This is a genomic window from Thauera sp. WH-1 (assembly GCF_047806685.1).
Taxonomy (GTDB): Bacteria; Pseudomonadota; Gammaproteobacteria; order Burkholderiales; family Rhodocyclaceae; genus Thauera.
This window is the reverse complement of record NZ_JBLQGP010000014.1, coordinates 1-57671: the sequence shown is the minus strand read 5'-3', so window position 1 is coordinate 57671 and position 57671 is coordinate 1. Positions and strand designations below refer to the sequence as shown.

Sequence of the window (57671 nt, the reverse complement as noted above, 5' to 3'; positions counted from 1 at the left end):
TTGCCCACGCCCGGACAGCGGAGCACGGGGGCTCGGACGCGGGCAGCAGCACGCTGCGCCAGGCGCTGCCGCCCGCCCAGGCTGCCCCTGAAGCCGCTGCGGATGCCGATGCCGGAGGCGCCGGCGATGAGCTGCCCGAGGCCGCCCGCAGCTTGCTCGAGGTGCTCGACTGGCACCTCGCCCGTCACCCGGCGCGCACCCACGTCAGCTTCTACGCCAGCGAGGATCGGCTCGAGACGATGAGCTACGCCGAGCTCGCCGACGGCGCCATGCGGGTGGCCGACAGCCTGCGCGGCCTGGGCGTGCGGACGGGCGACTGCGTCGCGGTGATGCTGCCCTCGGGGCTCGATTTCTTCCGCTGCTTCTTCGGCATCCTGCGCGCCGGCGCGGTGCCGGTACCCATGTACCCGCCGGCGCGCCCCAACCAGCTCGAGGAGCACCTGCGCCGCCAGGCCGGCATCCTGCGCAACTGCGAGGCGCCGGTGCTGATCACCTTCGACCGCGTGCGCCCGCTGGCACGCATGCTGGCCGGACTGTCGCCCGCCCTCGCCCACGTCACCACGCCGGCCGAACTGGCCACCGGCGCCCACCCGCAGCCCGGCGCCGGCAGCCATGGCGGGGCGCATCCGGCGCGCGCAGGCGAGCTCGCGCTGATCCAGTACACCTCCGGCTCCACCGGCGACCCCAAGGGCGTGGCGCTGAGCCATGCCAACCTGCTCGCCAACATCCGCGCCTGGGGCCAGGCCGCCGCACTGAGCGCGCGCGACGTGTGCGTGAGCTGGCTGCCGCTGTACCACGACATGGGCCTGATCGGCACCTGGCTGGGCAGCCTGTACCACGGCCTGCCGCTGATCCTGATGTCGCCGCTCGACTTCCTCGCCCGCCCCGAGCGCTGGCTGTGGGCGATCCATCGCCACCGCGGCACGGTCACCGCCGCCCCCAACTTCGCCTTCGAGCTGTGCGTGAAGCGGCTCGCCGACCAGGACCTCAGCGGCCTCGACCTGTCGAGCTGGCGTCTGGCGGCGAACGGCGCCGAGCCGGTCAATCCGGACACGCTGGCGCGCTTTGCCACCACCTTCGCCCCCTACGGCCTGGACCCGGGCGCCCTGATGCCGGTGTACGGCCTCGCCGAATGCTCGGTGGGCCTGTGTGTGCCGCCGCCCGGCCGCGGTGTGGTGGTGGATCGGGTCTCGCGCACGGCGCTCACGTGCGAAGGCGAGGCGCGGCCATGGTCCGCCGCAGCGGACGGCGCGCGTGGGGAGGGGAACCAGGATGGGGGCCGGGATGGGGATGGCGGCGCGGGTGACGCGGCGCGCATCGTGTCCTGCGGCCCGGCCCTGCCCGGCCACGCGCTGCGCATCGTCGATGGCGAGGGCCGGCCGCTGCCCGAGCGCCAGGTCGGCGCGCTCGAGTTCCGCGGCCCCTCGGCAACCGCCGGCTACTACCGCAACCCGCAGGCCAGCGCCGCGCTGTTCCACGACGGCTGGCTGGCGACGGGCGACCACGCCTACCTCGCCGACGGTGAGCTCTACATCACCGGCCGGGCGAAAGAGATGATCATCCGCGCCGGCCGCAACATCTACCCTTACGACCTCGAGCAGGCGGTCGGCGAGCTGCCGGGCGTGCGCAAGGGCTGCGTCGCGGTGTTCGGCGTGCAGCGCGACCAGGCCAGCGAGGAGCGCCTGGTGGTGGTTGCCGAGACCCGCCTGCGGGACGCGGCCGAACGCCGGCAACTCGAGCAGCGCATCGTCGCCGCGGCGATGGACCAGCTCGAGCTCGCCCCCGACGAGATCGTGCTGGCGCCGCCGCACGCGGTGCTCAAGACCTCGAGCGGCAAGATCCGCCGCGCCTCGGTACGCGCCGCCTATCTCGACGGCAGCCTCGGTGCGCCGGTGCGCGCCGCCTGGCTGCAGATCCTGCGCCTGCAGGCCGCCAGCCTGGGCGGGCGACTGCGCGCGCTGCCCGGTGCGCTCTACGCCGGCTGGGCATGGGCCGGCTTCGCCCTGCTCGCCCCGCTCGCCGTGCTCGCCCTCGTCGGCCTGCCGCGACTCGAGCAACGCTGGGCGGTCGCGCACCGCCTCGCCCGCCTGTACCGCTGGCTGTGCGCCTGCCCGCTGCGGGTCGAGGGCCTGGAACACCTGCCCGCGGGCAACTGCGTGGTGGTGGCCAACCACGCCAGCTACGCCGACGGCGTGGTGCTGGCGGCGGCGCTGCCGCGCCCGGTGCGCTTCGTGGCGAAGGCCGAATTCCGCGCCAACCGGCCGCTGCGCGCACTGTTCGAGCGCCTGGGCACCGTCTTCGTCGAGCGCTTCGATACCTTGCGCGGCATCGAGGATGCGCACGCGCTCGGCACGCACGCCGGGGAGGGCGTGCCGCTGCTGTTCTTCGCCGAGGGCACCTTCGGCCCGCGCGAGGGCCTGCAGGCCTTTCGCCTCGGCGCCTTCCAGACCGCCGCCCGCCAGGGCCTGCCGGTGGTGCCGGTGGCGCTGGCCGGCACCCGCAGCGTGCTGCGCGATCGCAGCTGGTGGCCCCGCCGCGGCCCGCTGGCGGTGACTGTCTGCCCCCCGGTGCACCCCGCAGGCGAGGACTGGCACGACCTGCTCGCCCTGCGCGATACGGTGCGGGCGCAGGTCCTCGCCCACTGCGGCGAGCGCGATGCAGGGCCAGACTGAAGCCGCCGCCGGGATGCTTGCCTATACTCAGGAAGCCCGCTACTCCATCCACGCACGAGGACAGCCCCATGCCCCACTGGTACCAAGACAATGCCGACTCCATCGGCCACACCCCGCTCGTCCGCCTCAACCGCATCGTCGACGGCGCCCCGGCCACCGTGCTGGCCAAGATCGAGGGCCGCAATCCGGCCTACTCGGTCAAGTGCCGCATCGGCGCCTCGATGGTCAAGGACGCCGAAGCCCACGGCCGCCTCGGCCCGGGCAAGGAGATCGTCGAGCCCACCAGCGGCAACACCGGCATCGCGCTCGCCTTCGTGTGCGCCGCGCGCGGCATTCCGCTGACGCTGACGATGCCCGAGACGATGAGCATCGAGCGGCGCAAGCTGCTCGTCGCCTATGGCGCGAAGCTGGTGCTGACCGAAGGCGCCAAGGGCATGAGCGGCGCGATCGCGAAAGCCAACGAGATCGTCGCCGGCGATCCCGGGCGCTACGTGCTGCTGCAGCAGTTCGAGAACCCGGCCAACCCGGCGATCCACGAGACCACCACCGGACCCGAAATCTGGAACGACACCGACGGCGGCATCGACATCCTGGTCTCCGGCGTCGGCACCGGCGGCACCATCACCGGCGTATCGCGCTACATCAAGCGCACGCGCGGCAAGGAGATCCAGTCGGTCGCAGTGGAACCGAGCGCGAGCCCGGTGCTCACCCAGCACCTCGCCGGCCAGCCGCTGGCGCCCGCGCCGCACAAGATCCAGGGTATCGGTGCCGGCTTCGTGCCCAAGGTGCTGGATCTGTCGCTGGTCGACAGCGTCGAGCAGGTGAGCAACGAGGACGCCGTGCTGTATGCGCGCCGGCTCGCGGGCGAGGAAGGGATCCTGTCCGGCATCTCCTGCGGCGCGGCGGCGGCGGTCGCGGTACGGCTGGCGAAGAAGCCCGAGAACGCGGGCAAGACCATCGTCGTGATCCTGCCCGACTCGGGCGAGCGCTACCTGAGCTCGATCCTGTTCGAGGGCATGTTCAACGACAGCGGCATGGCCACCTGAGCACGCTGTGGAGCTGCGCGTGCGCCGTGTCTACGACCCCCCGGCAGCGACCGACGGCTGTCGGGTGCTGGTCGACCGGCTGTGGCCACGCGGGCTCGCGCGCGAAGCCGCGCAGGTCGACCACTGGCTGCGCGCGCTTGCGCCCTCCAACGAACTGCGCAAGTGGTTCGCCCACGACGCCGCACACTGGGCCGAATTCCGCCATCGCTACGGCGAGGAATTGCAGGCCCCGGCCGCCGCCGAGGCGCTCGCCGAGTTGCGCCGCCTGATCGCCAGCCAGCCGGTGCTCACGCTGCTCTACGGCGCCCGGGATTCACGCCACAACAACGCCGAGGCGCTGCGCCAGTGGCTGCAGGGCGAGCCCGCCCGCTGACGCAGCGCGCCGCACCTCAACCGGCTTCCAGCCTGCGCCGCGCCTCGCTGGCGCTTTCGTAGAAGTGCGCCGGAATGCGCCGCTTCTCCAGTTCCTCACCGAGCTTCATGCGCAGGAAGCCGTTGGCGGTATAGCGCGTGACGGTGCGGTAATGCGCCTCCGTCAGGCCCTTCACCATCTCGACGTAGTCGTCCACCCGCTCGGGCACGATCGAGAAGCGGTCGTAGTTGACCACCGCATCGACCTTGCGTCCGAGCGGCGCGAGCGCGGCGCAGACCGCGTCGCGGATGTTGGCGATGTCCTGCGGCGTGCGCACCGACAAGCCCTCGAAATCGATGAAGAACACGTCCTGTTGCACGTCGTAGGAAAGGCGCTGGGCGAGCGGAACGTCGAGCAGGTCGTGGCGCAGCCCCATCGGCGCATCGGCGAAGATGCGCGCATCCATCAGCGCGGGCGGGCGCTTGATCACCGGCATGAAGTCCATGCGATCGAGAATGTCGCGCTGCAGGTCCACGCCGGGCGCAATCTCGATCAGCTCGAGGCCCTCATCGGCCAGGCGGAACACGCAGCGCTCGGTGACGTAGAGCACGTCCTGCTGCCACTTCACCGCCTGCGGCCCGCTGAAGCTGCGGTGCTCGACCGCATCCACGAACTTGCGCGCCTCGCCATCCTGCACGATGCGCAGGCCTTCGTCGGCCACCGCCACCTGTAACGCGCCGGCGGTGAAGGTGCCGACGAAGACCACCTTCTTGGCGTTCTGCGAGATGTTGATGAAGCCGCCCGCCCCGGCCAGCCGCGGCCCGAACCTGGACACGTTGAGGTTGCCCTCGCGGTCCGCCTGGGCGAGGCCGAGAAAGGCGATGTCCAGCCCGCCGCCGTCGTAGAAGTCGAACTGGCTGGGCTGGTCGATGATCGCCTGGGTGTTCACCGCCGCGCCGAAGGACAGCCCGCCGGCCGGGATGCCGCCGATCACGCCGGGCTCGGCGGTCAGCGTCAGCAGGTCGATCATCTGCTCCTCGGCGGCCACGGCAGCCACGCCCTCGGGCATGCCGATGCCCAGGTTCACCACCGCGTCGGGCTTGAGCTCCATCGCCGCGCGGCGGGCGATGACCTTGCGCGCGCTCATGGGCATCGCGCCGATCGCCGACATCGGCACCCGGATCTCGCCGGCGAAGGCCGGGTTGTACTGCTCCGCATAGGTCTGCATGTGGTGCTCGGGGCGCTCGGCCACCACCACGCAGTCGACCAGCACGCCGGGCACCTGCACCTGGCGCGGGTTGAGCGAACCGCGCTCGGCGATGCGCTCGACCTGCACGATGACGATGCCGCCGGAGTTGCGTGCGGCCATCGCGATCGCGCGCGCCTCCAGCGTCAGCGCCTCCTTCTCCATGGTGACGTTGCCGTCGGGGTCGGCGGTGGTGCCACGGATGATGCCGACGTGGATCGGGAAGGCCTTGTAGAACAGGTAGTCCTCGCCGTCGATCGGCAGCAGCCGCACCAGGTCGGCGGTGGTACGCGCATTGAGCTTGCCGCCGCCGAAGCGCGGATCGACGAAGGTGCCCAGGCCGACCCGGGTCAGGGTGCCGGGCTTGCCGGCGGCGATGTCGCGGAACAGATGCGAGATCACCCCCTGCGGCAGGTTCCAGGCCTCGATGCGGTTGTCCACCGCGAGCGCCTGCAGCTTGGGCACCAGACCCCAGTGGCCGCCGATCACGCGCGCCACCAGGCCGTCGTGGCCGAGATGGTTGAGGCCGCGGTCCTTGCCGTCGCCCTGGCCGGCGGCGTACACGAGCGTCAGGTCGCGCGGCGCGCCGCGGCCCTCGGCACCGGCTTCGCCGCCGTCGAGGAAGCGTTCCTCGAGCGCGATCGCGATGCTCTCGGGAAAGCCGATGCCGACGAAGCCGCCGGTGGCAACCGTGTCGCCGCTGCGGATCAGGCGCACCGCCTCGCGCGCCGACACGATCTTGCCGGTGTCGGCCGCGCGCAGCGAAGCGGCCATCGGATGGGTGGTCGTACTCATGCGGATCTCCTCCTCGCGACGGTCAGAAGCTGCCGAACAGCGTGCCGAGGGTGATCACCACCACCAGCGCGACGAGCGGGAACACCACCGTGTTCATGGCGATGAAGCCGTAGGACTCGCGATGGGTCAGGCGGCAGATCGACAGCAGCGAGATCACCGCGCCGTTGTGCGGCAGCGAGTCCATGCAGCCCGAGGCCATGGTGGCGATGCGGTGCAGCAGCTCGGGGCTGATGCCGGCGGCGTTGGCCATGGCGAGATACTCGGCGCCCAGCGTCTTCAGCGCGATCGACATGCCGCCCGAGGCCGAGCCGGTGATGCCGGCGAGCACGTTCACCGCCACCGCCTCGGAGATCAGCGGGTTGCCCGGTGCGATGCCCAGCACCAGGTCGCGGATCACGACGAAACCGGCGAGCGAAGCGATCACGGTGCCGTAGCCGACCTCGGTGGCGGTGTTGAGGATGGGCAGCATGGAGCCGAAGGAACCCTCGTTGACCGTCTTCATCAGGTTGGCCCAGCGCGTCCAGTGCAGCACCACCAGCAACATGATGGAAGCCGACAGCGCGACGATGATCGACCAGATACCGATCAGCGAGCGCGCATCCTGCAGGCCGCCGAACTCCGGCTTGGCGAGGTAGCTGGTGTCGATGCTGGGCAGCACCTGCTTGGCCATCACGAAGTTGAGGCCGATCACCACCAGGATGGGCAGCAGCGCGATCCAGAAGCCCGGGCGCGGCGCATCCGCCGGCTCGCTGTCGGGCTCGCCGCTATGGTGGCCGTAGCCTTCGCCGGCCGCCATCAGCTTCTTCGCCTGGGCGCTCAGCCACCAGGTGCCGAGGCCGAACATGATCAGGCCGCCAATCAGGCCCAGGCCGGGCGCGGCAAAGGCGTCGGTGCCGAAGAAGGGGCTGGGGATCGCGTTCTGGATCGCCGGCGTGCCGGGCAGCGCGGTCATCGTGAAGGTGAACGAACCGAGCGCGATCGCGGCAGGAATCAGCCGCTTGGGGATGCCCGCCTCGCGGAACAGCGCGGCGCCGATCGGATACACGGCGAAGGCCACCACGAACAGCGACACGCCGCCGTAGGTCAGGATGCCGCAGGCGAGCACGATCGCCAGGATCGCACGCTGGCTGCCCACTTTCTCGACGATGGCGTGCGCGATCGCGCGCGCCGAGCCGGAGTCGTCCATCAGCTTGCCGAACAGCGCGCCGAGCAGGAACAGCGGGAAGAACTGGATCACGTAGCCGCCCATGGCCTTCATGAAGACCTGGGTGTAGGTCGGCAGCAGCATCGCCGCCTCGCCCGACATCAGCACGGCGAACAGCGCCAGCAGCGGCGCGAGCAGCAGGACGCTGATGCCGCGGTAGGCGAGATACATCAGCAATACGAGGGACAACAGAATGCCTAGGGTGCCCATGGGGCGTCCTCCTCCTGGATTGGTTTTTGGGTATCGGTATCGGCCGCGGACGTCGCCGCGGTGCGGGCAATCAACAGCAGCATCCGTGCCAGGTCCTGCACGCTGCGGCCGGAACAGGGCCCCGAACAGGCGCAAACAGGCCTGGATCGCATGCGCTGATTGGGTTATCGATCGGCCTTATTACCGCCCGTCATGGCCAGACGACACGCATGCGGACGCATTGAAGGCTCCAGCTTTCAAGACATGTCCAGGATTCAGGACACTCAGAAGCAATCAATCCAGATTTCTGGACACCCCGACGCGGGGCAGCACAGGGCTCAGCGCGTGATGCCGTGCTGCTGCAGCTTGGCGTAGAGGCCGGCGCGCGAGATGCCGAGCCGGCTGGCGGCGAGGCGGCGATTGCCGCCGCAGGCCTGCAGCGCCGCCCGCAGCGCCACGCGTTCGGCATGCGCGAGGGCGTCGGCGAGCGGCACGACGCCCTCTCCGGGGAGCCCGTCCGGCGTGGCCGCCCGAATTGCGTCCTGCCCTGCGTCGGGCCTTGCGCCCAATGACGCGTCCGGCGCAGCCCTTGCGCGTGCAGCCGCGACGGGCATGGCCAGCACCGCCCCGGCCGTGCCGAGCAGGGCCGCCAGCGCCGCGGCATCCAGCGGCCCGCTGTCGGCGCTCAGCTGGGCGCGCTCGAGCAGGTTGCGCAGCTGGCGCACGTTGCCCGGCCAGGGCTGGGCCGCGAGCAGCGCCAGCGCGTCGTCGGCGAGCTCCAGCGGACGCTGGCCGGAGCGTGCGGCGATGTCGTCGAGCAAGGCCTCGACCAGGGCGCGGATGTCCTCGCGCCGCTCGCGCAGGCTGGGCACGCGCAGGGCCAGCACGTTGAGACGGTAGAACAGGTCGGCGCGGAAGCTGCCCTCGGCCACCCGCGCCTCGAGGTCCACATGGGTGGCGGCGATCACCCGCACATCGAGCGGGCGCACCTGGTTCGAGCCGAGCGGCTCGACCTGCTGCTCCTGCAGCACGCGCAGCAGCTTGACCTGCAGCGGCAGGGACAGGTCGCCGATCTCGTCGAGGAACAGGGTGCCGCCGTTGGCGAGCTCGAACTTGCCCAGCCGCGCCTTGCGGTCGGCCCCGGTGAAGGCGCCGGGTGCGGTGCCGAAGAGCTCGGCCTCGACCAGGTTGTCCGGCACTGCCGCCATATTGACCGCGACGAAGGGGCCATCGGCGCGCGCCGACAGGTTGTGAATGCCCTGCGCGAGCAGCTCCTTGCCGGTGCCGGTCTCGCCGCGCAAGAGCACCGTGGCGTCGAGCTGGGCGGCGCGGCGGGCCTGGCGCTTGATCTCGGTCGCCACCGCGCTGGTACCGATGAAGTTGGCGATCGTGTAGCGCGCGCGGCGCGCCTGCAGCAGCGCGCGTTCGGTCTCGGCCAGGCGCGCCTGCAGGCGGCCGTACTTCTCCATCAGCGGCTTCAGATGGCGGGCGCGGTCAAACAGCACGAAGCCGAGCGCGCCCACCACATGGCCATCGTCGTCGCGCAGCGGGATGCGAGTGACGACGAAGTGCTCGTCGCCGAAGGGCATCAGGTCGAGCAGGCTGGGCTCGCCGCTGTCGACCACCTCGCGCAGGCGGCTGGACGGCAGCACGTCCTCGATCTCGCGCCCGAGCGCGCTGTGACCGTCGGCCAGCCCGATCTTGCTCGCGTACTTGTCGCTCATCCACACGATGCGCGCCTGGCGATTGACCGCCACCGTGCCCTCGCACTGGGCGTTGAGGTGGTCGAACAGCAGCGGCATCGCCACCGCGCGGAAATGCTCGGGCGAGATGCCGATCTTGAGGCCGTTTTCGTCGAGGTCGGCGGCGGACAGACCCATGGGCAGTCTTTCAGAAGGGAAACGGTGGCCGATTATGGAACCGCCCTTCCCGCGCAGCAACGATCGCGGCGCGCACGGGGAACCCCTCAGCGCCACATGTCGCGCATCTTCGCCGCGAGGTCGATCGCCGCCTGGCGCGAGGCCGGCGAGCCCCGTAGTTCGGCCGGCGGGGGCGGCCAGCTGATCTGCTCGAACTGCCCGAGCAGGCGGTTGGGGATGAAGCGCGTGCGCCCGGCATACACGTGGCGGTCGCCCATGCCCATCTGCTGGGTGACGTAGAAGCGCTGCGGCACGATGAGGTCGAGGCTGTCCCTCGCGCGCGTCATCGCCACGTAGAGCAGGCGGCGCTCCTCCTCGATCTCGGCGCTGTTGCGGGTGGCGACGTCCGAGGGAATGCAGCCGTCGACCACGTTCAACACGCTCACCGCGTTCCACTCCTGGCCCTTGGCCGAGTGCATCGTCGACAGGATCAGGTAGTCCTCGTCGAGCAGCGGCATGCCGGCCTCGCCGCTGGTGGCGCTGGGCGGGTCGAGGGTGAGCTCGGTGAGGAAGCGCTGGCGGCTCGGGCTGGTGGCGGCGATGCGGGCGAGCTGCTGGACGTCGAGCACGCGCAGTGCGAAGTCGTCGTACAGACGCGGCATCTCGCCCTCGTACCAGCGGCAGGCGAGCTCGAAATCGGCCGGCCATTGCGGGCGTTCGGCCAGGCGGTCGATCAGCGCCGCGAATTCCTGCCAGCCGGCGCGCGCGGCCTCGGGCACCGGCTGCTCGGCGAGCAGCGCGCAGCCCGCGGGTGCGGCGCAGACGTTGTCGAGCACGCGGCCGGCGGTCCTGGGCCCGATGCCGGCGAGCAACTGGATGGCGCGGAAGCCCGAGATGCGGTCGCGCGGGTTCTCGGCCCAGCGCAGCAGCGCGAGCACGTCCTTGACGTGGGCGGCCTCGAGGAACTTGAGCCCGCCGAACTTCACGAAAGGAATGTTGCGCCGGGTGAGCTCCATCTCCAGGCGCGCGCTGTGCGCCGAGGCGCGGAACAGCACCGCCTGCTGCTTCAACTTGAGCCCCTCTTCGCGCCGCGCCAGCACCGTGTCGACGACAAAGGCGGCCTGGACGGCGTCGTCCTTCACCGCCACCAGGCGCGGGCGCTGGGTGGATGCGCGCTCGGACCACAGGTTCTTGGTGAAGCGCTCGGCAGCGAGCGCGATGACCGAATTGGCCGCTTCCAGGATCGGCCGGGTGGAGCGGTAGTTCTGCTCCAGCGTGATTACCTGCGCCGGCGGCTCGAAGGCGGCGGGAAAGTCGAGGATGTTGCGCACCGTGGCACCGCGAAAGGCGTAGATCGACTGCGCGTCGTCGCCGACCACGGTGAGGCCGCGGCCGTCGGGCTTCATCGCCAGCAGGATCGCCGCCTGCAGGGCGTTGGTGTCCTGGTACTCATCGACCAGCACATGGTCGAACAGGCCGCCGATCTCGGCGCCGAGCGCCGGCTCGGCCACCATCTGCGCCCAGTACAGCAGCAGGTCGTCGTAGTCGAGCACCTGCTGCGCCTGCTTGGCCTCGACGTAGCCGCGGAACAGGCGCTTGAGTTCGTCCTCCCACTCCGCGCACCACGGGAAGCTCGCCTGCAACACCTCGGCGAGCGGCGCCTGCGTGTTGACCGCCGCCGAGTAGATCGCCAGGCAGGTGCCCTTCTGCGGAAAGCGCTGCTTCGTCGCCGACAGGCCGAGTTCATGGCGCACCAGGTTCATCAGGTCGCCCGAGTCCTCGCGGTCGTGGATGGTGAAGCCGGCATCGAGCCCGATGCGCCCGGCCCAGTCGCGCAACAGGCGCGCGCCGATGGCGTGGAAGGTGCCCGACCAGTGCAGCTCGGCTTGCGCCAGGCCAGGGCGGCCGGCGGCGACCTGCGCCAGGATGCGCCGCACGCGGCGGCCCATCTCGTCCGCCGCGCGGCGCGAAAAGGTGAGCAGCAGCATGCGCCCGGGGTCGGCGCCGTGGGCGATCAGCTGCGCCACCCGATGCGCCAGGGTGTTGGTCTTGCCCGAGCCGGCGCCGGCAATCACCAGCAGCGGCGCCGCCGGCGCCGGGCCATCGCCGGCCGTCGCCTCGGTGATCCCGTGCTCGACCGCCGCCCGCTGCGCCGGGTTGAGGCGAGCGAGCGGATCGAACGCGGGGTGGTCGGGTGCGGCGGCAGCAGTGGCGGCAGCCGGAAGGGACGAAGGCGGCATGGCTGTAATTATATTCAGCCAGCACCGCTGGCGATAGGGCGCGCATGAGGCCTTGGCGGCCCGCGCCTGCCGCTCGGCGCGGCGGGCCGGGCTGCCGGCGCCGCGCTCAGGCTGCCGCCCGCAGTGGCGCGGCGCGCTGCAGCAGGAGCCGGGTCAGCGGACTGTGCGGCCGGGTGCCGACGCGCTCGTTGCACAGGGCCAGCGCGAGCGCCTGCTGGCCGTCGCGCAGCGCCGCCTCGATCAGCGTCAGGTCGAGCACGCTGCGCTGCGCATGGCTGCCGCCGAAGCGGTGGGCGATCTCGCGCACGTCGCGGATCAGGCGCACGGTGTCATCGTAGCGCCGCTCGCCAAAGGCGCGGATCGCCTGCGTCAGCGGCTGGCCGACCTCGCGCGTGAAGGCGGCGTTGTCACCCTCGCCCGCCATCGCCGCGCGCTGCGTCTCCAGCACGGTGTCGACCAGTTCGAGGCGGCCCGCGGCAACGAAGGCCATCGTCGCGTGCACATCGTTGAAGACATAGTTGCCCGCGGCGGCCAGCGGCTGCCAGTCCTCGGCCAGGCTGTGCCAGCGCGTGCCGACGTCGATGCCGCGCAGGTGCAGGCGCCACAGCATCGCCGAGGCGTCGATCATGTCCAGGATCACGGTCGAGCGCTCGCCGCGGATCGGCCCGTCGTACAGCGCCAGCACCTCGTCGATCTCGCCCAGTTCGAGGTGGTAGAGCGCGAGATGCCACCAGTTATGCACGCGGAAGAAGCTGTCGGTGGACCACGCCGCGGGGTCGGCGCGCATCCAGGCGATGCCCTCGCGCTCGCGGCCCTGCATCTCCATGACGTGGGCGACCGCGTGCTGGGCCCAGCCGTCGCGCGGCTCGATGCCGACGGCGGTGCGGCCCTGCGCCTCGGCGCGGGCATAGTCGCCGCACTCCTCGAGGCCGAAGGCATGCATCCCGAGCAGCACGTGATAGCCGGGCGTGGCCTTCGACCAGGCGGGCAGCGCGCGCGCGATGCGGTCGCGCAACAGGCGCGCGTTGCCGACATAGAAGTCGATCAGATGCCCGGCCTGCAGGGCGAGCAGGTCCAGTGGATCGGCCACGCTCACATCCTCGAGGATGCGGCCCGCGCGCCGCCAGTGGCCGTCCAGCACGGCCGCCACGGCCGCGATATGGCCGCGCTCGCGCGCGTTCGACGGCAGCGCCGCCGCGCTGGCAAGGCTGGCGCGGGCGACCGGGATGGCCTCGGGCTCGGTCCCGAGCAGGTGCAGCCAGGCCTTCAGCACGTGCGCCATGACGAAGTCCGGCCGTTCGCTCAGTGCCGCATCGACGCTGGCCACCGGATCCTCGATATAGCAGTGGAACTGGCGCAGCGCCCGCGCGTAGTGGGCCGCGCTGCGGGCGTCGGCGCCGGTGAGGGCAAGGCCGCGTTCATCCTGGATGTTCATGTGTCGTCTCCTTGGGGTCGGGGTGCGTCTGCGCGGCCCGCCGGCAACGAGGGCTGGCGGTGCGTGCGCGCAGTGCTAAGGTAAGTTCATGCCGAGGCGCGCACCATGACCGCGACGCCGGAAGTCTTGACCGTGACGCCGGCGGACACGAAAGCGCCACGAGGAGGACAAAGGGGGTAAGGACCTTGGATGCGCTGTCCGATGTGTTTGCAGCCGTCCGGCTGTCGGGCGGCGTGTTCCTCGATGCCGAGTTCACCGCACCGTGGTGCGTGTCCTCGCAGGTCGGGCCCGAGGAGTTTCCGCAGGGCGTGATGCCGGCCCATCTGATCGCCTATCACTACGTGGTGGCCGGGCGCATGCATGTGCAGGTGGGCGATGCGGCGCCGCTGAGCGTGGAGGCCGGTGAGATCGTGCTGCTGCCGCGCAACGATGCCCACCTGCTGTCGAGCGCGCCCGGCTTGCGACCGAGCACGATCGACGACCACCTCGAGCCGCCGGCCGGCGGCAGCCCGGCGATGCTGCGCATGGGCGGCGGCGGCGAGGCGACACGCATCGTGTGCGGGCTGCTCGGCTGCGACGCGCCGCATAACCCGCTCGTCGCCACCTTGCCCGCCATCCTCAAGCTGGCGATGCGGGACGGCACCGGCGGGGCCTGGATCGAGACCTCCTTCCGCCATGCGGCGGCGGAGTTCGCCGCCGGCGGCGTCGGCTCGGCGGCCGTGCTCGGCAAGCTCGCCGAGCTGCTGTTCGTCGAAGCGGTGCGGCGCTACCTCGACAACCTGCCCGCCGACCAGGCCGGATGGCTCGCCGGCCTGCAGGATCGGGTGGTCGGTCGCGCGCTCGCGCTGCTGCACGCGCGCGTCGCCCACTCCTGGACCACCGAGGCCCTGGCGCAGGAGGTCGGCCTGTCACGCTCGGCCTTCGCCGAACGCTTCAGCGCCCTGGTGGGCACGCCACCGATGCACTACCTGGCGAACTGGCGCCTGCAACTGGCAGCCCTGCGCCTGCGCGACAGCCCGGCGTCGACCGCGCAGATCGCCTACGAGGTCGGCTATGAGTCCGAGGCCGCCTTCTGTCGCGCCTTCAAGCGCCATTTCGACACCACCCCGGCGGCGTGGCGCAAACGGCAGGACGCTGGATAGGCCGGCCGATGGCCAGCGGCGCGCGGCGCGCACGCCTCATACATCTCCAGCTGGCAGCGGGGCAGAGCGGCCACTATGCTGAAAGGGTCCGCCGGGGCACCGCCCGCACGGCCCCCTGCCCACCCACCCACGTCGCCTCGAGGAGATCACCATGGCCAAACGCGCGCTCTGCATCGGCATCAACGACTACCCCGGCACCGACAGCGACCTGTCCGGCTGCGTCAACGACGCCCGCGACTGGAGCGCCATGCTGCAGGGGCGCGGTTTCGTGGTCCAGACCCTGTTCGACGCCCAGGCCACCCGCGCCGCCATGCATGACGCCATCGAGTCCCTGGTCGGCGGGGCCAAGAACGGTGACACGATCGTGTTCACCTATTCCGGCCACGGCACCTGGGTCGAGGACGAGGACGGCGACGAGCCCGACGGCCGCGACGAAGGGCTGTGCCCGTACGACATCGGGACGGCCGGCCCGCTGCTGGACGACGACCTGCGCGCGCTGTTCGACCGCCGCGCCACCGGCGCACGCCTGATCCTGATCGCCGACAGCTGCCACTCGGGCTCGGTGCATCGCGGCGACGACAGCGCGCTCGACGCCGGCGGCCCGCGGCCGCGCTTCATGCCGCCCGAGGTGTGGATGAAGGCCGCCGACCTGCCCCATGCCCCGCGCGCCTCCTCGCTCACGCTGATCGGCGGCATGCGCCGCGCCGGCGGCGACCTGCTGCTGGCCGGCTGCCGCGACGAGGAGTTCAGCTGGGACACCAGCTTCGGCGGCCGCCCCAACGGCGCGTTCAGCTACTACGCGCTGAAGACGCTACGCGAGCAGCAGCCGAGGAACTACGAACAATGGCACGCGGCCATCCGCAGATACCTGCCGTCGACCCGGCTGCCACAGGAACCGCAGATTGCCGGCACGCGCACGGCGCGCAAGATGCCGATCTTCGACTGAACGAGGCGCCGGGGCCACCGCTCAACCGCCCGCCTTGCCCGGCGCCGCCAGCCCCAGGCCCGGGTGCTCGAAGCAGCCGTGATCGAGGAAGTGCAGCGCCTGGCGCAAACAGGCGGCCGACCACAGCATCTGCATGTGGGTGACGGACAGCACGATGTGGTCGCGTGCGCCCGCCCAGCGCGTCTCGCTGACGCTCACCATGCCGTCATTGGGCTTTTCCATGCCGGGCACCAGGCGACCGAGCCCGAGTGGGCGGTCGCCCGCGATCACGCCGACCGGATAGCCCGGTTCCGCCGTCGGCACGGGTCGCGCCAGCCACTGCGGCAGCGCACGACCGAGCGCGTGGCGCAGCAGTGGCAAACCCAGGATCACGCGGGCGGAGCCGGAACCGCAGATCGGTGAACCGAGCAGCACCGCGCGCTGCACGGCGGCGGGGCGATGGCGGGCGAGCATGTTCAACACCACCAGGCCGCCCAGACTGTGCCCGACCAGATGCAGCGGGCGCGGCGCGAGCGCCTCGAGGCGGGCCGCCAGCCCGTCGGCGGCCTCATCCAGCGCGCCGCGCAGCGAGCGGTAGGAGTAGGTGTGGCTGATGCGCCCCATGCGCCGCAGCCGATGACGGTGCAGCGCGAACACCCGACCGTGCATCCACAGCCCATGCACGAAGACGATGTCGGGCACGTTGTCGCTCATGGCCGCCGGGGGGGCGACGCCGCGCAGCTCATCGCCTGCAGCGCCGCGCGCCTCAGCTGCCTCTCACCTGGCGCGCGGTGAGCGTAGGGTTGTCGCCGCTATAGGCCGCCTTGATCGCGTCCCAGGCCTCCTCGGCGGTTTCGGCGTAGTGAAACAGGTTCTTGTCCGCCGGGCTGATCACGCCGTGCTCGACCAGCACGTCGAAGTCGATCAGGCGCTGCCAGAAGTCGCGCCCGATGAGCACGATCGGACGACGGCGGATCTTGCGCGTCTGGGTGAGCGTCAGCACCTCGAACAGCTCGTCGAGCGTGCCCAGCCCGCCGGGGAAGCTCACCAGCGCCACCGCCCGCATCAGGAAGTGCATCTTGCGGATCGCGAAGTAGTGGAACTGGAAGCACAGCTCGGGCGTGATGTAGGGGTTGGGCGCCTCCTCGAAGGGCAGGAAGATGCTCATGCCCATGCTGCGCCCACCGGCCTCGAAGGCGCCGCGGTTGCCCGCCTCCATGATCCCCGGGCCGCCGCCGGTGGCGACGATCACCGGCTCGCCCAGCGCCTCGGATTCGCGCGTCACCAGCGCGCTGAAGCGGCGCGCCTCCTCATACCAGCGCGCGTTCTTCACCATCTGCCGCGCGCGCCCGATCGCCGCCTCGTCGCCGCTCGCCACCGCGTCGCGCAGCATCGCATCGGCCACTTCCGGCGCCTTGAAGCGCGCACTGCCGAACACCACCACGGTGGACTCCACCCCCTGTTCCTGCTGCACCAGCTCGGCCTTCAACAACTCGAGCTGCAGCCGCACCGGGCGCAGCTCGTCGCGCAGCAGGAACTCGGTGTCGGTGAACGCCATGCGGAAGGAGCTGCCCGGCCGGTCGTAGGGCGAATGCGGCTGGGCAATGCGGGCCTCGTCCTCGGCAGAGGGGAAGTTGCGGGCACGGATGGGGGGCTTGTCGCTCATGGGGAAGTCCTTTTGTGCGGGTGCAACATGATGGCAGCGATTCGAGACGGTGGCGAGACCACCGCGCCAGCTTCAAGTCGGCCGGCACAGGCGATCACGGCGAAGCCGGCCGGCCCTCGCGCAGGCGCTCGGCAACGAAGCGCCAGATCAGGCGCGCGGCGTCCGGCCCGCGTGGGTCGCTGAAGAGCTGGCCGCCATCGCCGCCACTCCACGCATGCCCCAGACCCTCGACCTCGCACAGGCGCGCGCGCAGCCGGCGCCCGCAGCGGTAATCGCTGACCGTCATCGCCAAGCGCTGCCCGCGCTGCACGCGGCGCGGCGCGGCGGCACGCGCACCGACCGCCTGCGCCCAGTCCTCGACTGCGTCCCGGCCATTGCGCGCGGCCACCACGTGATCGTCCCGACCATGGATCACAAGCAGGGGCGGAAGGTTGTCCGGCAAGGGCGCGCCCGCCTCATGGCGCCGACCGCTCATCGCCGCCAGCGCGCCGGCAGCCGACTGGGCGCGCCCCGGCGGCACGCCGGCGTGCATGGCCACCGCACGAAAGCGCGTGGGATAGCGGACGGCGAGCAGGGCCGCCATGCTCGCGCCCGCCGAAAAGCCCGCCACCGCCACCGCCTCGGCATCGACCGGGTACAGCAGGCAGACCTGCTCGATCGCCTGCATCAGCGTGGCCGCCTCGGCGTCGGCGTGACGGCTGCGCGTGTCGTACCAGTTCCAGCAGCCCTGCGGATTGGCGCTGCGCTCCTGCTCGGGGTAGAGCACCAGGAAGCGCTCACGCACGGCGACCGGGTTCATCCGCGTGCTCTGGCCGAACTGGCTCGCCGTCTGGCCGCAGCCGTGCAGCATCACCAGCAGCGGCAGGCGCTCGGCCTTGCCCACACCCTGCGGACGAAACAGGTGAAAGCGCCGCAAGCCCGCCGGGCCGACGGCCTGACCGGCGATCCAGTCGCCCTTGCCCGCGGACGGCGCGCGGTGATGGGCAACGGCCTTGGCCGAACGCCGCATCATGTCGCCGGCCGCACGTTGTCCGGCGCGCAGCATCGAGCGCGTCACCTTTTGCAGGGCGCGCGTGAGCGCGGCGCTGCTGCGGCGGCGGCTCATGGAATGCGGTGTCTCATGGCGTTGTTCCTCAATGCCGGTCAGGGCCGTCACGTCGGGCGGAGGCGCGCCGCACGGGGCGGACAGACGCAAGGTCGCACTCGCCGCGGCTCAGTCCCTGACGCCCAGTATGACCTGAGATGCCTTGATGGCAACCGTCACCGGCCAGGGCGAGCTCGCGCTACACCGTGACGCGGCCAGGCTGCAGCGCGACGACCCAGCCCATGAATACCTTGGGTGCGCTGCCCCTTACGACTCCCAAGCTTGATGGCGAACAGCCACTATTTTTATATACTCGACCGCCTATCAAGTTGAAGACATGGCGGGTGGCGGTGCTGCTGGCGACTGACACCACGCTGCGCCTGAGTGCACGCAACCAGCTCTGGGGCGAGGTGTGCACCATCCACGAGGGGGCGGTGAATGACGAGGTGAGCCTGCTGCTGCCGTCCGGCAGGAACGTGACCGCCGTCATCACCCATGGCAGCCGCGCCTGCGCCATCTTCGACTCGTCCAGCGTGATCCTGGCGACCTATGACTGACCCCCATCGTGCTTGACCACCAGGCGTCCTGAAATGAAACCCCGCCTCCGTACCCTCGCTCTGCTCGCCCTCGCCCTGCTGCCCGGCCTGAGCGCGGCGGCAGAAATCAAGGTCGCCGTCGCAGCCAACTTCCACGGCACGCTGCACAGGCTTGCGCCGCAGTACGCTGCGGCCAGTGGCCACACGCTGACGCTGAGCTCGAATTCATCCGGCGCCTTCTACACCCAGATCGTCAATGGCGCCCCCTTCGACGTCTTCCTGTCGGCCGACAGCGCTCGCCCCGAGCAACTCGAGCGGGAGGGGCATACCGTCGAAGGCAGCCGCTTCATCTATGCGATTGGTGTCCCGGTGCTGTGGAGCGCCACCGCAGGCGTGGTCGATGGCGAGGGCAAGGTACTGCGCGAGGGCAAGTTCCGCCATCTGGCGATTGCCGAACCGCGCACCGCACCCTACGGGCTGGCCGCGCAGCAGGTGCTGACCAGGCTCGGCGCATGGGACGCGCTCGAGCGTGATGGCAGACTGGTCAAGGGCAACTCGATCGGGCAGACCCACAGCCAGGTGGCCACCGGCGCGGCCGAACTGGGTTTCGTCGCGCTCGCCCAGATCAAGACCCCGGCAGGCATTGCAGGCTCGCACTGGATCCCGCCGGCCGACATGTACACCCCGATCGCGCAGGCCGCGGTGGTGCTCAAGCGCGCCGACGACCTCGAGGCCGCCAGGCACTTCGCACACTGGCTGCGCAACGATCCCGTGGCCCGCAAGGCCATCGAGGACGCCGGCTACGGGCTGGAGTAAACACGCCGCATGCAGCTATCCGCCCAGGACCTGACGGCGCTGTGGATCACCTTCAAGCTGGCGGCGGTCAGCACTGCCATCCTGATCGTGCTCTGCACGCCGCTGGCCTGGTGGCTCGCGCACACCCGCTGGCGGGGCAAGACCCTGGTCGAGGCCGTGGTGGCCCTGCCCCTGGTGCTGCCCCCGACGGTGCTCGGCTTCTACCTGCTGCTGCTGCTCGGGCCGCGCGGCGCGGTCGGCCGTTTCTTCGAGGACCTCGGCGTCGGCCACCTGGCCTTCACCTTCACCGGGCTGGTGATCGGCTCGATGATCTACTCCCTGCCCTTCGTCGTGCAGCCCCTCCAGAACGCCTTCGCAGCCACCGGCCAGCGCATGATGGAGACGGCGGCGACCTTGCGCGCCTCGCCCCTCGACCGCTTCCTGACGGTGTCGCTGCCGCTCGCCCGGCGCGGCTTCCTCACCGCCGCGGTGTTGTCCTTCGCCCATACGCTGGGCGAGTTCGGCGTGATCATCATGGTCGGCGGCAACATCCCGGGACGCACGCAGGTCGCCTCGATCGCCATCTTCAACCACGTCGAGGCGCTCGACTTCGCCTCGGCGCATGCGCTGTCTGCCATCCTCGTCGTGCTGGCCTTCACGATGCTGCTGGCGGTGTATGCGATCAACCGCCGCTTCAAGCTGGTCGGAGTGGCGCAGTGAGCATCGAATGCCGCTTCCGGCTCGACCGCGGCGAGTTCGTGCTCGACGTCGACCTGTCCCTGCCCGCACGCGGCGTCACCGCCCTGTTCGGCCCTTCCGGCTCGGGCAAGAGCACCCTGCTGCGCTGCGTGGCCGGGCTCGAGCACGCGGCAGGCGGTCGCCTGGTGGTCGCCGGCAGCGTGTGGCAGGACGGCAAGCGCTTCATGCCCACCCACAAGCGCCCGCTGGGCTACGTGTTCCAGGAGGCGAGCCTGTTTCCGCACCTGAACGCGGCCGCCAACATGCGCTACGGCATGCGCCGCACCCCGGCCCGCGAGCGCCATGTGGGCTGGGACGAGGTGGTCGAACTGCTCGGCATCAGCCATCTCCTCGGGCGCATGCCCGACGCCCTGTCCGGCGGCGAACGCCAGCGGGTGGCGCTCGCCCGCGCGCTGCTCACCAGTCCGCGGCTGCTGCTGATGGACGAACCGCTCTCCGCCCTCGATCACGCCCGCAAGCAGGAGATCCTGCCCTATCTCGAACGCCTGCACGACGAGCTCGACATCCCGGTGCTCTACGTCAGCCACGCCCCCGACGAGGTCGCGCGACTGGCCGACCATGTGGTGCTGATGGACGAAGGCCGCGTGCTCGCTAGTGGCGGGCTGCAGGCGACGCTGGCGCGTCTCGACCTGCCGCTGCTGGCCTTCAGCGAAGACGCCGGCGTGGTGATCGAGGCGCAGGTGGGCGCACACGACCCCCATTACCACCTCACCCGCCTGGACTTCCCCGGCGGCGAGGTCTTCGTCGCGCGGCGCGCGGAAGCGCCCGGCAGCCGCCTGCGCTTCCGCGTCCATGCGCGCGACGTCAGCCTCGCCCTCGACAAGGTCGAGGGCACCAGCATCACCAACCTGCTGCCGGCCACGGTCAGCGCCATCGCCGGTACGAACCACCCGGCCCACGTGCTGGTGCGCCTGGAGGCCGGCGGCACGCCACTGATCGCCCGCATCACCCGGCGCTCGCTGGAACAGCTGCGGATCGAGCCCGGCATGCGCCTGTGGGCGCAGATCAAGGCGGTGGCGCTGCTGGGCTGAACGCAGCCGCCCGCCTCCCGCCACTTCGAAGCCCGCCCGCCGCGCCCCCTTCAGCGTCCCCTCAGCGCCCTTCGAGCCGCGCTCGCAGGCCGGAACTGCGCAGCGTCGGCCGCGCGCAGGCGTCGATGAACACCGCGCCCGGTCCGGCCAGCGTGACCCGGCGTGCGGCGCGGGTGACGCCGGTGTACAGCAGTTCGCGACTGAGCACGCGGGCCGACTGCGCCGGCAGCACCATCAGTACCTCGTCGAACTCCGAGCCCTGGCTCTTGTGCACCGTGAGCGCGAAGGCGAGCGCGTGCTCGGGCAGGCGCAGCGGCGCGACACGGCGATAGCCGCCATCGGCCTGGGGGAAATGCACCGCGAGCTCGCCGCGGTCGTCCGCCAGGCAGAGGCCGACATCGCCGTTGTAGAGCCCGAGCAGGTAGTCATTGCGCAGCACGATCAGCGGGCGACCGGCATACCAGGGCGAGGCGGCGCCGGCCTCGGGCGGCAGGCCGAGCGCCGCGCGCAGGCGACGCTCGAGGTGGGCGTTGAGGGCCGCCAGGCCGCGCCCGCCCCCATGCACGGCGACCAGCACGCGGAAGCGGTCGAAGGCGGCGAACACGGCGTCGAGCGCGCTGCCCGGCATGGGCCCGACGCCCCGCCCGCGCGCCTCGAGCCGCCCCCCCGGCCCCGCTGGAACGGCAGCCGACGCCAGGCCCCGCACGGCAGCGAAGTAGGCGGCGTAGCCGGCCTCGATCGCGGCCACGGTCTCGGCGGCGGGGCGCGCCTCGTCATCGTCGATCCAGGCCGCATCGGCGTCCGCCGCGGCACGCAGCCAGTCGAGCGCGGCCTCGCCACGGCCGGCGCGGATATCGGCCGCAAGCCGGCCGATGCCGGAATCGGCGCGAAAGCGGTGGCTCTCGCTGAGCCACACCACGCAGTCCTGCAGCGGCGCAGCGGGGACGCCCGCGCCCTCCACGGGCCTGCCAGCCGATGCAGCCTGCACCGTCCCTGCAGCCGCGACAGCCCGATCGGCGCGCGTGCCTGCTCCCGCTACCGCCCCCCCATCGGCCGCCACCTCATCGGCCACCACCACCCCGAGCGCGGCGCAGCGCGCGCGCAGGCCGGCGCCGAACACCTGCTGCGCCGACAGGTCGGCGAACACCGCGCCCGCCTCCACCGCGGCGAGCTGGTCCTTGTCGCCGAGCAGCACCAGGCGCGCCCCCGCGGGCAGGGCGTCGACCAGGCGGGCGGCGAGCGCGAGGTCGAGCATCGAGGCCTCGTCCACCACCAGCACGTCGAGTGCGAGCGGATTGCCGGCGTGGTGGCGGAAGCGGCCAGGCTCGGGGGTGACGCCGAGCAGGCGGTGCACGGTGTAGGCCTCGCCCGGCAGCAGGGCGCGCAGGTGGGCCGGCAGCGCGGCCGCGCGCCGGCGCAAGGCCTCGAGCATGCGCGCCGCCGCCTTGCCGGTAGGCGCGGCGAGCGCGATGCGCAACGCCGGCTCGGCGTCGAGCAGGCAGGCCAGCAGGGCGGCGACGGTGGTGGTCTTGCCGGTGCCGGGGCCGCCGCTGACCACGGTGAGCCGGCTGCCGAGGGCAAGGGCCACGGCCAGCTTCTGCCGGTCGGGGCGGCCGTCGGCGCGCGGCGGGAACAGGCCGTCGAGCAAGGCCCGGTCCACCGCCACCGCGGCCGCCGGCGCGGCGGCGCGCGCGCGCAGCGCGGCGGCGAGCGCGCACTCCTGGTCGAAGTGGCGGCGCAGGTAGAGGCGGCCGTCGGCGTCGAGCACCAGCGGATGCGCCGAAGCACCGGTGCGCGTCGCCTGCGCCGCGGCCACCACCCCGCTGTCGAGCAGTGCCGCGCGCAGGCTGGGCACGTCGTCCGCCGCGGCCGGCGGGGCGTTGAGCGCTACCAGCGGCACGCAGACATGGCCGGCGGCCGTGGCGCGGGCGAGCGCCAGCGCGGCGCATTGCAGCGGCGCCCGGCTCGCCGCGGGCGCGCCGAGGCTGGCCGCCCAGTCGAGCAGGTGGCGGGCGAAGCCTTCGGCGAGGTCGATCTCGGCCGGCGGCAGGCTGTCGAAGCGGAGGGCGGTGGATGCTGTCGTCGTCATGCCTCGATCGCCTCGAATGGGGCGGGCGCCGCGGCGACGAGCCGATCGAGGGCGAGGACGTCGGCCTGTGCCGCACGGTGGTGGAACACGCCGCAGGGCTGGCCGTCGAGCTGCCAGTGCGGGCGCACGCCGCGCACGAACAGATAGAGCACGCCGCCGAAGTGCCTCGCGTAGTCGTAGCCCGGCAGGCTGCGCTGCAGATGGCGGTGCAGCGCCAGGGTGTAGAGCAGGTGCTGCAGGTGGTAGCCGTGGGCCTGCATCGCGGCTTCCAGGCGAGCGGGTGCGTAGTCCTGCGGCGTGTCGCCGAGGTGGTTGGACTTCCAGTCCAGCACCCAGTAGCGGCCCTCGTGCTCGAAGACGAGGTCGATGTAGCCCTTGAGGTAGCCGGCGAGGTCCTTGAAGTCCAGCCGTGGCGCGCGGTAGCCGCGCGCGGCCAGCCAGGCGTTGAGCTGCGCCGCGCCAAGCCCGGGCGCGGGCAGGTGGAAGCCGAGTTCGACGCGGCGGCGGGCGGCGGTGACGCCATCCAGGCGCAGGCTCGCGCCACCCGCCGGCGCCAGCAGCGGCGTGGCGAGCACGTCGTCGAGCATGCGCCGCAGGCGCTGCGGCTGGCGCGCAGCCTCGAGTGCGCGCTCGCGCTCACCCAGGGTCGCGGGCGGGCGTTGCGGGTGGGCCTGCAGCGCGGCGACGATGGCCGCCTCCCAGCCCGCCGGGTCGCAGAAGTCGATGGCCTCGAACAGCGCATGCAGGCAGTCGCCTGCCACCGGGCCGCGCGGGAAGCGCAGGATGTCATCGGCGGGGATGGGCTGGACGGTGCGCGCCGCGTGCGGAACGGCGTCCGGCGCGCCGGGCGGGCTCGGGTCGGCGGCCGACAGGGTGCCGGGGAAGGTCTCAGCAACGGCGTCGTCCGATGCGGCAAGGTCCGGATCCGCTTCTGCCTCGACGGCTTCCGCCCCGTCCGTCGCAGGCACGGCCAGCGCCCGGGCATCATGGTCGCGCGCCGCCAGCTCGTGCGCTGCGCCCGAGATCAGCGCGCTGAAGCTGCCGATGCGCCAGCCCGCGCCCACCTGCGGCGGACGCTGGGCGCGCGGGCGCTGGGCGGCGGCGGACTGCGCCGCGAGTGCCTCGGCCTCGCCGCTCGGCAGATCGTCCAGGCGCATCACCGGCCGGCCTTCGTGTTGCGCCGCGGCCACCAGCGCGCGCCACTGCGCGTCGATATCGGCCGGGCTCCGCTTGTGGGCGTCCCACTGCGCCGGGCTCATGCCGGCGCCCGCCGCCATCCAGTTGAGCAGGCTGCGCCCGCCCTCGCTGTGGCTCATCGACTTCCCTCTCACGCTGGCATAGCTGCCCACCACCAGGTAGCAGCGCTGCACGGCACGGGTGAGCGCGACGTAGATCAGGCGCAGGTCCTCGGCCTGGCGCTCGCGGCGCAGGCGGGTGGCGATCTCCTTGGCATCGGCGGGGTCGGCACGGTAGTCGAGCACCAGTTCGCCGTCGTCGTCATGCCAGGCGCGCATCGGCCCGTCGCTGCCATTGCGGCTGTAGCCGTCGAACAGGAAGGGACAGAAGACGATGCCGTACTCCAGGCCCTTGGCGCGATGCACCGTGACGATCTGCACCAGGTTGCGGTCCGACTCCAGGCGCAGCTGGGCGGCCTCGCCGCCGCGGACGTCGGCACGGCGGCTGGCGAGGCTGCGCAGCAGCACCTCGGGCGAGGCCTGGTCGGCGGATTGTTGCAGCAGCTCGGCCAGGTGCATCAGGTTGGTGAGGCGGCGCTCGCCGTCGGCGCGCGCGAGCAGGCGGGCGGCGACGCCCGCATCGCTCATCCACTGCCGCAGCATCACGCCAAAACCCCGCGCCAGCCACAGCTCGCGCCAGCGCGCGAAGGCCTCCAGGCTCGCGAGCAGGGCCGCCTCGTCGGCCGCCAGGCGGGCGAGCGCGGCGGCGTCATGGCCCATTGCCGAGGTGGCGAGCGCGGCCAGCACGCGGCGTTCGCGGCCGGGCTCGGCGATCGCCAGCAGCACGCGCTCGAGCTCCTCGGCGTCCTCGGTGTGAAAGACGCTGGCCTGCGACAGCTCGACGCTGCCCACACCCGCCGCCGCCAGCGCCTGCCGCATGCGCGCGCCCTGGCGATGGCTGCGCACCAGCACCGCGATGTCGGCAGGCGCGAGCGGCCGCTCGCCGATGCGGATGCGCCCGGCGGCGCCGGCCGCGATCAGGCGCGCAATCTCGGCCGCGCTCGCGCGTGCGGCACGGTCCAGCGCCTCGGCACGCGCCAGGCGCACGCCGCCCGCATCCACCGCCACCCCGTCGTCCTCGGCGTCCCGGCCGTCGCCCTCCGCTGCGCCTGCCGCCAGCGTCTCGTCGCGCGGGATGCGCCACAGCCGCAGCGGCGGTCCGGGGTCACCCGGCGCTGCGCCGCCCTCCCCGGCCTCGGTAGCGTCGACCAGCGGCGTGCGCGGCCGGCTGCCGGCGCCGACCTGCACGTAATCCAGGCCGGCCATCATGAACACTGCCGGGTTGGCGCCGAACAGCCGGTTGCAGGCCTCGATCAGCGCCGGCGCCGAGCGCTGGTTGTGGGCCAGGGTGTAGCGCGCATCGGCCCGCTCGCGCGCCATCAGATAGGTGAACAGGTCGGCGCTGCGGAAGCTGTAGATCGCCTGCTTGGGGTCGCCGACCAGGAACAGCGTGCCGTGGCGGCCCTCGGCGCGGTAGATGCGGTCGAAGATGCCGAACTGCAGCGGGTCGGTGTCCTGAAACTCGTCGATCAGCGCCACCGGATAGCGCGCGTGCAGCGCCGCCGCGAGCCAGGGCTGGGCGCCGCCGTGCAGCGCCTGGTGGGCGTTCCACAGGATGTCGTCGAAGGCGATCTGGCGCTCGTCGCGCTTGCGCCGGCGCAGTTCCGCCGCGCCCGACTCGATGCAGCGCCGCAACAGGCCCGCGCGCAAGCGGTCGAGCAGGGCATCGACCTCGGCGCGGGCGATGAGCAGCTCGGCGGCGGCATCGAAGAAGGCATGGGTGGGTGGCGCCAGGCCGCGCTTGAGGGCGTCCTTCTTGCTGCGCGCGAGCAAGGTGTCGGCGGCAAGCAGGCCGAGCTTGTGGTCCTTGGGCAGCGGCGCGGAGACGTCGTGCGCGCCCAGCCACTGCGCCCACTCGGCGCCCGCGCGCGCCACCGCATCGGCCTTGTAGCTGTTGGCGTTGAGATGCTCGAGGCTGGCCAGCACACGCTCGACCGCGGCCTCGCGCTCGCCGGCCAGCGCACGCGCCACGGCCCAGGCCGCCTCCAGGCGCGCCTGCGCAGCGTCGACCGCGGCGGCACCGCCGCCATCGTCGGCCGCGTGCGCCGCCTCGTCCCACAGCACGCGGGCGAGCGGGCGCGCCATGTGGCGGCCGAAGATGTCCGCCCAGGCATCGGGGCTGTCCCGGCGCGCCAGCAGGTGGGCGGCGAGCGCGGCCGGCAGCGCGCCGCCGGCGATCTCACGGCGCCAGAAGTCGCGCACCACCTCCAGGCGCAGCGCGTCGTCGTCCTCGACCAACTCGAGCGCATAGGGCAGGCCGGCGGCGAAAGGCGTGTCGGCGAGCGCGCGCTGGCAGAAACCGTGAATGGTGAAGATCGCCGCCTCGTCGAAGACTTGCAGCGCATGGCGCAGGCGCGTGCGCATCTGCCCCGCGTCGAGGCCGCGCGCCTGCACCGTCTCGATCAGGCGCGGCACGAAGGGGTCGCCCCCGGGGGCGCCACCGTCGAGCACGCGCAGGGTCTCGACGAGACGGTCGCGGATGCGGCCCGACAGCTCGGCGGTGGCGGCCTTGGTGAAGGTGACCACCAGCAGCGACTCCACCTCCAGGCCGCGTTCGAGCAGCAGGCGCAGGTAGAGGCCGCAGATGTTCCAGGTCTTGCCGGTGCCGGCCGAGGCCTCGACCAGGCGGACGCCATCGAGCGGGCAGTAGAAGACGTCGAGTTCGGCGGCGGCGGACATGGCGGCGATGGTAACGGAGGGCGGCACTGCATGCAGCAGTCAGGGCTGGCGTGAGCAGCACGCGGGCGCCGCGTGAAACGAATAAGCAATGCGTTTTTTCTTGGTTCAGGTCGCCAGGCCGGACAGATAGATTTCGTCCATTACCGACACCCCAGGAAGGAGCAAGACCATGAAGTTCAGCCCGATCCGACGCAGCCTGCTCGCCCTCGCACTCGCCACCGGCCTTTCCAGTGGCCTCGTTGGCGGCGCCCAGGCGCAGACCACCTTGCTCAACGTGTCCTACGATCCGACACGTGAGCTCTACCAGGAATTCAACCCCGAGTTCGCCAGGCACTGGCAGGCCCAGACCGGCGAGACGGTGACGGTGCGCCAGTCGCACGGCGGCTCGGGCAAGCAGGCGCGCTCGGTGATCGACGGCCTCGACGCCGACGTGGTCACGCTGGCGCTGGCCTATGACATCGACGCCATCGTCGAACACGCGGGCAAGCTCGCGCCCGACTGGCAGAAGCGCCTGCCGCACAATGCCTCGCCCTACACCTCGACCATCGTCTTCCTGGTGCGCAAGGGCAATCCGAAGAACATCCAGGACTGGGACGACCTGATCAAGCCGGGCGTCGAGGTCATCACGCCGAACCCCAAGACCTCGGGCGGCGCGCGCTGGAACTACCTGGCGGCCTGGGGCTACGCGCTGCAGAAGTACGGCCGCGAGGACAAGGCGCGTGAATACGTGACCGAGTTGCTCAAGCACGTGCCGGTGCTCGACCCCGCCGCCCGCGGCGCCACCAACAGCTTCGTCCAGCGCGGCCTGGGCGACGTGCTGCTGGCCTGGGAGAACGAGGCCTTCCTGTCGATCAACGAGCTGGGGCCGGACAAGTTCGAGATCGTCGTGCCCTCGGTGTCGATCCTGGCCGAGCCGCCGGTCGCCGTGGTCGACGCGATCGTCGACAAGCGCGGCACGCGCAAGGTCGCCGAGGCCTATCTCGAATACCTGTACTCACCAGTCGGCCAGAAGCTCGCCGCCAAGCACTACTACCGTCCGGTCAAGCCCGAGCTGGCCGACGCCGAGCACGTCGCCCGCTTCCCCAAGGTGAACTTCATCACCATCGAGGACCTGGGCGGCTGGCAGGCGGCGCAGAAGAAGCACTTCGCGGACGGCGGCACCTTCGACCAGATCTACGCCAGGTAAGGCGAGGCGCTCCCACCGGGGGCGGGAGCGCCTGCGCGCACCTCAGCCCCGATGCACCGACAGGCCGGCAAAGGACTGGGCCACGGGCATGAGCTCGATGGTGTTGATGTTGACGTGGGCCGGCCGGGTCGCGATCCAGTAGACCGAGTCGGCAATGTCCTCGGCGGTGAGCGGCTGCACGTCCGCATACACCTTCGCCGCCTTGTCGTCATCGCCGTGGAAGCGCACGTTGGAGAACTCGGTACCGCCGCACAGCCCGGGCTCGATGTCGGTGACGCGGATGGCGGTGCCGAGCAGATCGGCGCGCAGGTTGAGGCTGAACTGGCGCACGAAGGCCTTGGTCGCGCCATACACGTTGCCACCGGCATAGGGCCAGCGCCCGGCGACGGAGCCCATGTTGAAGACATGGCCGCGGTTGCGCTCGACCATGCCCGGCAGCAGCGCCCGCGTGACCTGCACGAGTCCGGTGCAGTTGGTGTCGATCATGGTCTGCCAGTCCTCGAGCGCGGCCTTATGGGCAGGCTGCAGGCCGAGTGCGAGCCCGGCGTTGTTCACCAGCACATCCACTTCGGCAAAGTCCGCGGGCAGCAGGGTGGGCACCGCGGCAACCGCATCGCGGTCGCGGACATCGAGTTCCAGCGCCAGCAGCGCGTCACCGAGCTCGGCGGCAAGCGCATCCAGGCGGTCCTTGCGGCGCGCGGTGGCAACGACGCGGTGGCCGCCCTTGACGAAACTGCGGGCGATGGCGGCGCCGAAGCCGGCGGAAGCACCAGTGACGAAGATGATCATGAGGGAAGTCCTGAAGGGAATGACATGGGTTGCGCCACGGCCGGATCACGGCACGGGCGCACGAGGGCCGGATGGTAGCCAAGCCTGATCCAATGCAAAAGACGCCGGGCAGACGCCGCCTGCGTGGCGACACGTCCGCATTCCTCACTGCAATGGGTATCATGCCGGCATTGACGCCCGCCTCCCCCGGGGTGTGAACACTGACCTGAAGGGTATGAACATGAGCGACATCCAGACCCTGCGCCGGGTACTCCGCGAATCCAGGACCATCGCCGTGGTGGGACTGTCGGCCGACTGGTTCCGGCCGTCCTACTTCGCCGCCAAGTACATGCAGGAGCATGGCTACCGGATCATTCCGGTCAATCCGAAGTACGCCGAGATCCTCGGCGAGAAGTGCTATCCCGACCTGGCCTCGATCCCCGAGCCGGTGGACATGGTCGATGTGTTCCGCAAGTCTGCAGACGCCCTGCCGATTGCCGAGCAGGCGATCGCCATCGGGGCGAAGTCGCTGTGGCTGCAGATCGGCGTCATCAACGAAGAAGCAAAGCGAAAGGCCGAGGCGGCGGGCCTCACCGTGGTGATGGACCGCTGCGTGAAGATCGAATATGCCCGCCTGTTCGGCGGCCTCGGCTGGTTCGGCGTCAATACCAAAGTCATTTCCGCCCGCCGCCCCCGCTGGCTTCCCTGATCCAGGACCCCGACCATGGCAGACCATCAGTTCGGCTTTGATACCCTGTGCCTGCACGCCGGCCAGATCCCCGATGCGACCACCGGCAGCCGCGCCGTCCCTATCTACCAGACCACCTCCTACGTCTTCGACAGCCCTGAGGAGGCGGCCAGCCTGTTCAACCTGCAGACCTTCGGTAACGTCTATTCGCGCATCTCCAACCCCACCGTGGCGGTATTCGAGGAGCGCATGGCCGCACTCGAAGCCGGCCGCGCCGCGCTGGGCACCGGCAGCGGCATGGCGGCGCAGATGATCGCGCTGCTCAATATCTGCGAGGCGGGCGACCAGATCGTCGCCGCGCGCACGCTGTACGGCGGCACCCACACCCAGCTCGACGTCAATTTTCGCAAGCTGGGCATCGACACCGTGTTCGTCGACCCCGACACGCCCGAGAGCTTCGCCCGCGCCATCACCCCGAAGACCAAGGCGATCTACGCCGAGACCCTGGGCAATCCCTCGCTCAACGTGCTCGACCTGGAGGCGGTGGCGCAGATCGCCAACGCCGCCGGCCTGCCGCTGTTCATCGACAACACCTTCGCCAGCCCCTATCTGTGCCGCCCCTTCGAGTGGGGCGCGGCCATCAGCGTGCATTCGGCGACCAAGTTCATCGGCGGCCACGGCACGACGATGGGCGGGGTGATCGTCGAGTCGGGCAAGTTTCCCTGGGACAACGGCCGCTTCCCGACCATGACCGAGCCCTCGCCGGGCTACCACGGCGTGCGCTTCTTCGAGACCTTCGGCGATTTCGGCTTCACCATGAAGTGCCGCATGGAGGGCATGCGCACCTTCGGCCCGGTGCTGTCGCCGTTCAACGCCTTCCAGCTCCTGCAAGGCCTGGAGACCCTGCCGCTGCGCATGGACCGCCACTGCAGCAGCGCGCTCGCCGTGGCCCGCCACCTCGAATCGCACCCCAAGGTGGCCTGGGTCAATTACCCCGGGCTGGAGAGCAGCCCCTACCACGCCCTGGCGCAGAAGTACCTGCCCCGCGGCGCCGGCGCGGTGCTCAGCTTCGGCATCAAGGGGGGTGCGGCCGCCGGGCAGAAGTTCATCGACTCGGTGGAGTTCCTGTCCCATCTGGCCAACATCGGCGACGCCAAGACCCTGGTCATCCACCCTGCCTCCACCACGCACCGCCAGCTCTCCGAGGCGCAGCAGGTGGCCGCCGGCGTGCCGCCCGACCTGATCCGCCTGTCCGTTGGCCTGGAGACGCTGGACGACATCCTGTGGGACATCGACCAGGCGCTGGCGAAGACCTGAGGAAGCCTGCGACCCCGGGCCTATTCAGCTTCGGCGCCGGCGCCTGAACGCATCGGCCAGCAGTAGCCCCACGCCCAGGATCACGCCCGCCGCCAGCCCCGCCCAACTGCTCACCGGCACCGGATTGCGCACCACGATGTAAAGCAGCGCCGCGGGCAGGGCAATCGCGAAGGCGATGTTGCCGCCGTCGCGGGTGCGCACCAGCATCGCGCACACGGCATAGAGAAAGCGCAGCAGCACGACCAGCAGCAGCGCCAGCAGGAAGTTTCCGATGAAGTCCGACATGCCACCCTCGTCTTGATTGCGCCGCCATTGTAGGGACCCGTTAGCAGAAAATCGCATAAGCAACGCTGTTTTTATTGTTTTTCGGCCATACCCCGGACGCCTAAACTCGATCGCATCCCCGAGTACAGGCCTCCATCATGCGCACCGCCGCCCCCTCCCTGCCTTTCCAGCCCGCAAGATCTGCCGACCCGCCCTTCCGCGTGCTGCCGGGCTTCAAGCTGACCCTCGGCTACACCCTGGCCTACCTGTCCCTGCTCGTGCTGATCCCGCTCGCCGCGGTATTCCTGAAGACGGCCGAGCTGAGCTTCGCCGCGTTCTGGCACGTCGTCACCGCGCCGCGGGTGGTGGCGTCCTACAAGCTGTCCTTCGGCATGTCGCTCGCGGCAGCGGCGATCAACGCGGTGTTCGGCCTGATGCTGGCATGGGCGCTGGTGCGCTATTCCTTCCCCGGCAAGAAGCTGATCGACGCCCTGGTTGACCTGCCCTTCGCGCTGCCCACCGCGGTGGCCGGCATCGCGCTGACCGCGCTGTACGCGAAGAACGGCTGGTTCGGCCAGTTCCTCGAGCCGCTCGGCATCCAGGTCGCGTTCAAGCCGCTGGGCGTACTGGTGGCGCTGGTGTTCATCGGCCTGCCCTTCGTGGTGCGCACGGTGCAGCCGATCCTCGAGGACCTGGACACCGAACTGGAAGAAGCCGCCGCCAGCCTTGGCGCGCAGCGCTGGCAGACCTTCCGCCACGTGATCATGCCGATCCTGTCTCCCGCGCTGCTGACCGGCTTCGCGCTCGCCTTCGCGCGTGCTGTCGGCGAGTACGGTTCGGTCATCTTCATCGCCGGCAACATCCCGATGGTGTCCGAGATCACCCCGCTGATGATCATCACCAAGCTCGAGCAGTACGACTACACCGGCGCCACGGCGATCGCCACCGTGATGCTGGTCCTGTCCTTCATCCTGCTGCTCGCCATCAACGGCCTGCAGGCATGGACCGCCAAACGCACCGGGAGGGACCGCTGACATGGCTGGCGCAAGCACACTTCGCATCGGCGCGGGCGTCCACGCCGGCCAGACCCGCTTCGAGGCGCGCGCGGCAACGCGCGAAACGCCCTTGGTGAAATGGCTGATCCTGGGCACGGCGCTGAGCTTCTTCGCGATCTTCCTGCTGATGCCGCTGATCGCGGTCTTCGTCGAGGCCTTGCGCAAGGGCTGGGAGACCTATGTCAGCGCGCTGGTCGACCCGGACGCGCTGTCGGCCCTGCGCCTGACGCTGCTGGCCGCGGCGATCGCCATGCCGCTGAACCTGGTGTTCGGCGTGTGCGCGGCGTGGGCGATCGCCAAGTTCGAGTTCCGCGGCAAGCACTTCCTGATCACCCTGATCGACCTGCCCTTCTCGGTGTCGCCGGTGATCGCCGGCCTGATCTACGTGCTCGTGTTCGGCGCTCAGGGCTGGTTCGGCCCGTGGCTGTCCGACCATGACATCAAGGTCATCTTCGCCGTGCCGGGGATCGTGCTCGCCACCGTGTTCGTGACCTTCCCCTTCATCGCCCGCGAGCTCATCCCGCTGATGCAGGCGCAGGGCAAGGAGGAAGAGGAAGCGGCGATCGTGCTCGGCGCCAACGGCCTGCAGGCCTTCTGGCATGTGACCCTGCCCAGCATCAAGTGGGGCCTGCTGTACGGTGTGATCCTGACCAACGCCCGCGCCATGGGCGAGTTCGGCGCGGTGTCGGTGGTGTCCGGTCATATCCGCGGCCTCACCAACACGCTGCCGCTGCATGTCGAGATCCTCTACAACGAATACCAGTTCGCGGCCGCCTTTGCGGTGGCCTCGCTGCTGGCCCTGCTGGCCCTGGTGACCCTCGCCCTCAAGACCTGGGTCGAGCATCGCGCCGCCGCAGCCCACCGCCTTTCACAGGACGACGCATCATGAGCATCCAGGTACGCAACATCGACAAGCGCTTCGGCAGCTTCGTCGCCCTCGACGACATCTCGCTCGACTTCCCCACCGGCCAGCTCGTCGCCCTGCTCGGCCCCTCGGGCTGCGGCAAGACCACGCTGCTGCGCATCATCGCCGGACTCGAATCGGCCGACGCCGGCCAGGTGCTGCTCGACGGCGACGATGCCTCCGGCACCCATGTGCGCGACCGCCAGGTCGGCTTCGTGTTCCAGCATTACGCGCTGTTCCGCCACATGACGGTGTTCGACAACGTGGCCTTCGGCATGCGCATGAAGCCGCGCGGCCAGCGCCCGTCCGAGAAGCAGATCAAGGACAAGGTGCACGATCTGCTGAACCTGGTGCAGCTCGACTGGCTGGCCGACCGCTTCCCGTCGCAGCTCTCCGGCGGCCAGCGCCAGCGCATCGCGCTCGCCCGTGCGCTGGCGGTGGAGCCGCGCGTGCTGCTGCTCGACGAACCCTTCGGCGCGCTCGACGCCAAGGTGCGCAAGGAGCTGCGGCGCTGGCTGCGCAAGCTGCACGACGAGCTGCACATCACCTCGATCTTCGTCACCCACGACCAGGAAGAAGCGCTGGAGGTGGCCGACCGCGTGGTGCTGATGAACCAGGGCCGGGTCGAACAGGTCGGCACACCGGAGGCCGTGTACCGGAACCCGGCGACGCCCTTCGTGTATGGCTTCCTCGGGTCGGTGAACTTCTTCCATGGCCGGGTCGAAGGCGAGGGCCTGCGCGTCGGCGACGAGCATCTGCAGCATGGCGTCGGCACGCTCGACCAGGGCGCCGAGGTGGTGGCCTTCGCCCGCCCGCACGAACTCGAGATCGTGGTTGGCAGCGGCGCAGGCCAGGGCATCGGCGCCCGCATCAGCCGCGTCCTCGCCTTCGGCGTGACCGCCCGCATCGAGCTCGACGGCGTGAACGGCGCCACCGGCCAGCACTTCGAGGTCGAGCTCACGCGCGAGCGGGTTGCCGCGCTCGGCCTGCAGGAAGGCCAGCACGTGCGCCTGCTACCATCGCGCCTCAGCGTCTTCGAACAACAGCACACCGCCGCCGCGGGAGCCGCACGATGAACTTCCAGCAGTTGCGCATCATCCGCGAGACGGTGAGGCGCGGGTTCAACCTGACCGAGGTGGCAAACGCCTTGTTCACCTCGCAGTCGGGCGTCTCCAAGCACATCAAGGACCTGGAGGACGAGCTTGGCGTCGAGCTGTTCACGCGCAAGGGCAAGCGCCTGCTCGGCCTCACCGAGCCCGGCAAGGAGCTGGTGGTGATGGTCGAGCGCATGCTGCTCGACGCCGCCAACATCAAGCGCCTGGCCGAGCAGTACAGCAACGCCGACCAGGGCCAGCTCACCGTCGCCACCACCCACACCCAGGCGCGCTACGCGCTGCCCAAGGTGGTGGCGGCGTTCAAGCAGGCCTTCCCGAAGGTGCACCTGAAACTGCACCAGGGCAGCCCGGCCGAGATCGTGCAGATGCTGCTCGACGGCGAGGCCGACATCGGCGTCGCCACCGAGGCGCTGGCCGACGTGCCCGAGCTGGCCTCCTTCCCCTACTACGGCTGGCAGCATGCGGTGGTGGTGCCCGCCGGCCACCCTCTTGAGGCGGTGCAGCCGCTGACGCTCGAGGCCATCGCCCAGCATCCGGTCATCACCTATCACGAGGGCTTCACCGGCCGCACCCGCATCGACAAGACCTTCGCCGCCGCCGGGCTGAAGCCGGCGGTGGTGATGTCGGCGCTCGACGCCGATGTCATCAAGACCTATGTCGAGCTCGGCCTTGGCGTCGGCATCCTGGCCTCGATGGCCTTCAGCCCGGAGCGCGACCCGGGGCTGCGCATGCTCGACAGCGACGCCCTGTTCGCCGGCAACGTCACCCGCATCGCGGTACGGCGCGGTCACTACCTGCGCGGCTTTGCCTACCGCTTCATCGAGCTGTGTGCGCCGGAACTGAGCGAGGCGGTGGTGTCGCATGCGGTGGGAGAAGTGAGCAAGTAGCGCTCGGCGGAGAGCTCAGCTCCCGGAGTGCGGTCAAGATACCGGACGCTGACCGCGATACTGGATTCCGTGCCGCCGAGGAGGCCGATGGTTCTCATGGCGCTGAGCCCTTTCCCACAAGCTTGTCGACGGCGAGTTCCAGTTCTCCGGCAATTGCCAGAAGATCGGCCACCAGGCGGGGATCGACGTCGAAATACCCCTCATACTCGGCGAGGTTGCGCTTGTTGTGACAAAGATCGAGTACGCGCCACTTCGCGGCGGGAAAGCCCAATGTATGCGGCAGGGCCTGAAACACGAGGTAGCGGTTGTCGGATCGATAACCATGCCAGCGCAGCGCCGCCAATGCATACGCATGCGCGGCGTTGTAGGTGAGGTCGAACACGCTCTCGACGCTCAAGCTCGGGGTGCGTGCATCTGCGAGACGACGACGCGCCGACCGCAGCAGCCCCTCGATCTCGCTGCGACTGGGCGGTTCGGCCTTGAGGCCTCCCTTGCTGATGCGGGCGAGGTTATCGAGTGGGGAGGTCACCGCCGTCTCCAATCAGAAATATCTTTGCTTGCTCGAGCACGCGCAGCACGAAACTATTACCTTCCTGAAGTTTTGAGGCGAGATCGGCCGAGGTATAGAGCGTCGGGTTCACCCTGCGCCCTAGCTGGGCTTCGACCGCCACCAGCACCTCGTAAAGATCGGTATAGCCAAGCTCATCCGAAACCAGAAAAAGGTCGACGTCGCTCGACGCCGTGTCGCTTCCCTTGGCGACCGAACCGTATATGAACGCGACCCGGATCTGCTCGGCGAAACCTTCGAGCGCGCCCTTGAGCACGTCAGCGAGGCCGAAGGTCTTGACCACAATGCTGCGCAACTCCTGGAAGATGGGCGCCTCCGGGTTGGCCTGATAATGCTTCTGGTTGCCGATCTGGGTCACCGTGACCAGTCCGCTCGACACGAGTTTTTCGAGCTCGCGCTGTAGTGCACCACGCCCGCTTGCGGTGAGTCGCAGCAACTCGTTCCCATAGAACGAGCGCGCCGGCTGACCGAACAACAGGCTGAGCAAGCGCTGTTGCAGGCCGGAAAAGAGGGCATTGCCGAGGGCTGTGGCGCTGTCTGTGATCCCCATGACGGGGATTATAGTCCCCAAAAAGGGGATGATAGCGACAAGATTTGCGTACGAAGCGGGAGGACAGACGACGCCAGAGGCCGCCCGCCGCCGGGAACCATGTAGCTCGTCACCCATCGCAGAAAACATCCGTTTCACGATGCTCAACCGGGGCCGGGAGCTCGCCCACTTCGCCCCCCACTGCCGCACCTCAACGCTCCCGCGCTGGCCCATGACCACCCTCCGCCTCATCCTCGGCGACCAGCTCAACGCCGCCCACTCCTGGTTTCGCAGCCCGCGTGCAGACGTGCTGCACGTGATGATGGAGGTGCGCAGCGAGACCGACACCGTGCGCCACCACGCGCAGAAGGTGCTGGCGATCTTCGCCGCGATGCGCGCCTTCGCCGCCGCATTGCAGGCCGCCGGGCACCGCGTGCGCTACCTGAAGATCGGCGATGCCGACAACCGCCAGGCCTTCGCTGCCAACCTCGCCTTGGTAGTAGGCGAATGCGGCGCAACCCGCTTCGAGCGCATGGAGGCCGACGAATGGCGGATGGAACGGCTGCTGGACGAGGCCGCGCAAGCGCTTGCCCTGCCGCATGAGGTGGTTGGCAGCGAGCACTTCCTAGCCGAGCGTGCCGAACTCGCCCGGCGCTTCGCCGCCAAGGTGCCGCGCATGGAGTTCTTCTACCGCGACATGCGCCGCTGCCACCGCATCCTGCTCGACGCCGAGGACGGCCCGGTGGGCGGGGTGTGGAATTTCGACGCGCAGAACCGCGAGAAATGGCTGGGCGATCCGCCCGCGCCGGAATGGCCCTGGGCAGGCCATGACCTGACGGCGCTGTGGGGCGAGATCCTTGCTGCCGGCGTGCAGACGATCGGCGCACCGCACGCCGGGCGCGTGCGCTGGCCGCTGACCCGGCGCGAGGCGCGCGCCGGCCTGGCGCACTTCGTCGAGCATGCCCTGCCCGGGTTCGGCCCCTACCAGGACGCGATGAGCACGCGCTCGACGACGCTGTTCCACTCCGGGCTGTCGTTCGCCCTCAACGTCAAGCTGCTGCATCCGCGCGAAGTCATGGACGCTGCGGTGGCTGCTTGGCAGGCGGGCAAGGTGGAGCTGGCGAGCTGCGAGGGCTTTGTGCGCCAGATCCTGGGCTGGCGCGAGTTCGTGCGCGGCGTGTACTGGGCGCGCATGCCGGGCTACGCGCAGGGCAACGCGCTCGACGCCCACCGTCCACTGCCGGCTTGGTACTGGAGCGGCGAAACGAAGATGGCCTGCCTGCGCCACGCGGTTTCGCAATCGCTCGACACCGCCTACGCCCACCACATCCAGCGCCTGATGATCACCGGCAACTTCGCCCTGCTCGCCGGCTGCGACCCGGACGAAGTCGACGCCTGGTACCTCGGCATCTACGCCGACGCCTTCGAGTGGGTGGAGATGCCCAACACCCGCGGCATGAGCCAGTTCGCCGACGGCGGCGTGATCGCCAGCAAGCCCTACGCCGGCGCGGCGAGCTACATCGGCAAGCAGTCGGACTACTGCAAGGCCTGCACCTACGACGCCAAGCGCCGCCACGGCGCCAGCGGCCGACCCGCCTGCCCCTTCAACAGCCTGTACTGGGACTTCCTGCTGCGCCACGAGGCGCGCTTCGCGCGCAACCCGCGCATGGCGATGCCCTACAAGGCATGGACCAAGATGGACGAAGCCGAGCGCGCCGCTACGCTGGCGCAAGCGGCCCATTGGCTGGCGCGGCTCGATCATCTCTGAATCCCCCCGCGCACGAGATCGAGCGCCCGCAGCAGCTCCCCGGTTGCCCGCGTCATGGCGAATGCAAGGACCGCGCACCCGCATTTGCGGACAGCTGCCGTCATGATGCGAATCGCATCATTGCCAGCCCCAAAGTTGACGTCCGTGCAACAACGACCTACCCCGACCACAAGAGCCGGCCGTCGTCGGCGTTACCACGACGTCGGTGCGGGCGCTCGGTCGACACCCGCAGCGGAAAGTCCGGCGCTAATCGAGCAGGAAGTCCCGGATCAGTTCGAGTCGGGTCCGGCGCGTATCGCTGTCGCGGTCCATGAACGGATGAGCATAGTCGGCGCGCACCTCGGTGCGTGCGCCCTGCGTCGCCGCGCGCTCGAGCATTTCGGCCGAATCGCCCACCGGCACCACGGTGTCCCGTTCGCCGGCGATCAGCAGCATGCGCGAGGCATCGTCGGGCAGGTTGACCACCGGATCGTACTGCTTCGGGCAGCCGAGACCAGAGACGCGGCTGGGTGCGGAATCGATCACGGCACGGTCGTATCCGGCGCCGGCGCCGATCACGTTGAGCATGACCACGCCGCCGAACGAGATGCCGTACAGCAGGCGCCTGCCGCCGGTCGGCGCGACGAGTGCGTCGGCCATTTCGCGGTAGTCACCGACGATCGCCTGCAGCCGCCGCCGGCCCTCCGAGGCGCCATAGCCGCGGTAGTCGAAGATGTAGACGTCGAGCCCCGCCGCGGCGAAACCGGCCAGGCTCGTGAGCAACTGGTCCGCGAGCATGGCGTTGCCCTGCGCGACCAGCAAGGTGCCGGCGGTAGCGCCGTCGGGCGCGGTGCTGCTGAGCTTGTAGCCGCGCAGCACGCGTCCGTCGCGGGTGCGGTAGGTGGTCGCCTCGGCGTTGGCAACGGCCGCTGCCCGACCGGGATCGGGCTTGCCGGCGAAGCGGCTCCAGATCATGAAGACGAAGGCTTCCTTGGGCCAGCCGCAAACGCTGACCTCGGGATCCGGCGAGCTCCCTGCCGATGCGCACCCGCCAAGCATCGCCGTCAGGCAGGCGGAAAGCCTACGCCAGATGGGTCTCATCGAACGCGCTCCAGTCCGTGTCGCCCGTGCGCGGCGAAGCAGCGCAGCGCCTTCCGTCGCAGGGCACCGCCACGATAAGTCACGGCGTTCGTCAGCGTCCAGATCCATAGCATGGGCAGCACCGCTCGCGAAGGCGACAAGCGCTCCCACATGGCAAACGCCGTTGAAATCCAGACGCGGCAGGACAGGTCCAGCGCAAGCACGGTAGTGCAGGCAGAAACCTCGGGGTCGGGTCTGGACTCGTTGCCGATCGAATTCTGCGTGGCGGGACGCTCCAGCTTGCAAGCCTCCCCTGAGTTGCCGCGGTAGGCGGACTGCAGCCGGCCCGTTGCTGCTACGCAGCCTTCTCCAAAGCGGTCCTTCGCCGAACCTCTCGTTTTGCAAGCCCTGACGCTCCGAAGCTGCCGTTGGTGGCCTATCACTGCCGGCCACGACCTGCCGTTTAGCTCGCAGGCAGAGCGGCTGTTCGGGTGGCCGCTCTGCCCAGAAACCGGCCATCCGATCGACGCGATCAACTCAGAATCCACGCACGGAAGCACTTGGGTGAACCGTAGTCAAATCAGTACCTGATTAGCAATGATGCTCAGCCGCCCGAATCACCCGCTGAGGCTGCGGCACACAGGTGGCGGCAGCCACGAGCAGTCGCGTGTGAAGCGTGCGCAGATCGAATCGGCGGTTGAATCGATAGGTGAACGCGGCCAAGTATCGCGTAGCATATTTGCGGAAGTCGAACGCATGGTAACTGCCGCTCAAACTGGTCTTGAGGTTACCGAGTACGGTGTTGATCCACTGGAACTCGGGCAAGTCCTTCGGCTTGCGCTTGCCGACAACGGTCGGCTGATGCGCACAACCTGCACTGCTCACCGCGCCGAAACAGGCCAGTCCATCGGGGAACACAGTGCTGCCCGGGGCCAGATGTGTTTTGGCCCACTGGCCGATTGCGACCAGGTTGAAACCCGAGACAGGAGTGAGTTTGACGCGCAGGGGGTGGCCCTCGTCACTGAGGGAGGCGGCGGCGACGAACGGGACCTTGTTCTCCGAGCCCCGACCGACTTTGCCACCGGTGCGCTCGCCGCCCAAATAGGCATCATCGACCTGAACCTGGCCATCCAGAACGTAACGCGTCTTACGGTCGGCCATCGCCTGCATCAACTTGTGGTGGATGAGCCAAGCGGTCGGATAGCTCACCCCGAGGTGGCGCTTGAGTGCGAGCGCCGACAGTCCGGTCTTGGCCTGGCTGATCAGGTAGATCGCGAGGAACCAAGTCGTCAGTGGCAGTCTGGTGCCCTGCATCACGGTGCCGGCGATCAGCGACGTTTGATGTCGACACGCCTGGCACTCGAACAGCGCGTGGGTTCGCCCGCGTACCCGGCTGTAAGTAACGCCCCCACAGCGCGGACACCGAAACCCCGCCGGCCAGCGTGCCTGCTCCAAAGCCGCCTCGCAGGATGGCTCGGTTCCGTAGCGCTTGAGAAACTAGGGCATGGACAGTCCGGGTTGAAACTGGATTCGGTTCATCGGCATGGCACACCTCTCAGCGGAAAAGCTGTATCTTTGTACAGTATAGACCTGTTGGGGTGCCTGGCTGAACATCGTTGCTAATCAAGAATCCGTAAGGGTGGCGGCATCGAGTTCAGACCGCGCGCGGCCCGCGCAGTACGCACAGCGTCGGCGGGCCTCGAGGGTCGATGTCGGCACACAGGAGCGAGTCGTGCTGGTTCAGACCTTCTCCTTCACGCCCAGCCCGTAATGCGCGCCGCGCTCACGGGTCGTGCGCGCAATCACAATTGAGTGCAATGCCCCTCTCCCGATCCGCGCGAAAGCACCCGCAACGCTTCCATCGACGCCGTGCCCAGCGGGTGCTGCGGGCGAACGATAGCGCGCTCTAACGCGACCGGCCACCTGCAAGGCATGGGTCGGGCCCTCGGTGACCTACTGGTGAGCCTCACTTGGGGCGGTAGGCGCCCGGGGTGCTGCCGGTCCATTTCCGGAACGCGCGATGAAAGGCGTTGGGGTCCTCGAAGCCCATTTCCTGGCCAATGACGGCGATCGGGGTATTGGTCTTCGTCAGCAACTGAATCGTCGCGTCCCGGCGGAGTTCATCCTTGATCGCCTGGAAGGTGGTGCCCTCCGCGGCCAGCCGGCGGGTCAGCGTGCGCAGGGACAGGTGCAGCGCGCTGGCGGTCTGACCGGCGCTAATCGGGAGGCCGAGGCGTGGGCGCAAGTGCTCGCGGACCTTCTGCCGGGTCGGGTGCTGCTCGAAGGCGACGAACAGCCAGTCGCCGGGGGCCCGGGCCAGGAACCGGGCGAGCGAGCGCCGGTCCTGGCGGATCGGCGTGGCCAACTGGGCGGCCTCGAAGTAGAGGGCTGAAACCGCCTGCTCGAAAAACACCGGGCCGGGGTAGAGAAAACCGTATTCCGACGCGTGGCTCGGGCGCCGATAACTGCAATCGACACGCGCCAGGGTCATGCGGTGCCCGGTGAGCCAGGACGCCACGCCGTGGATCAGCTTGAGCAAGATCTCCTGTCCGAAGGTATTCGCCGCGGCCTGCGGCGTCCGCGGAATCAGGGCCATCCGGATGAGGCTGCCTTCGCGAGCAAGTTCGATGCGGAAGTCATCCAGCAGCAGGTGGAAGAAGCGGCTGAGTCGGAACAGGGCGGTCTGCAGCGTCGCCGAGTCGAGCAGGCTGAGGCAGAGAAACTTCAACGAGCCCGAGCGCACGGGCCGCGAAAACATCCCCGGCAGTTCGTCATCCAGTTGGCTGGCCAGTTGCCGGTAGAGGGTGGCGAACTGCTCGGTGGTCACCCTGGCCGTTTCCGCGCCAAGGAGGACCGGAGCGATACCCGCCCGCGCCAGCGCGTCCGCCTGCCCCGCCGGATCGAGCGGCGTGCCGTTCAACAGGTTCAGCACGAAGGACATCGGGATCGTGCCGGCAGTGATGTCGGTCGGGGCCATGGTGCGGTGCTTCGCATCGCGAGAATGGCCGATTATGCAAGTGTTTCGGCGCAAGTCGCAATCGGCATCGGATGCGCTCGTTCTTAGAATTGCTCCCGCAATCCGCGCATAAGTGGATTGGATTGCCAGATCGTCCGGCCGCGCCAGCAGTTCTCTGTCGATGCGGGAAACCGGACTCAGGCGCAGAGCGCATGGCGGAAGGTGTTGGTTGGCCCAAGCCGGCGCGCAAGAAAAGAGAAGACTTTCCGGAGACCTCGCTCATGCCCACCGAATCCATCCAAGCCGCAGCTTCGGCTTACGCCTACCCGCTGCTGATCAAGCAACTCCTGCATACACCGCTGGCGACTGCCGCCGATCAGGAGATCGTCTACCGCGACAGCCACCGCCAGACCTACCGCGACCTGGCCGCCCGGATCCGTCGCCTGGCCAATTCGCTGCGCGATGCCGGGGTCGGCCCGGGCGATACCGTCGCGGTGATGGACTGGGACAGCCACCGCTATCTCGAATGCTTCTTCGCCGTGCCGATGATGGGTGCGGTGCTGCAGACGGTGAATGTGCGCCTGTCGCCCGAGCAGATCCTGTACACGCTGAATCACGCCGGTGCCGACATCGTCCTGGTCAACGCCGATTTCATCCCGGTGCTGGCGGGCATCAAGGGCCAACTGGAGACGGTGAAGCGCTTCGTGCTGATCTCCGATACCGGCAGCGACATGGCGATGTGGCAGATTCCCTTTGTCGGCGAGTACGAGGCCTTGCTGGCGAAGGCGTCGAGCGAGTACGACTTCCCCGACTTCGACGAGAACACGCGGGCGACGACCTTCTACACGACCGGTACGACCGGGCTGCCGAAGGGCGTCTATTTCAGCCACCGCCAACTGGTGCTGCACACGCTGGCGGTCGCCACCCATCTGGGTACCGCAGAGGACCACGGCCGCCTGCACCGCGGCGACGTGTACATGCCGATCACCCCGATGTTCCACGTCCACGCGTGGGGCGTGCCCTACATCGCGACGCTGCTCGGCCTCAAGCAGGTCTATCCCGGCCGCTATGCGCCCGAGACCCTGGCCCGCTACATCCAGGACGAGAAGGTCACCTTCTCGCACTGCGTGCCGACCATCCTGCAGATGCTGCTGACCAACGCCGAGGCGAAGGCGGTCGATCTCAAGGGCTGGAAGGTCATCATCGGCGGTTCGGCGCTGCCCAAAGGGCTCGCCGCCGCGGCGCTGGAGCGCGGTATCGACGTCTTCGCCGGTTACGGCATGTCGGAAACCTGCCCGATCCTGACCATCGCCCGAGTGCCCGGCGACCTCCCGGCCGAGGATCTGGACGGCCAGGCCGACCAGCGCATCCGCACCGGCTATCCGGTGCCGCTGGTCGATCTCCACACCGTCGACGGCGACCTCCTCGACGCCCCCCGTGACGGCAAGAGCACCGGCGAGATCGTCGTCCGCGCGCCGTGGCTGACCATGGGCTACCTGCACAACCCGTCCGCATCGGACGAGCTGTGGGCCGGCGGCTACCTCCATACCGGCGACATCGGGACCATCGACCCGGCCGGCTGCCTGCAGGTGACCGACCGTCTGAAGGACGTGATCAAGACCGGCGGCGAGTGGGTGTCCTCGCTCGAGCTCGAAAACATCATCTCCCAGCACCCGGCGGTCAGCGAGGTCGCGGTCATCGGGGTGAAGGACGACAAGTGGGGCGAGCGTCCGCTGGCGATGGTCGTCCTCAAGCCGGGGCAGACGGCCACGGCCGACGAGATCAAGGCCACCGTCGCGAAATCGGCCGAGGCGGGCCACATCTCGCGCTACGCGGTGCCCGACGAGATCCGATTCGTCGAGGAGCTGGCGCGCACCAGCGTCGGCAAGATCAACAAGAAAGCCATTCGCGAACATCTGGCCTGACGGCCATCGCAAACCAGGAGTCAATCGCGTGAACAGACTGCATATCAAGAAAGCCGCCGTACTCGGCGCCGGGGTCATGGGTGCGCAGATCGCGGCGCATCTCGCCAATGCCGGCGTGCCGGTCGTCCTCTTCGACCTGCCCGCGAAGGAAGGCGACAAGAACGGCATCGTCAGGAAGGCCATCGACGGGCTGAAGAAGCTCGAACCGGCGCCGCTGGCGAACAAGGCGGCGCTGAAGCTGATCTCGGCCGCCAACTACGATGAGCATCTGGCCGAGTTGGCCGGCTGCGAGCTGATCATCGAGGCGATCGCCGAGCGCATGGACTGGAAGAACGACCTGTACGGCAAGATCGTGCCGCACATTTCGGCCAATGCCATCATCGCCTCCAACACCTCCGGACTGTCGATCGACGCGCTGTCGCAGGCGCTGCCGGCCGATGTTCGTCCGCGCTTCTGCGGCATCCACTTCTTCAACCCGCCGCGCTACATGCGCCTGGTCGAGATCATCGCCACCCGCACGACCGATGCGGGCACGCTCGATGCGCTCGAGACCTGGCTGACCTCGCGCCTCGGCAAGGGTGTGATCCGCGCCCTCGACACGCCCAACTTCGTCGCCAACCGTATCGGCGTGCTCTCGATCCTGGCGGTGATGCATCACACCCAGCGCTTCGAGCTTGGTTTCGATGTGGTCGACGCCCTGACCGGGCCGAAGATCGGCCGCCCGAAGAGCGCCACCTACCGCACCGCGGACGTCGTCGGCCTGGATACGCTGGCCCACGTCGTGCGCAACATGCACGGCACGCTGCCCGACGATCCATGGCATGCGCATTTCAAGGTGCCGGCCTGGCTGGAACAGCTTATCGCGCAGGGGGCTCTGGGTCAGAAGACCAAGGGCGGCATCTACCGCAAGGTCGGCAAGGAAGTCCACGTGCTGGACCTTGGCCTGCAGGATTTCCGCCCCTCGAGCGGCGAACTCAGCGCCGAGGTGGCGGGCATCCTCAAGGACAGGAACCCGGCCAGCCGCTTCGCCGCACTGCGTGCCTCGAAGGACCCGCAGGCGAAGTTCCTGTGGGCGATCTTCCGCGACGTTTTCCACTATGCCGCCGTGCAGCTCGAATCCATCGCCGACAATGCCCGCGATCTGGATCTCGCGATGCGCTGGGGTTTTGGTTGGACGCAGGGGCCGTTCGAGATCTGGCAATCCGCCGGCTGGGCGGACATCGCCCGGGCGATCGCCGCCGACATCGCCGCCGGCGAGACGATGAGCGATACGCCGCTGCCCGCCTGGGTGCTGGAAGATCGTGAGGGTGTGCACACGCCGCAGGGCTCGTGGTCGCCGCGCCGTAAGGCCTATGTGCCGCGTTCCGCGCTGCCGGTGTACCAGCGCCAGCTCTTCCAGGAAGCCGTCCTCGGCGACGGTTCGTTGGCGCCCGAGCAGTCCGGCGAGACCCTGTTCGAGAACGACGGTGTCCGTCTGTGGCGTTTGCCGGCGGTCGACGCCGGCATCGGCATCCTCTCCTTCAAGTCCAAGATGCACGCCATCGGCAGCGAAGTGGTCGATGGGGTGGTGGCAGCGGTGCGCCAGGCCGAGCAGAGCCTGTCCGGCCTGGTCATCTGGCACCAGCCGCCGTTCGCCGTCGGCGCCAACCTGGCCCAGGTGGCCGAGGGGTGCGCGGCCGGCGATTTTGCGCAGCTCGACCGCTATGTCGCCGCCTTCCAGCAGGCCGGTCAGGCGCTGAAGTATGCGGCGGTGCCGGTGGTGGCGGCGGTGCAGGGCATGGCGCTGGGCGGCGGCTGCGAGTTCGCCATGCAGGCAACGCGCCGCGTGGTGGCGCTGGAGAGCTACATGGGCCTGGTCGAAGCGGGCGTCGGCCTGATCCCGGCCGGCGGCGGCTGCAAGGAGTTCGCGCTGCAGGCGGCGGAATGGGCGGGGCGGACCGCGACCCCGGCCGAGCTGATGGCCTTCCTGCAACCGGTGTTCATGAACATCGCCACGGCCAAGGTCTCGAAGAGCGCCGCGGAGGCGGTGGGCTACGGCTTCGCCCGCGCGACCGATACCGTGCTGTTCCATCCCGACGAGCTGCTCTACGTGGCGATCCGCGAAGCCCGTGCGCTGGCCGAATCCGGCTATGCGCCCCCCGCCACGGCGCGTGCCGTGCCGGTGGCCGGGCGCGGCGGCATCGCGACCCTGGAGATGACGCTGGTCAACATGCGTGACGGCGGCATGATCTCCGCGTACGACTACCAGGTCGCCCGTGCCGCGGCGGTTGCGCTGTGCGGTGGTGAAGTCGATAGCGGCAGTCTGGTCGATGAGGCCTGGCTGCTCACGGTCGAGCGCCGCCTGTTCGTCGAGCTGCTGAAGAACCCCCAAACCCAGGCCCGGATCCAGCACATGCTCGAGACCGGCAAGCCGCTCCGCAACTGATCCGGCCCAGGAGAACACCATAATGAGCAAACAGATTCAGGAAGCCTACATCGTCGCCGCAACCCGCCTGCCGGTGGGCAAGCGCAACGGCATGTTCAGGAATGCGCGGCCGGACGACATGCTGGCCCACGCCATCCGCGCCGTGGTCGCGCAGGCGCCCGGCGTCGACCCGACCCGCATCGGCGACGTCATCGTCGGCTGCGCCATCCCCGAAGCCGAGCAGGGCATGAACGTGGCCCGCATCGGTGCGCTGCTCGCCGGTCTGCCGAATACCGTCCCGGGCATCACCATCAACCGCTTCTGCTCCTCCGGACTGCAGGCCGTCGCCGACGCCGCCAATCAGATCCGTCTCGGCCTGGCCGACGTGATGATCGCCGCCGGTACGGAGTCGATGACCGCGATGTCCAACATCATGGGCAACAAGGTGGCGGCCAACCCCGCCTGGTTCTCCGATGAAAACATCGGCATTGCCTACGGCATGGGCCTGACCGCCGAGAAGGTGGCGCAGCAGTGGGGCATCGGCCGCGAGGCGCAGGATGCCTTTGCCGAGGCGTCCCACCGCAAGGCCTGCGCCGCGATCGCTGCCGGGCATTTCAAGGCCGAGACCTCGCCCTTCACCGTGCGTGACTACAAGCCCGATCTGGCCAGCGGCGAAATCCGCCAGCGCGACCGCACGCCGACCGACGACGAGGGCGCACGCCCGGACATCTCCGTCGAGAAGCTCGCCAGGCTGCGCCCGGTCTTCCACGCCAGGGGCTCGGTCACCGCGGGCAACGCCTCGCAGATGTCCGATGGCGCCGGCGCCGTGATGCTGGTCTCGGAGAAGGTCCTGAAGGAACACAACCTGACCCCGCTCGCCCGCTTTGCCGGCTTTGCCGTCGGCGGGGTGGCGCCGGAGATTATGGGCGTCGGTCCGATCGTCGCGATCCCCAAGGTGCTGCAGCAAGCCGGCATCCGCAAGGAAGACCTGGACTGGATCGAGCTGAACGAAGCCTTTGCAGCGCAGGCGCTCGCCGTAGTCAAGGAGCTCGACCTCGACCCGTCGAAGATCAACCCGCTGGGCGGCGCGATCGCGCTCGGCCACCCGCTCGGTGCCACCGGCGCCATCCGCACGGCGACGCTGCTGCACGGCATGCGCCGTACCGGCGGCAAGTACGGGATGGTCAGCATGTGCATCGGCACGGGCATGGGTGCCGCCGGCATCTTCGAAAGCATCTGAACGAACAGATCGAAAGAGAGAACACCATGAGTGATTACATCGCCCCCGTGAAGGACATGCGCTTCGTGATGGACGAGATCGTCGGTCTCGACGCCATCGCCGCGCTTCCCGGCTACGAAGAAGCCACGCCCGACATGGCGGACGCCATCCTCGAGGAGGCGGCCAAGTTCGCCAGCGGCGTGCTGGCCCCGCTCAACTGGATCGGCGACACGCAGGGCTGCAAGCTCGGGCCTGACGGCGTCGTCACCGCCGACGGATGGAAGGAAGCCTACAAGGCCTTCTGCGACGCCGGCTGGAACGGCCTGGCCTCGCCGACGGCGTACGGCGGGCAGGGCCTGCCGGAAGCCATCGGCATCGCGGTCAAGGAGATGGCCTCGTCCGCCAACCTGTCCTTCTCGCTCGGTCCGCTGCTGACCGGTGGCGCCGTGGCTGCGCTGCTGACCTGCGCCAGCGACGAACTCAAGGCCATCTACCTGGAGAAGATGATCTCCGGAGAATGGACCGGCACGATGAACCTGACGGAGCCGAATGCGGGTTCCGATCTGGCCCTGATCCGCAGCCGCGCCGAGCCGCAGGCTGACGGCAGCTACCGCGTCTTCGGCCAGAAGATCTTCATCACCTATGGCGACCACGACATGACGGACAACATCGTCCATCTCGTTCTCGCCCGCCTGCCGGACGCCCCGGCGGGCGTGAAGGGCATCTCGCTCTTCCTGGTGCCGAAGTTCCTGGCCAATGCCGACGGTTCGCTCGGCGAGCGCAACGATGCCTACTGCGTGTCGATCGAGCACAAGCTCGGCATCCACGCCAGCCCGACCTGCGTCATGGCCTTCGGTGACAAGGGCGGCGCCGTCGGCTATCTGCTGGGCGAGGCGAACCGCGGCCTCGAGTACATGTTCATCATGATGAACGAAGCCCGCATGGGCGTCGGCCTGCAGGGGGTCGCCCTCGGCGAGCGCGCCTACCAGCAGGCGCTCGGCTACGCCCGTGAACGCAAGCAGGGGCGGGACGCCGTGACCGGCGAAGCGCTGGTCACGATCGACAAGCATCCGGACGTGCGCCGCATGCTGATGCTGATGAAGTCGCGCGTCGAAGCCTGCCGCGCCGTCACCTACTTCACCGCCGGGCTGCTCGACCGTGCGCACGCCGGCACCGACCCGGAGCAGAAGAAGCGCGACCTGTTCCTGGCCGAACTGCTGATTCCCGTGGTCAAGGGCGGTGGCACGGAGATGGCGGTCGAGGTCACTTCGCTCGGCATCCAGGTGCACGGCGGCATGGGCTTCATCGAGGAGACCGGCGCCGCGCAGCACTGGCGCGATTCGCGCATCACGACGATCTACGAAGGCACCACCGGCATCCAGGCCAACGACCTGATCTTCCGCAAGCTGATGCGCGACCAGGGCGCCACCGTCAAAGTCGTCTTCTCCGAGGTGCAGGGCACGGCCGACGCGCTGCTGGCCTCCGGCCGGCCCGAACTGCGTGCCATCGGCGCGCAACTGCTGGGCGCGAAGCAGGCCTGGTTCGACGCCACGGAGTGGGTACTGGGCAATGTCAGGTCGGACGTTTCGGCCGTGCTGACCGCGGCCCTTCCCTACCTCAACCTTGCCGTCCTCGTCTGCGGCGGCTGGATGATGGGCAAGGCGGCCTTGGCTGCGGCCAACCACCTGGACAGCGAAGCCGGCGACCAGCGGTTCTATCGCAGCAAGATCGCCACTGCCGGCTTCTACGCGGACCAACTGCTGGCGCAGGCCGGGGCCTGGAGCAAGGTGGCGATGGCGGGCGACGCAGCAATCCGCGGCTTTGGCGACGTGCTGTTCGAATGAGACAGAGCCCGCCCGCGAGGTAACGGGCCGGTTTCAACCAGCGGAGCTCCCTTTCTCCCTCTGTTGGCGATTTACCCATCCGGCGCGTGTGCCGGATGGGGTCTTTTTCTGCGCGGCGGATCCCGGAAACCCCAACCCCAACCCCAACCCCAACCCCAACCCCATCCCCATCCCCATGCCCCTGAACGGGGGCGCGCGGGCTGTCGAATCGACGCTCGCAGTACAAGAAAACCGCAGAACAACACCGCCAATTCAGGCGATATCGACCAAAGGAGCAAGACGTGAAGGACACTTTCATCGACAAGGCCCCCGATCGAACCAGGTGCCATGCCTATCCCCCTGCTGATCGAGTCCCTGCTGCGCGAGCGACAAGTGCCGTTGCGCAAGGGGCGGCGCGGGCGAGCACGACGACCGCAAGCGGCGTTTGCGGCCAGTGGCGCGCATCGTCGATTCGCATCCTGGGGACGGCCGTGCTTGCACATACGTGCCTCATGGGTACGGTACAGGGGGCCGAGCTGACCGCCGGAGGGCCCGGCGTCGCGAAGCCGAAGGAATTCCAGTTCGGCGAGGTGACGGTACAAACCAAGGGGACGATGACCTACGGCACCATCCTCCGTGCGGATCACCGTGATCCCGAGCTGGTTCCGAACGGCAACGGCGTTGCAGTGGGCGTCAACGGGACGGCAAGGGGCGGCACCAACAATGACGACGGTCAAGTGAACTACGGGCGTGGCGACCAGACCTCGACCGTGCTCAAGGCCGTGCTCGATGCCGACCTGAAGTACAGGAACCTGGGGATGTTCGTGCGCCTCAAGGCCTGGCACGACTTCGCCCTGGAAGATGACAGCGTCCCGCACGGCAATGTGGCCAACGGCTACGCGCCCGACAAACCCCTCAGCGACACGGGCTTCAGTCGTCTCGGACGATTCTCGGGGGCCGACTTGAGGGCCAACGTCTACGGCAGCTTCGACCTGGACGGCAAATCCCTGTTCACCCGGATCGGCTATCAGACCATCGACTGGGGCTCCCCGGGTACGATTCTGGGCGGTCTGGAGCAGATCAACCCCATCGACAATCCCGCGCGCCTGCGCGCCGGCGCGGTTCCCGAGGAGACCCGGATTCCGATTCCGGCGGCCTTCGCCAGGCTGAGCCTGAACAAGAACACCAATGTCGAGGCGTTCTACCAGTTCGGCTTCCGACCCAATGAACTGCCGGGCTGCGGCACCTTCGGTGCCTTTGTCGACTACGCGACTGCGGGCTGCAACCAGGTGTTCGTCGCGCCTGTGACGGTCAGCGATGCACAAGCCGAGGATCTTGGGCTGGTCGTCAAGCGCGGGGCGGACGGGGATCCTTCGGACGGCGGCCAATATGGCGTCGGCGTGACCTATCTTGCCGAGAACCTGGGGCAGTTCGGCGCCTATTTCGCCAACTATCACAGCCGCCGGCTCGCGGTCAGCGTGATCAAGTCGTCAGGGGTCCCCCCGTTCATTCCGGGCGACCCCAACGGCGAGAATGTCCAGTACTTCGTTGAATATCCGGAAGACGTGAAGGTCTGGGGGCTGAACTTCAAGACGCGTCTGCCTGACCAGACCAGGGTCTTCGCCGAATATGCCTACCGTCCCAACCAGACCATCCAACTGGCGACCGGGGATTTGCTCTCGGCATTCGTGTCGAACACCGCCCCGAGCCTGCTCCGGGCCGATGCGGCGGCGACGCCGGCGGGCGGCGTCTATCACGGCTACGACCGCCTCAAGATGAGCCAGTTCAGCGCCGGTGCGTCCAAGCCGTTCGGCAAGGTGCTGGGCGGCGACTTCACCCTGGCGGGCGAAGTCGGCGTCAAGTACATCCACGACCTGCCGGACGTGAGCGAGCGGCGCTACGTTCGCTCCGATCTCTACGGGCAGGGTCCGGTCAACGGCGTGTGCTTGCCTGGCGCGTCGGCTGCGCAGTGCAGCAACGACGGCTACGCCTCGGCGCTGTCCTGGGGCTACCGCCTGAGGGCGTCTTCCATATATGGCAACGTCTTCGATGGTGTGGATCTCAAGCCGTCCATCACCTTTGGCCATGACGTGAAGGGCTGGTCCTACGACTCGCTGTTCATCGAGGGCCGGCGTCTGGCGATCGTTGCGTTGCAGGCGGACGTGAACAAACGGTTCTTCGTCGAGGCATCCTGGACGCCGATCTGGGGCGGTCGGTACAACTTCGCGAAGGATCGGGATTTCTTCGCCCTCGCCGTTGGCGCGACCTTCTGAAGACCGGGACATCCGGCAGCTCGCTCAACCCCTTCCGATTGCAAGCCGCACAGCTTGGGAAGGGGGCGGCTGCCGGGTCCGATGCAGCCGGTGCCGGCAGGTTTGCAAACGACGAACGCGGGGCACGGGATCGAGCAACTCGACTCCGTGGGCATCGCATGCATGGCGAAACAACACGCCATAGAGGCGCCAGTCGGCGCCAATAACAAGGAGGATGACTCATGAAGATTCTGGTCCCAGTCAAACGCGTTGTGGATTACAACGTCAAGGTTCGCGTCAAGGCCGATGGCAGCGGCGTCGATCTGGCGAACGTCAAGATGTCGATGAACCCCTTCGACGAGATCGCGGTGGAAGAGGCCGTGCGGCTGAAGGAAGCCGACGTGATCACCGAAGTCGTGGCCGTGAGTTGCGGCGTGGGCGCCTGCCAGGAGACGCTGCGTGCGGCGCTGGCGATCGGTGCCGACCGCGCCATCCTGGTCGAGACCGACGTCGAGCTGCAGCCGCTGGCCGTGGCCAAGCTGCTCAAGGCCGTGTGCGACAAGGAACAGCCGAACCTGGTGATCTGCGGCAAGCAGGCGATCGACGACGACGCCAACCAGACCGGCCAGATGCTGGCCGCGCTGGCCGGCTGGCCGCAGGCGACCTTCGCCTCGAAGGTGGCGCTGGCCGATGGCAAGGCGCAGGTCACGCGCGAGATCGACGGCGGCCTCGAGACCCTGTCGGTGGGCCTGCCGGCGGTGATCACCACCGACCTGCGCCTGAACGAGCCGCGCTACGCCACGCTGCCCAACATCATGAAGGCCAAGAAGAAGCCGCTCGACACCGTCAAGCCGGCCGATCTGGGCGTCGATGTGGCCCCGCGCCTGGCGACCCTGAAAGTGTCCGAGCCGCCCAAGCGCAGCGCCGGCGAGCGCGTGGCCGACGTGGCCCAACTGGTCGACAAACTCAAGAACGTTGCGAAGGTGATCTGAACATGGCCATTCTCGTTATTGCTGAACACGACAATCAATCGCTGAAGGCCTCGACGCTGAACACCGTGGCCGCCGCTGCCAGGCTCGGTGGCGATGTGCACATGCTGGTGGCCGGTGCCGGCTGCGCCGGTGTGGCCGAAGCCGCCGCCAAGGTGGCCGGTGTGGCCAAGGTGCTGGTGTGCGACGCTGCTCATTACGAAGCCCAGACCGCCGAGAACGTGGCCGAGCTGGTGAAGGGCCTGGCCGCCGGCTATAGCCACGTGCTCGCCCCGGCGACCCCGGCTGGCAAGAACATGCTGCCGCGCGTCGCCGCGCTGCTCGACGTGGCGCAGATCAGCGACATCGTCGCGGTCGAGGCCGCGGACACCTTCGTGCGCCCGATCTACGCCGGCAACGCGCTCGCCACCGTGAAGAGCGCCGATGCGGTCAAGGTCATCACCGTGCGCACCACGGCCTTCGACGTCGCGGCCGCCGACGGTAACGCCGCCGCCATCGAGGCGGTCGCCGCCGCTGCCGACCTGGGCGTGACCGCGCTCGTGAGCCGCGAGATCGTCAAGAGCGCGCGTCCCGAACTCGGTGCCGCCAAGATCATCGTCTCCGGCGGCCGCGGCCTGGGCAGCGGCGACGCCTACCACCAGTTGCTCGAGCCGCTCGCCGACAAGCTCGGTGCCGCGCTCGGCGCCAGCCGCGCCGCGGTCGATGCGGGCTACGTGCCCAACGACTACCAGGTCGGCCAGACCGGCAAGATCGTCGCCCCGCAGCTCTACATCGCGGTCGGCATCTCGGGCGCGATCCAGCATCTTGCGGGCATGAAGGATTCCAAGGTGATCGTGGCGATCAACAAGGATCCGGAAGCGCCGATCTTCCAGGTGGCCGACTATGGTCTCGTGGGCGATCTGTTCCAGGTGGTGCCGGAGCTGACATCCATCCTTGCCTGATCGGACGCCGCGTTCTCGCTTCCAGCGGGTTCGACAGATCTCGTCTTCCTGCCCGCTGAGCGCTCGAACCGTTCCGGCTCGGGAACGCACTGCTTCCCGAGCCGTTTTGTTGACCTCGTATTGCGGGTCATGATCGCCCAGGTCAGGACCCTGCCAAAGGAGTATCGAACCATGCGCGAATCGATGGAATTCGATGTGCTGATCGTCGGCGGCGGCCCTGCGGGGCTGTCGGCGGCGATCAAGCTCAAGCAACTGGCCGCCGAGAAGGGCCAGGAACTCTCGGTCTGCCTGATCGAGAAGGCCGCCGAGATCGGCGCCCACATCCTGTCGGGGGCCGTCATGGACCCGCAGGCGCTGACCGAACTCTTCCCCGACTGGAAGGAACGCGGCGCACCGCTCAACACCGCGGTCACCGAGGACCGCGTGCTGTTCCTCTCCGAGACCGGCGCCCGCCAGGCCCCCAACGGCCTGCTGCCCGACTGCTTCGTTAACCACGGCAACTACATCGTGCGCCTGGGCAACGTCGTGAAGTGGCTCGGCGAGCAGGCCGAGGCGCTGGGCGTGGAGGTCTATCCGGGCTTTGCCGGTGCCGAAATCCTGTTCGACGAGGCGGGCGCGGTGAAGGGCGTCGCCACCGGCGACATGGGGCTCAATCGTGACGGCACACCCGGCCCGCACCACCAGCCGGGCATGGAGCTGCACGCCAAATACACGCTGTTCGCCGAGGGCTGTCGTGGCCACCTCGGCAAGCAGCTCGAGGCGAAGTTCAATCTGCGCGACGGCGCCGACCCCCAGACCTACGGCATCGGCATCAAGGAGCTGTGGGAGGTGAAGCCCCAGCAGCATCAGCCGGGCTTGGTGGTGCACACCGCCGGCTGGCCGATGGACAAGGCCACCTATGGCGGCGGCTTCGTCTATCACCTCGAGGACAACCTGGTGGCGGTGGGCTTCGTGGTCGGGCTCAACTACGCCAACCCGCATCTGTCGCCCTTCGAGGAGATGCAGCGCTACAAGACCCACCCCGAGATCCGCAAGTACCTGGAAGGCGGCAAGCGCCTGCAGTACGGCGCCCGCGCGATCGCCGCCGGCGGCCTGCAGAGCCTGCCCAGGCTGGTGTTCCCGGGCGGCGGCCTTATCGGTGACGACGCCGGCTTCCTCAACGCCGCGCGCATCAAGGGCAGCCACGCCGCGATCAAGTCCGGCATGCTCGCCGCCGAAGCCGCGTTCGAGGCCTTGGCCGCAGAGCGCCAGCGCGACACGCTCGAGGCCTATCCGGCCGCCTTCCAGGCCTCCTGGCTGCACGCCGAGCTGCACAAGACGCGCAACTTCAAGCCCTACATGAAGAAGGGTTTGTGGGTCGGCTCGCTGCTGTTCGGCATCGACCAGGTGCTGTTCAAGGGCAAGGTGCCGTGGACGCTGCACAACACCTCGGACCACGACCAGCTCAAGCCGGCGGCCGCGTGCGGGAAGATCAATTATCCGAAGCCGGACGGCGTGCTCACCTTCGATCGCCTCTCGTCGGTGTTCCTGTCCAACACCAACCACGAGGAAGAGCAGCCCTGCCATCTGCAGCTCAAAGACGCCTCGGTGCCGATCGCGATCAACCTGGCGAAATACGACGCCCCCGAGCAGCGGTACTGCCCGGCCGGGGTGTACGAGATCGTTCAGGCCGAAGCCGGCCCACGCCTGCAGATCAACGCGCAGAACTGCGTGCACTGCAAGACCTGCGACATCAAGGACCCGACCCAGAACATCAACTGGGTGGTCCCGCAGGGCGGCGAAGGGCCGATCTACCAAGGGATGTGAGCGCCGGCTCCCTCACTGCGCCTGCACCCGCCCACAGGATGATGAACGGATGAATCAAAGCACCACCAGCACCCCGCACCGCATCGTCATCGTCGGTGGTGGTGCGGGCGGATTCGAGCTCGCCACCCGCCTGGGCGACACGCTCGGCCGTCGTGGCAAGGCCGAGATCACCCTCATCGAGCGCAAGCACAGCCACGTCTGGAAGCCCAAGCTGCATGAGATCGCCGCCGGCAGCATGGACTTTGGCGACCACGAGGTCGGCTACCTCGCGCATGCCCACCGGCATGGCTTTCGCTTTCGCATCGGCGAGATGACCGGCATCGACCGCATCACGCGCGAAGTCCACGTCGCCCCCTTCACCGACCGCAAGGGCGGCGAACTGACGCCGGCGCGCTCCTTCCCCTACGACACGCTGGTCATCGCCGTGGGCAGCCAGAGCAACGACTTCGGCACCCCCGGAGTGCGGGAGCACGCGCTCAAGCTCGAGACCGCGGCCGACGCGCGCCGTTTTCATACACGCATGGTGCATGCCTGCGTGCGCGCACAGGCGCAGCAGACGCAACTGCGCCCGGAACAGCTCAAGGTGGCGATCATCGGCGCCGGCGCCACCGGGGTCGAGCTGTCGGCCGAGCTGCACCACACGATGCGCCAGGTCGTGGCCTACGGCCTCGATCGCGTCGACGCCAAGCGCGACATCAAGGTGGTGCTGATCGAGGCTGGCCCGCGCGTACTGCCCGCCCTGCCCGAGCGCCTGTCACGCTCGACCGAGCGCCTGCTGCGCAAGCTCGGCGTCGAAGTGCATACCGGCGCCAAGGTCGCCGAAGTGCTGGCCGACGGCGTGCGCCTGGCCGACGGCTCGGTACTGCCGGCAGAGCTGACCGTGTGGGCGGCCGGCGTCAAGGCCGCGGAATTCCTCACCCGCCTCGACGGCCTGGAGACCAATCGCCTCAACCAGTTGCTGGTGCGCCAGACCTTGCAGACGACCCTCGATGCAGACATCTTCGCCATCGGCGACTGCGCCGCCTGCCCCTGGCCGGAGAAGAACGGCTTCGTCCCGCCACGCGCCCAGGTGGCCCACCAGCAAGCCTCGCACCTGTTCAAGCAGATCCGCCGCCGCCTCGACGGCAAGCCGCTGCAGGACTACCACTACCGCGATCTCGGCTCGCTCGTCTCGCTCGGCAAGTTCAGCACCGTCGGCAACATGATGGGCGGCCTGGTGCGCGGCGACCTGTTCATCGCAGGCTGGTACGCCAAGCCGATGTATACCTCGCTTTACAAGATGCACGAGCTCGCCCTGCACGGCTGGGCCAAGGTGATCCTGGATCACCTTCGCGCGCACGCTGACGCGGCGCACGGAACCGCAGGTGAAGCTGCACTGAGGGGCATCCGAACCAGGCGATCCATCCACCTGGCGCTAGGTGCCGAAACACCCTTTTGCCCGCGCTCGTTTCCGAGTGTTGCCGAATTGCCGTATTGAATCCGACTCCTGTATAAACCGGCCACGGATCGCGAAAGGCTCCCTGCCTGCCTGCCTGCCTGAACCCGACCCGACATGACCTTTCTTCTGGCCACCTCTATCTTCTCGAAAAGGATCGCTCGCGCGCTGGCGAGAGTGTTGGTTGGGCTGCTGATGCTCTCGCATGCCCTGTTCGCATTCTCGAGCGCAACATCCCTGTCGCGCGCACCCTTGCGTGCGACTACACACGCGCATACTGGGGCGGCCACGGATCAAAACGATCATGGTCATAGCGATGATGACTTCGAGGACGAGGGCAGCCCCCACCAGCACGGTCACAACCCGGCTGATCACAGCCACGACAAGCCGAACGTACCACCCACGCACGCGATGGGCGTTCCGCCGCTGTCCAATCAGCCTAAATCCGGCAGTTACCTCACCACGTTTGCATGATCAGGCAGCAAACAAAGGGGGGTAACTGCCGGATTTAGGTTCACAGCTCCGCAACGCTGCCTTTCGGGGTGACAGCTTCACTCGGAAAGCTGTCTTCGGGCCATTGAGGTGCTGGACGTCTCTTGTGGGTCGGAATGCGACTGACATCTCTTCGAGTTCATCCCCGAAAAGCGGTCGTTGATTTTTCACTTCTCGGAACCAGCCGTTCGTCGCCGAGTTCTGCCGACCCGGAGCCGCCTGATGACATTCTCAAGCGCGACGTCAGCATGCAGGTCGTCAAGCTGCCGCCCATGTGGACTT

General features: G+C 69.1%; 43 protein-coding genes and 1 pseudogene (1 of these 44 running past the window's edge). 27 read left to right on the top strand and 17 right to left on the bottom strand.

From position 1 onward, the window contains the following. From ACMV5O_RS14230 to ACMV5O_RS14220, 3 genes are all read left to right on the top strand, one after another. A protein-coding gene (locus ACMV5O_RS14230; protein WP_416164070.1) for an AMP-binding protein crosses the window boundary here: on the top strand, positions 1-2672 show its 3' portion. Its footprint begins 250 nt before the window's first position; the window shows 2672 of its 2922 coding nt (coding positions 251-2922); its start codon lies off the left edge, out of view; the stop codon is at positions 2670-2672. Between the two features lie 68 nt (positions 2673-2740). Then, positions 2741-3718 (top strand): cysteine synthase A, encoded by a 978-nt coding sequence (gene cysK / locus ACMV5O_RS14225; protein WP_416164069.1) that lies wholly within the window; start codon positions 2741-2743, stop codon positions 3716-3718. A gap of 19 nt (positions 3719-3737) precedes the next feature. Then, positions 3738-4091, top strand: coding sequence for a DUF488 domain-containing protein (locus tag ACMV5O_RS14220; protein WP_416164068.1), 354 nt, complete (start codon positions 3738-3740; stop codon positions 4089-4091). Between the two features lie 16 nt (positions 4092-4107). Here ACMV5O_RS14220 and ACMV5O_RS14215 read toward each other — a convergent pair whose 3' ends face one another. The 5 genes from ACMV5O_RS14215 to ACMV5O_RS14195 all read right to left on the bottom strand — a co-directional run bounded on the left by ACMV5O_RS14215 (position 4108) and on the right by ACMV5O_RS14195 (position 13038). Then, the gene (locus ACMV5O_RS14215; protein WP_416164067.1) at positions 4108-6111 is read right to left on the bottom strand and encodes an acyl CoA:acetate/3-ketoacid CoA transferase; all 2004 of its coding nucleotides are present in this window, start codon (positions 6109-6111) and stop codon (positions 4108-4110) included. Between the two features lie 22 nt (positions 6112-6133). Next, a complete protein-coding gene (locus ACMV5O_RS14210; protein ID WP_416164066.1) occupies positions 6134-7525 on the bottom strand; it encodes a GntP family permease in 1392 nt (463 codons plus the stop codon). Positions 7526-7842: 317 nt separating this feature from the next. Then, entirely contained in the window at positions 7843-9384 is a 1542-nt protein-coding gene (locus ACMV5O_RS14205) for a sigma-54 interaction domain-containing protein (protein ID WP_416164065.1), read from the bottom strand. An 86-nt stretch (positions 9385-9470) separates the two neighbouring features. Further along, positions 9471-11603 carry an ATP-dependent helicase gene (locus tag ACMV5O_RS14200; protein WP_416164064.1) on the bottom strand — a complete coding sequence of 711 codons (2133 nt, stop codon included), beginning with the start codon at positions 11601-11603 and terminating at the stop codon, positions 9471-9473. A gap of 106 nt (positions 11604-11709) precedes the next feature. Beyond that, positions 11710-13038 (bottom strand): tetratricopeptide repeat protein, encoded by a 1329-nt coding sequence (locus ACMV5O_RS14195; RefSeq protein WP_416164063.1) that lies wholly within the window; start codon positions 13036-13038, stop codon positions 11710-11712. A gap of 185 nt (positions 13039-13223) precedes the next feature. On the opposite strand from ACMV5O_RS14195, the gene ACMV5O_RS14190 reads away from it, so the two are divergent. Both ACMV5O_RS14190 and ACMV5O_RS14185 read left to right on the top strand, forming a co-directional pair. Then, entirely contained in the window at positions 13224-14180 is a 957-nt protein-coding gene (locus ACMV5O_RS14190) for an AraC family transcriptional regulator (RefSeq protein WP_416164062.1), read from the top strand. Positions 14181-14331: 151 nt separating this feature from the next. Further along, entirely contained in the window at positions 14332-15126 is a 795-nt protein-coding gene (locus tag ACMV5O_RS14185; RefSeq protein WP_416164061.1) for a caspase family protein, read from the top strand. A gap of 21 nt (positions 15127-15147) precedes the next feature. On the opposite strand, the gene ACMV5O_RS14180 is transcribed toward ACMV5O_RS14185, so the two are convergent. The 3 genes from ACMV5O_RS14180 to ACMV5O_RS14170 all read right to left on the bottom strand — a co-directional run bounded on the left by ACMV5O_RS14180 (position 15148) and on the right by ACMV5O_RS14170 (position 17876). Further along, the gene (locus ACMV5O_RS14180; RefSeq protein ID WP_416164060.1) at positions 15148-15819 is read right to left on the bottom strand and encodes an esterase/lipase family protein; all 672 of its coding nucleotides are present in this window, start codon (positions 15817-15819) and stop codon (positions 15148-15150) included. 52 nt (positions 15820-15871) lie between these two features. Continuing rightward, a complete protein-coding gene (locus tag ACMV5O_RS14175) occupies positions 15872-16771 on the bottom strand; it encodes an LOG family protein (protein ID WP_416164059.1) in 900 nt (299 codons plus the stop codon). Positions 16772-16865: 94 nt separating this feature from the next. Further along, complete coding sequence (locus ACMV5O_RS14170) at positions 16866-17876, bottom strand: alpha/beta hydrolase family esterase (RefSeq protein ID WP_416164058.1); 1011 nt, start codon at positions 17874-17876, stop codon at positions 16866-16868. A 308-nt stretch (positions 17877-18184) separates the two neighbouring features. Here ACMV5O_RS14170 and ACMV5O_RS14165 point away from each other — a divergent pair, with 308 nt between their 5' ends. The 4 genes from ACMV5O_RS14165 to modC are packed head-to-tail and all read left to right on the top strand — an operon-like array spanning position 18185 to position 20976. Next, a complete protein-coding gene (locus ACMV5O_RS14165; protein WP_416164057.1) occupies positions 18185-18412 on the top strand; it encodes a TOBE domain-containing protein in 228 nt (75 codons plus the stop codon). A gap of 33 nt (positions 18413-18445) precedes the next feature. Then, positions 18446-19207 carry a molybdate ABC transporter substrate-binding protein gene (gene modA, locus ACMV5O_RS14160; protein WP_416164056.1) on the top strand — a complete coding sequence of 254 codons (762 nt, stop codon included), beginning with the start codon at positions 18446-18448 and terminating at the stop codon, positions 19205-19207. Between the two features lie 9 nt (positions 19208-19216). Continuing rightward, positions 19217-19906 (top strand): molybdate ABC transporter permease subunit, encoded by a 690-nt coding sequence (gene modB / locus ACMV5O_RS14155; RefSeq protein WP_416164055.1) that lies wholly within the window; start codon positions 19217-19219, stop codon positions 19904-19906. Beyond that, positions 19903-20976 carry a molybdenum ABC transporter ATP-binding protein gene (gene modC / locus ACMV5O_RS14150; protein WP_416164054.1) on the top strand — a complete coding sequence of 358 codons (1074 nt, stop codon included), beginning with the start codon at positions 19903-19905 and terminating at the stop codon, positions 20974-20976. Before modB ends, modC begins: the two co-directional genes overlap by 4 nt. A 61-nt stretch (positions 20977-21037) precedes the next feature. Here modC and recD read toward each other — a convergent pair whose 3' ends face one another. Both recD and ACMV5O_RS14140 read right to left on the bottom strand, forming a co-directional pair. Continuing rightward, positions 21038-23065: an exodeoxyribonuclease V subunit alpha gene (gene recD / locus ACMV5O_RS14145; RefSeq protein ID WP_416164053.1), complete on the bottom strand. Its 2028-nt coding sequence runs from the start codon at positions 23063-23065 to the stop codon at positions 21038-21040. After that, positions 23062-27039 (bottom strand): UvrD-helicase domain-containing protein, encoded by a 3978-nt coding sequence (locus tag ACMV5O_RS14140; protein ID WP_416164052.1) that lies wholly within the window; start codon positions 27037-27039, stop codon positions 23062-23064. The genes recD and ACMV5O_RS14140 overlap by 4 nt, the downstream gene beginning before the upstream one ends. Positions 27040-27208: 169 nt before the next feature. Between ACMV5O_RS14140 and ACMV5O_RS14135 the strand changes: the two genes are divergently transcribed. Continuing rightward, a complete protein-coding gene (locus ACMV5O_RS14135) occupies positions 27209-28225 on the top strand; it encodes a sulfate ABC transporter substrate-binding protein (RefSeq protein ID WP_416164051.1) in 1017 nt (338 codons plus the stop codon). Between the two features lie 42 nt (positions 28226-28267). Here the strand turns inward: ACMV5O_RS14135 and ydfG are convergent, their stop codons facing one another. Next, entirely contained in the window at positions 28268-29014 is a 747-nt protein-coding gene (gene ydfG / locus ACMV5O_RS14130) for a bifunctional NADP-dependent 3-hydroxy acid dehydrogenase/3-hydroxypropionate dehydrogenase YdfG (protein ID WP_416164050.1), read from the bottom strand. 220 nt (positions 29015-29234) lie between these two features. On the opposite strand from ydfG, the gene ACMV5O_RS14125 reads away from it, so the two are divergent. Together ACMV5O_RS14125 and ACMV5O_RS14120 are read left to right on the top strand one after the other, a co-directional pair. Then, positions 29235-29702 (top strand): CoA-binding protein, encoded by a 468-nt coding sequence (locus tag ACMV5O_RS14125; RefSeq protein WP_416164049.1) that lies wholly within the window; start codon positions 29235-29237, stop codon positions 29700-29702. A 15-nt stretch (positions 29703-29717) separates the two neighbouring features. After that, positions 29718-30998, top strand: a complete 1281-nt coding sequence (locus ACMV5O_RS14120; protein WP_416164048.1) for an O-acetylhomoserine aminocarboxypropyltransferase/cysteine synthase family protein — start codon at positions 29718-29720, stop codon at positions 30996-30998. 24 nt (positions 30999-31022) lie between these two features. On the opposite strand, the gene ACMV5O_RS14115 is transcribed toward ACMV5O_RS14120, so the two are convergent. After that, a complete protein-coding gene (locus ACMV5O_RS14115; protein ID WP_416164047.1) occupies positions 31023-31283 on the bottom strand; it encodes a hypothetical protein in 261 nt (86 codons plus the stop codon). A 137-nt stretch (positions 31284-31420) separates the two neighbouring features. Here ACMV5O_RS14115 and cysT point away from each other — a divergent pair, with 137 nt between their 5' ends. From cysT to ACMV5O_RS14095, 4 genes are read left to right on the top strand one after another with little or no spacing between them, the layout of a single operon-like run. Beyond that, complete coding sequence (gene cysT, locus ACMV5O_RS14110) at positions 31421-32296, top strand: sulfate ABC transporter permease subunit CysT (protein WP_416164046.1); 876 nt, start codon at positions 31421-31423, stop codon at positions 32294-32296. 1 nt (position 32297) lies between these two features. After that, positions 32298-33206 carry a sulfate ABC transporter permease subunit CysW gene (cysW, locus tag ACMV5O_RS14105; protein WP_416164045.1) on the top strand — a complete coding sequence of 303 codons (909 nt, stop codon included), beginning with the start codon at positions 32298-32300 and terminating at the stop codon, positions 33204-33206. Then, a complete protein-coding gene (locus ACMV5O_RS14100) occupies positions 33203-34297 on the top strand; it encodes a sulfate/molybdate ABC transporter ATP-binding protein (protein WP_416164044.1) in 1095 nt (364 codons plus the stop codon). The genes cysW and ACMV5O_RS14100 overlap by 4 nt, the downstream gene beginning before the upstream one ends. Further along, positions 34294-35223: a CysB family HTH-type transcriptional regulator gene (locus ACMV5O_RS14095; RefSeq protein WP_416164043.1), complete on the top strand. Its 930-nt coding sequence runs from the start codon at positions 34294-34296 to the stop codon at positions 35221-35223. Before ACMV5O_RS14100 ends, ACMV5O_RS14095 begins: the two co-directional genes overlap by 4 nt. Positions 35224-35317: 94 nt before the next feature. On the opposite strand, the gene ACMV5O_RS14090 is transcribed toward ACMV5O_RS14095, so the two are convergent. Then, on the bottom strand, positions 35318-35752 hold the full coding sequence (locus tag ACMV5O_RS14090) for a hypothetical protein (protein ID WP_324540076.1): 435 nt from the start codon (positions 35750-35752) through the stop codon (positions 35318-35320). Beyond that, entirely contained in the window at positions 35733-36341 is a 609-nt protein-coding gene (locus ACMV5O_RS14085; protein ID WP_416164042.1) for a nucleotidyltransferase domain-containing protein, read from the bottom strand. Before ACMV5O_RS14085 ends, ACMV5O_RS14090 begins: the two co-directional genes overlap by 20 nt. Before the next feature lie 211 nt (positions 36342-36552). Between ACMV5O_RS14085 and ACMV5O_RS14080 the strand changes: the two genes are divergently transcribed. Further along, the gene (locus ACMV5O_RS14080) at positions 36553-38088 is read left to right on the top strand and encodes a cryptochrome/photolyase family protein (RefSeq protein WP_416164041.1); all 1536 of its coding nucleotides are present in this window, start codon (positions 36553-36555) and stop codon (positions 38086-38088) included. Positions 38089-38334: 246 nt separating this feature from the next. Here ACMV5O_RS14080 and ACMV5O_RS14075 read toward each other — a convergent pair whose 3' ends face one another. From ACMV5O_RS14075 to ACMV5O_RS14065, 3 genes and pseudogenes are all read right to left on the bottom strand, one after another. Beyond that, on the bottom strand, positions 38335-39168 hold the full coding sequence (locus ACMV5O_RS14075; protein ID WP_416164040.1) for an alpha/beta hydrolase: 834 nt from the start codon (positions 39166-39168) through the stop codon (positions 38335-38337). A 570-nt stretch (positions 39169-39738) separates the two neighbouring features. Next, positions 39739-40692 (bottom strand): annotated as a pseudogene (locus ACMV5O_RS14070) (IS1595 family transposase). A gap of 421 nt (positions 40693-41113) precedes the next feature. Then, a complete protein-coding gene (locus tag ACMV5O_RS14065; protein WP_416164039.1) occupies positions 41114-42124 on the bottom strand; it encodes an AraC family transcriptional regulator in 1011 nt (336 codons plus the stop codon). 260 nt (positions 42125-42384) lie between these two features. On the opposite strand from ACMV5O_RS14065, the gene ACMV5O_RS14060 reads away from it, so the two are divergent. From ACMV5O_RS14060 to ACMV5O_RS14015, 10 genes are all read left to right on the top strand, one after another. Further along, the gene (locus ACMV5O_RS14060) at positions 42385-44028 is read left to right on the top strand and encodes a fatty acid--CoA ligase (protein ID WP_276659469.1); all 1644 of its coding nucleotides are present in this window, start codon (positions 42385-42387) and stop codon (positions 44026-44028) included. Between the two features lie 28 nt (positions 44029-44056). Next, positions 44057-46453, top strand: a complete 2397-nt coding sequence (locus tag ACMV5O_RS14055) for a 3-hydroxyacyl-CoA dehydrogenase/enoyl-CoA hydratase family protein (RefSeq protein ID WP_273422479.1) — start codon at positions 44057-44059, stop codon at positions 46451-46453. A gap of 22 nt (positions 46454-46475) precedes the next feature. Beyond that, positions 46476-47672, top strand: coding sequence for an acetyl-CoA C-acyltransferase (locus ACMV5O_RS14050; RefSeq protein WP_374266738.1), 1197 nt, complete (start codon positions 46476-46478; stop codon positions 47670-47672). Positions 47673-47698: 26 nt separating this feature from the next. Continuing rightward, a complete protein-coding gene (locus ACMV5O_RS14045; protein WP_416164038.1) occupies positions 47699-49495 on the top strand; it encodes an acyl-CoA dehydrogenase in 1797 nt (598 codons plus the stop codon). 281 nt (positions 49496-49776) lie between these two features. Then, complete coding sequence (locus ACMV5O_RS14040; protein WP_416164037.1) at positions 49777-51747, top strand: DUF1302 domain-containing protein; 1971 nt, start codon at positions 49777-49779, stop codon at positions 51745-51747. Positions 51748-51968: 221 nt separating this feature from the next. After that, the gene (locus tag ACMV5O_RS14035) at positions 51969-52718 is read left to right on the top strand and encodes an electron transfer flavoprotein subunit beta/FixA family protein (RefSeq protein WP_416164036.1); all 750 of its coding nucleotides are present in this window, start codon (positions 51969-51971) and stop codon (positions 52716-52718) included. A gap of 2 nt (positions 52719-52720) precedes the next feature. After that, positions 52721-53656 carry an electron transfer flavoprotein subunit alpha/FixB family protein gene (locus tag ACMV5O_RS14030; RefSeq protein WP_416164035.1) on the top strand — a complete coding sequence of 312 codons (936 nt, stop codon included), beginning with the start codon at positions 52721-52723 and terminating at the stop codon, positions 53654-53656. A 171-nt stretch (positions 53657-53827) separates the two neighbouring features. Beyond that, on the top strand, positions 53828-55462 hold the full coding sequence (locus tag ACMV5O_RS14025; RefSeq protein ID WP_416164034.1) for an electron transfer flavoprotein-ubiquinone oxidoreductase: 1635 nt from the start codon (positions 53828-53830) through the stop codon (positions 55460-55462). Between the two features lie 49 nt (positions 55463-55511). Next, on the top strand, positions 55512-56939 hold the full coding sequence (locus ACMV5O_RS14020) for an NAD(P)/FAD-dependent oxidoreductase (RefSeq protein ID WP_416164033.1): 1428 nt from the start codon (positions 55512-55514) through the stop codon (positions 56937-56939). Positions 56940-57014: 75 nt separating this feature from the next. Next, positions 57015-57371: a hypothetical protein gene (locus tag ACMV5O_RS14015; RefSeq protein ID WP_276659074.1), complete on the top strand. Its 357-nt coding sequence runs from the start codon at positions 57015-57017 to the stop codon at positions 57369-57371. Positions 57372-57671 lie beyond the last annotated feature (300 nt).

Excerpts from the sequence above, each read along its gene's own strand:
- cysK (WP_416164069.1), top strand. The coding sequence starts at position 2,741 with ATGCCCCACTGGTACCAAGACAATGCCGACTCCATCGGCCACACCCCG.
- ACMV5O_RS14170 (WP_416164058.1), bottom strand. The coding sequence starts at position 17,876 with ATGAGCCGCCGCCGCAGCAGCGCCGCGCTCACGCGCGCCCTGCAAAAG.
- modA (WP_416164056.1), top strand. The coding sequence starts at position 18,446 with ATGAAACCCCGCCTCCGTACCCTCGCTCTGCTCGCCCTCGCCCTGCTG.
- ACMV5O_RS14205 (WP_416164065.1), bottom strand. The coding sequence starts at position 9,384 with ATGGGTCTGTCCGCCGCCGACCTCGACGAAAACGGCCTCAAGATCGGC.
- ACMV5O_RS14125 (WP_416164049.1), top strand. The coding sequence starts at position 29,235 with ATGAGCGACATCCAGACCCTGCGCCGGGTACTCCGCGAATCCAGGACC.
- ACMV5O_RS14065 (WP_416164039.1), bottom strand. The coding sequence starts at position 42,124 with ATGGCCCCGACCGACATCACTGCCGGCACGATCCCGATGTCCTTCGTG.
- ACMV5O_RS14140 (WP_416164052.1), bottom strand. The coding sequence starts at position 27,039 with ATGTCCGCCGCCGCCGAACTCGACGTCTTCTACTGCCCGCTCGATGGC.
- ACMV5O_RS14035 (WP_416164036.1), top strand. The coding sequence starts at position 51,969 with ATGAAGATTCTGGTCCCAGTCAAACGCGTTGTGGATTACAACGTCAAG.
- ACMV5O_RS14120 (WP_416164048.1), top strand. The coding sequence starts at position 29,718 with ATGGCAGACCATCAGTTCGGCTTTGATACCCTGTGCCTGCACGCCGGC.
- ACMV5O_RS14100 (WP_416164044.1), top strand. The coding sequence starts at position 33,203 with ATGAGCATCCAGGTACGCAACATCGACAAGCGCTTCGGCAGCTTCGTC.
- ACMV5O_RS14045 (WP_416164038.1), top strand. The coding sequence starts at position 47,699 with ATGAGTGATTACATCGCCCCCGTGAAGGACATGCGCTTCGTGATGGAC.
- ACMV5O_RS14060 (WP_276659469.1), top strand. The coding sequence starts at position 42,385 with ATGCCCACCGAATCCATCCAAGCCGCAGCTTCGGCTTACGCCTACCCG.
- ACMV5O_RS14195 (WP_416164063.1), bottom strand. The coding sequence starts at position 13,038 with ATGAACATCCAGGATGAACGCGGCCTTGCCCTCACCGGCGCCGACGCC.
- ACMV5O_RS14215 (WP_416164067.1), bottom strand. The coding sequence starts at position 6,111 with ATGAGTACGACCACCCATCCGATGGCCGCTTCGCTGCGCGCGGCCGAC.
- ACMV5O_RS14015 (WP_276659074.1), top strand. The coding sequence starts at position 57,015 with ATGACCTTTCTTCTGGCCACCTCTATCTTCTCGAAAAGGATCGCTCGC.
- ACMV5O_RS14030 (WP_416164035.1), top strand. The coding sequence starts at position 52,721 with ATGGCCATTCTCGTTATTGCTGAACACGACAATCAATCGCTGAAGGCC.
- ACMV5O_RS14080 (WP_416164041.1), top strand. The coding sequence starts at position 36,553 with ATGACCACCCTCCGCCTCATCCTCGGCGACCAGCTCAACGCCGCCCAC.
- ACMV5O_RS14135 (WP_416164051.1), top strand. The coding sequence starts at position 27,209 with ATGAAGTTCAGCCCGATCCGACGCAGCCTGCTCGCCCTCGCACTCGCC.
- ACMV5O_RS14175 (WP_416164059.1), bottom strand. The coding sequence starts at position 16,771 with ATGAGCGACAAGCCCCCCATCCGTGCCCGCAACTTCCCCTCTGCCGAG.
- ACMV5O_RS14200 (WP_416164064.1), bottom strand. The coding sequence starts at position 11,603 with ATGCCGCCTTCGTCCCTTCCGGCTGCCGCCACTGCTGCCGCCGCACCC.
- ACMV5O_RS14085 (WP_416164042.1), bottom strand. The coding sequence starts at position 36,341 with ATGGGGATCACAGACAGCGCCACAGCCCTCGGCAATGCCCTCTTTTCC.
- ACMV5O_RS14115 (WP_416164047.1), bottom strand. The coding sequence starts at position 31,283 with ATGTCGGACTTCATCGGAAACTTCCTGCTGGCGCTGCTGCTGGTCGTG.
- ACMV5O_RS14095 (WP_416164043.1), top strand. The coding sequence starts at position 34,294 with ATGAACTTCCAGCAGTTGCGCATCATCCGCGAGACGGTGAGGCGCGGG.
- ACMV5O_RS14075 (WP_416164040.1), bottom strand. The coding sequence starts at position 39,168 with ATGAGACCCATCTGGCGTAGGCTTTCCGCCTGCCTGACGGCGATGCTT.
- ACMV5O_RS14050 (WP_374266738.1), top strand. The coding sequence starts at position 46,476 with ATGAGCAAACAGATTCAGGAAGCCTACATCGTCGCCGCAACCCGCCTG.
- ydfG (WP_416164050.1), bottom strand. The coding sequence starts at position 29,014 with ATGATCATCTTCGTCACTGGTGCTTCCGCCGGCTTCGGCGCCGCCATC.
- ACMV5O_RS14210 (WP_416164066.1), bottom strand. The coding sequence starts at position 7,525 with ATGGGCACCCTAGGCATTCTGTTGTCCCTCGTATTGCTGATGTATCTC.
- ACMV5O_RS14185 (WP_416164061.1), top strand. The coding sequence starts at position 14,332 with ATGGCCAAACGCGCGCTCTGCATCGGCATCAACGACTACCCCGGCACC.
- recD (WP_416164053.1), bottom strand. The coding sequence starts at position 23,065 with ATGACGACGACAGCATCCACCGCCCTCCGCTTCGACAGCCTGCCGCCG.
- ACMV5O_RS14025 (WP_416164034.1), top strand. The coding sequence starts at position 53,828 with ATGCGCGAATCGATGGAATTCGATGTGCTGATCGTCGGCGGCGGCCCT.
- ACMV5O_RS14180 (WP_416164060.1), bottom strand. The coding sequence starts at position 15,819 with ATGAGCGACAACGTGCCCGACATCGTCTTCGTGCATGGGCTGTGGATG.
- cysW (WP_416164045.1), top strand. The coding sequence starts at position 32,298 with ATGGCTGGCGCAAGCACACTTCGCATCGGCGCGGGCGTCCACGCCGGC.
- cysT (WP_416164046.1), top strand. The coding sequence starts at position 31,421 with ATGCGCACCGCCGCCCCCTCCCTGCCTTTCCAGCCCGCAAGATCTGCC.
- modB (WP_416164055.1), top strand. The coding sequence starts at position 19,217 with ATGCAGCTATCCGCCCAGGACCTGACGGCGCTGTGGATCACCTTCAAG.
- ACMV5O_RS14020 (WP_416164033.1), top strand. The coding sequence starts at position 55,512 with ATGAATCAAAGCACCACCAGCACCCCGCACCGCATCGTCATCGTCGGT.